Source organism: Candidatus Nitrospira allomarina (genome assembly GCF_032050975.1).
Classification (GTDB): domain Bacteria; phylum Nitrospirota; class Nitrospiria; order Nitrospirales; family UBA8639; genus Nitrospira_E; species Nitrospira_E allomarina.
In genome coordinates this window covers 2,767,799-2,825,469 of record NZ_CP116967.1, presented here as the reverse complement: position 1 = coordinate 2,825,469, position 57,671 = coordinate 2,767,799, and the positions used below count along the sequence as shown (strand labels likewise).

The following is a 57,671-nucleotide window of genomic DNA, read 5'->3' as shown; positions in this document are numbered from 1 at the left end:
GACTCTTTTCAAGAAGATACGACTCAGCTTCAACCTGTCTCATGGTCTTTTCCTTGGCGCAGCCGAACCCGCTAACCACGACTGCCAGCAGCAGGACTCCCCACGCCCAGGACTTCGCCCTCAACACGTCATTGCTCAAAATCCAACCTCCACGAGTCCCGATGCCAAGACGGTACCTAACACCTCCCGGCCCGATGTCTGATTTTTGACAGGAATGGTTTCTCCTTTTTTACCAGCCGCTTTGGCTATTCCTACGGTTTGAACTAGCAAACCATCACCCCTGACCTCAATCATCACCCGATCGCCTTTATGAATCATCGGCGGATAGTCCAACATAATTTTTCGAATCGGTTGTCTTGGTGGCAATGGGCGTAAGACCTGTTTCCCTATCACTTCGTCAAGATCAAGAATAAAATCATGTGTCAATGAAGGGGCATCCACCAGCATCACAGACAGGTCCTCGCCGGTCACAACCTCTTTGGGTTTCAACCAACGTATTGGTGTCGCCACTTCGACTTGGGCTTTCACTTCCCCCACAACATTCACCGTTCGGAGAAATTGCTTATTCACAAAAATCCCAACTCGAAAGGCACGTCGTCCTGTCCTCCCGCCCCCTGACCAATCTCCAATCTCAAGGTGGATTTTTCCGTTGGGAACCTCAACCCCTTGCTTGGGAAACAATACCCGAAACGACACCTGGTGCTGCGAACGTCCATAGCGGCGCTTCAGTTCCGCCAGGATCACCCGTTCGAAATCTCTTCCATCCAACGACTGACTATCCGGACGAACAGGTGTTGATGAGACTGGTCCCTCCGCCCAGGACATTCCTCCAAGTGTCCCCAACCCATTCCCGCACAGGAACAACCCCAGTAATATCATGACAATCTTCAAATTCTTATCCTCTAACGTCTGAGTCCGTTCACAACCTGCATCATATCGTCCGATGCCTGAATGGCTTTCGCATTCAGTTCATAGGCCCGTTGAGCAATGATCATATTGACCATTTCATCGGCAATATTCACATTAGATATTTCAAGAAATCCTTGCTGTATATTTCCAAAGCCGGTTGAAAAACCCGGTGTTCCCTGTTGTGCAGGACCAGAAGAGGAACTCTCTGAAAATAAATTATTGCCTTGCGCAATCAAGCCAGACGGATTGTCAAATCGGACCAATTGGATTTGCCCAACCTGGGTGGCTTGGGACACCCCGGGCAGCAACGCGGACACCGTTCCATCCTGCCCAATATCCACTTGGAGTGCTCCGGACGGAATGGTAATGCTCGGGATGAGTTGATCGCCGTCACCCGAAACCACATTACCCGTACTGTCTTGTTTAAAGGATCCAGCCCGCGTATACATCGTGGTCCCATCCGGGCGTGTGACTTGAAAAAATCCCACCCCTTCTATCGCCAAATCCAACGGATTCGTGGTTTGCTTGAGACTTCCTTGCACATACTCCTTCGCCACGGTGACCGGCCTCACACCTAACCCGACCTGCATCCCCACAGGAAAGACTCCAACATTCGAAGCACTCGCTCCAGGCAAACGGGAAATTTGATAAAGAAGATCCGCAAATTCTGCGCGACTTCTTTTAAAGCCTGTCGTATTCACATTGGCGAGATTGTTCGCAATCGTGTCAATATTGAGTTGTTGGGCAAACATGCCTGTTGATGCGGTATGCATCGCTCGAATCATTGTGGTTGCTCCCCCTTTTTATCTGTATTCGCTGACCCCGAAAAACTGTTCATACAGCAATAGGGTCTTGGGAAATTCTTCATCCCTGTTTTGGATTACCCTTGAACCCGGCCTGCTTGTATGGCTTGGGCGGCTAGTTCATCCATGGCTTTAATCGCTTTTTGCATTTGTTCGTATTCTCTGGTCACTTTGATCAACTCGACCATATCCAGGGACGGATTGACATTGGATTGTTCCAACATGCCTTGATGCACCGTTGTCTGCTTATCCGGAACGATCTGAGCCGGAACGGTCCAGAACAAATTGCCCACCTTGGCCGTTTCTTGGCCATCGGGAATCTTTTCCAACCGAAACTTGTCTACAACCTGATTATTGACGGAAAGTGTTCCATCAGCGCCAATCACGATCTCACCAGGAGGAAGGGTAATGGGCCCTTTCTTTCCCATAAGGGGATCCCCGGTATGGGTCACTAAGTTTCCGTTTGCATTTCGATACAATTTTCCGCCACGGTAATACCGCAATCCATCTGATGTTTGGGCGACCAGAAATCCCTCGCCCTCCAGCCCTATATCTAACGGTTCCCCAGTCTGATACAAGGTGCCTTGCGATCGGTCAGGGGGAAGCGCATCCATCAGGGGAAACAAATCTATTCCGGCCACGGAAGGCCCTGAGGTTTGTCCCAGGATGGTTGCGAAAACCGGCTTATCTTTTTTAAATCCTGTCGTATTCACATTCCCAATATTATGAGAAAGGACTTCCATGCGGTGTTCAAGCGTGATCGCCCCGGCTAAGGGCGGATAGATACCTCGGTTCATGGGGCTTCCTCCTTGACGTGAATACCTGAGAATTCTGCAACGCATGTGCCAATAAGAGAAGGAGACGGATTTTGATCGGAAGAGAGACCGGAGTGGAAAGTTTTTCTACGGAGAGGAAGCATTCATTCCATAAACGCGGCACCAGTGAGCTCGAAATGGCAATTGTTGCCTATCGAACCCTTCATATCTAAAACTACCAGGCGTTGGAATCCCGGACACCACACGGCACTTACCGGCATTACTTTCCTTATAGGCCTGATCCTGCCTAGCGGAAAACCGAAATCGGGTCAACTGATGTTCTGAAATTGTGGTCGAATCGTGGAATAATTTCTAGGGAAGGTAGGGGTGGGAGGATTCGGTGTCGGAACGGGAATCCCTCAGCACAATGAGTTCTACCCGACGGTTAGAGGCTTGTCCCTGTGGTGTATCATTTAACTCAACAGGACGGGTCCCTGCATAGCCGGTTGAAGACAATCGGTAATCAGCAAGATGATGCTGGTCGATCAAATAGCGGACTAAGGTGTTGGCCCTGGCAGTAGAAAGATCCCAATTCGAGGGATACAGAGTCGATCGAATCGGTTGATTATCCGTATGCCCTTCAACGGAAATGCGATTGGGCAACTCTTTGACGAGTCCGGCAAGGAGATCGATAAATTCTATGATTTGTGGATTCAGCCTGGCACTTCCACTTTTAAATAACGCATCGTCTTTAATCCGAATATTCAACCCACGTTCCGTCGTGGTGATTTGCACCCCTTGAGGAATGTTCGCTGCAGTAATGGCATTGGCCACACTTAGAAAGGCCTTGGCATTTTCCGTTGAAGAAGATTTCGCTTTTACCTGAATGGGGATATTTTTGTTTATGGGAAGATTCACAATTGAAAGTTCCCCTACTGTCTTTTTGTTGTTAAAGGAGCTCACCAGTGATTCGCTTAGGACCTTGAACTTCCCTTCATTGACAGACGAGACTGAATACATCACCACAAAAAAGGCAAACAGCAAGGTAATAAAATCCGCATACGAGACCAGCCATCGTTCATGATTTTCGTGTTCCTCGTGTTTTTTCTTCACACGCCCCTCACCCCAACCGTCCGGACGTCAGCGATTACTTTTTATTTTTATCCGCCGAGGAAAGAAATCCACTCAACTTCTCCTCAATCATTCGTGGATTCTCCCCTTGGGCCACGGACACCAGGCCTTCAATTACCATAATTTTCGCAATGATCAAGGTCTTAGCCTTTAACTTGATTTTATTACCCATAGGAAGAAACAAGAGGTTGGCAGCTCCCACCCCATAGACCGTGGCCACAAATGCAACCGCGATCCCGCCACCCAATGCTGAAGGATCGGCCAAGTTTTCCATCACATGAATCAGACCAAGTACGGCGCCAATAATCCCCACGCACGGCGCATATCCTCCAAAGGCTTCATAGACCTTGCTCGTCGTGCCAAATTCTTCTTCAAAAATTTCGACTTCCACTTCAAGGATTTCCTTTATTTTGTGCGGCTCCGTCCCATCGACCACCAACTGCACCCCTTTGGCCATTAACGGATCCGTCAACGTTTTAATTTGTCCTTCCAGGGCCAAGAGTCCCTGTTTTCTGCTGATATTTGATAACTCCACAATCTTGGCAATAATGCCCTTCATATCCACACTCACATTTCCAAACACCATGCTTGCACTGGAAAGAGCTTTCAGAAAAATTGGAAGCGGGAATTGCAGCATCACCGCGCCTAATGTACCTCCCATCACAATCAAAAAGGCCGTCCCTTGAAGAATGGAGCTTAAATGCCCCCCCTCCAGATGTTGTCCGCCTACAATGGCACCCAGTGAAAGAAGGATGCCCAATACCGATAAAATATCCATGATGGACTACTCTTCCTTATACAAAGGACCGATTACTAAACAACCGTTCAAGGTCCAGCAACAACACCAGGCACCCATTCACCCGCCCTACCCCTTTATGACATTCTTCAGCTCCTCCTCGACTAGTGGGAGGTGGGGGTTCAATACATTCTTCAGACAGGCGTAAGACTTCTTCGACGGAATCAACGATAAATCCTAAAATCATATGCGCGATTTCCACGACCACAATTCGAGTATCCTTGGTGGGTTCAGTCCCGGACAGACCAAAGCGAACCCGAAGATTGATAATGGGGATGACTTTTCCACGCAGATTTACCACCCCTTCCACATAATGAGGGGCATTCGGAACCTGGGTAATATCAAGCATACGAATAATTTCCTGAACCACCAGGATATCAATGGCAAAGACTTCGTCCCCCAACTGAAAACTCACCACTTGGAGAACCACTCCACTGTCTTCCTCAAAATCATCACGAGGTAATACCTTCGTCAAAGTATTCTGCATGACTTGTGTCCCTCCAGACGCGTCAAGAGTCTCGCTCTCATCCCATTCCGACCCTGTGAGAGCCGTTGCCTAACCAACATCGCCATGGCATTTTGTTTCTCCAATCCCCCGATTACCTGGCCCTCCTCGCAACCAGCCGCATGACTGACTCCGCTTCCCGTGGGATCACTTTCCTCCCTACCGACAGTCCCTTTTTGGTAAATGCAATTCCCGCAAGTTCAAGCATATTCAACCGTCCACCACGAAATTTCCAACTTGAGCCTTTTTGTTTTCCATTGTTTTCCATCGACAGCCATTAGATTCGTTTAGAGGCAGGTAAGAATCTACAGCAATCTCCAATAATTCTTCACATTTTCCACAAATGTCCATTATCAGAACCTTGAGGCTTCAAGAACTGCTCTGATAGGGTGAACAGCATTATTACTTCATTAGCATGTCTCGAAATAAAGGATTCATTACATGGACAGACTAGCCAGCTTACAAGCCGATCGATTACTCCTTGATGCCAAAAAAGCCATTCTGCAAGACCAACATCGACGTTTCCAGGACCTTCAACTTGAAGGCCGCTGGGATGAGGCCTGGAAACAATTACATGTCACATTGGCCTGCGCGGCGGATTTACTCAAAGACTCCGTCAGCATGCTCGAACAAGTTGTCGCCAAGAAGAAATTGCCCCCTTCGACCTCAACCGACCAGTCACCGGGGTTCAACGATTCGATCAACCAGAATCCCCCTTCGACCCATTAGGACTGTTTCACCATCCACCGGGCACGGGGATCCTTGAGTTACACTTTCATTGATCCGACCAACTTCTGAAGATCCCCGGCCAACAGTCGCAAGTCATGACAAGCTTTGGCCGACTGAAAAACTCCACTGGTTGTCTGACGGGTGGTTTGGGTCATAAATTCTAAATCGCTGGCAATCTGTCGCGTTGCCGTGGATTGCTCTTCTGTAGCATTGGCAATTTGTTGAATCTTTCCCACCGTAGCATTAATCATTGAATGAATGTTTGCTAAGGCCTCTCCGGTTTTATTGGCCAACGCCACCCCATGGCCGACCTGGCTTGTACCTTGATCCATGGACGAAACAGCACTTCGTGTATCTTTCTGAATCTGCCGGATCTTATCTCCAATTTCTTTAGTCGCCTTGGTTGTCCGTTCTGCTAATTTCCGTACTTCATCGGCAACCACAGCGAACCCTCGCCCTTGTTCACCCGCCCGCGCAGCCTCAATGGCCGCATTGAGTGCCAATAAATTGGTCTGATCCGCAATATCTTCAATCACGCTCACGATTTCTCCAATTTGGTCAGAAGACCTTCCGAGTGTGGCAATAATATTGGCGGCCTGCACCACCGCCTGAGAAATTTGTTGCATGCCCATCACGGTTTGGTTCATTTCTTCCTGTCCACTTCGTGCGGCTGTAGCTGTTTCCTGAGCAATCCGTGCCGCTTCTGTGGAACTTTGCGCGACTTCTCCCGCAATTCTTGTCACTTCCTCCACCGTGGAAACCGACTGCATCACGCGAGCATTTTGCCCTTCAGCAGCCTGAACCACTTCATCCGACGTCGTGGAAAGCTGAACAGTGGAACCCACAAGACGGTTGGTCACATGCTTGACAGACGACACCGCCAAACGCATCTTTTCAATAAACGAATCGAGATCGTGACTGAGTTCCACGATTTCATCAAACCCCTTTCCAACTGACACTCGTTTCGTCAGATCACCTTCGCCCTGTGCAATGGCACGAGAGGTGCCCATTAAGGCGTGAAGAGGTTGCAGGACAAGCCGACCAACCAGCCAGTACACTGCACTCAGGAAAATGACGATGATCCCGATCATCAACATCCCTGAATGGAGCATCGAACTGACCATCGCCTCTTTGTCCTGCGTTATCGGAATTGAAAGGGACAACACCCCTAGCACATCTCCCAATTTTTTCCCGCCATGACAACTTACACAAGCTTCGACGGTAGCTACATCTGCGCTCGCCCGTCGAAAAGTGGGAACCCCGTTGATCGTCTCAATTTCACTGACACTTTTCGCTCCATTCTTAATTCGCTCAAGAGCCTTTTGTTCAAAGCTATCTTTCGGGGCATTGGCGGGATTCATCGGCTGATCGCTGACGAACCGTGCCTGATACACCCCCACCACCCCTAACTCCTGGCCGATTTCCTGTATGGCAGTGGCGGGAAAAGGAATGGCATCGGGATCTTGCTCATGATCACGAGACACATGCAGATTGGAGCCCAAGGACGATTGCTTTAATTTTCCCACATAATTTTTGGCAATATAGGCTCTCGTGACTTCAATTTGTGCTTGAATAATCTTTCCTTGTTCTTCCAAAATCATCTGCAACCGGCCAAATTCTTGTTGGTAAATTACCCCTAGGCTACAGACAAGCAATCCGACGGCTAGCGTCACCAGAATTAATAGGAATTTAGGACCGATACTTAAACGCTGCATACACTTCCTTCACCAGAGACACATCGAACATAGGATGGCATTACCTTTTTAGCGTAAAGCGACTAAGAGATGTCTGAAGGTCTTCCGCCAATGCCGCAAACTGCTTGGTGGCCGTCGCCACTCCCTGAATGTGGCTTTCATTATCCTGGCTGAGTTGCGCCACCTGTTGAATACTCGAAGAGATTTGCCCTGAAACCGCAGACTGTTGCTTCGTGGATTCGGCAAAATGTTGAATCATATCCACCACCCGTTGAACCCCTTGCACAATTTCCGTCAATCGATTTCCGGCTTCTCTGGCCAGCGCCATTCCGGAATGCGCTTCGTCCGTTCCTGCTTCCATCGAACGAACCGCTTCATGAGTCCCAGCCTGTACCGATTCGATGACCGTTGCAATTTCCTTTGTCGCCTTCCCCGTTCGCTCGGCGAGTTTCCGAACCTCATCTGCGACTACAGCAAACCCTCGTCCCTGGTCTCCTGCCCTGGCAGCTTCAATGGCCGCATTGAGCGCCAACAGATTCGTCTGTTCCGCAATATCTTCAATGACTCCAATAATGTCCCCGATATCCTTGGAGCGTTGTCCTAATTTCTGAATACGGCCGGCGGATTCCTGTATGCGGCTTGAAACCGATTCCATCCCATGAATAGAAGAGACCACAACATCTCCACCCCGGACGGCTGAATCATTGACTCCTGTGGCCGTCGATGCCAGGGCCTGCGTGTGACGGGCCATATCCTCGGCAGTGGCAGACATTTCTTCAACCGCCGAAGCCACCTGAGTGGCTTGGTGTACTTGTGATTGACTGGCCTGAACGACCTGATGACCAACCGATGACAACTGGACCGACGCCTGAGACAGGGAGTGAGCGACGTTCCGGGTTTGCAAGAGCATCCGACTTAATTCATCCAACAAGTTATTCAGAGCCAACCCCATTTGTCCGAGTTCGTCTTGAGTCTTCACGGGAACCCGGTGAGTCAAATCCCCCTTCGAGGCTTTCGCCGCCACTTCCCACACAGGTTTCAATCGGCTCACGACTTTTCTTCCCATGAGAATCCCAATGGGGACCACCACGAGAAGACCCACCAGCATCTCCAACAACGTTTTGTTCGTCAGACTTCTGACATGACTGAAAGCTTCATCCTCTGGAACCTGCACCAACACCGACCAATGAAGCCCCAAGGATCGGGCTCCCCCGGACATCGGACTAAAACCAATGACTTGATTCGTCTGTTTCCCGGGATGAAAATTCCTGGCGTTTCCGGATTGGCCCTGGACAGCCGATTGTGCGGCATCAAGTCCCAACTGAGCCAGATTGGCCTTAAACACCACATTCTCGAAATCGTGAGGCACTTCTTCAGTTCCATAGACAGCCGGGGCATATTCCAGCAGCGTCATACCTTGGTCATCCTGCAGGATAAGTTCCGCATGGGGAAACCCGGATTTTTTTAAATCCTGGTATGCCTCTTGAAAAAAAGCTTCAATCCTTGAAAACTTCATACGATGGCTTCCATACCCAACCACTCGGCCCTGAGCATAGAGAGGAACCGAGAGCCCAATCGTCAAACCACTCTCTCGGGGAAAGAGTGCCTGCACATCCCGATCTAGCATGACGCTTTCCACAAAAACCTCTTGGCTCGCATTGCTTCTCGAAGAAGGCTCTGTAGGGCGAGCCCTCTCTCCGAGCTGTTTGAGGGCCCGAAACCACGGGGTCGATTGATAATTTTTTCCATACAGCTCTTCCGTCTGAAGAGGCAAGCCTTCTGCATCATGATCATTCACCGCAATCAGGTGACCATCCAGATCAACCACTTGAACCAGAGAATACATCCCGGTTGCCTGAACATACGCATTCAAGACCTGCACTAATTCGTATGAGGGACTCACAGCTTGTCCCAATTGCCCCGTAAGGCCAGACATGGTATTCCGACTCAGAATTTGAGCATCCGCAGCGCGCTCAGCAAGATAGAGGTGAATTTTTTCAACAATCACCTCTGCCAGCTCTTGATATTGAACTCCAACCTCCTGTTTCAAAACCTCTGCAGTCTGAAACAATGAATAAACCTGAACACTCAGAGGAATCAACGAAAAAAACACGAGAATCCAGACTAATTTTGTTGTAATGCCTACATTCCACGTCGGCTTCATCATTGGTATCCTCTTATTAATCGTTTCTTGTGTCTCGTTATATGGTAGTAAATTCTTTTCATCCCCTCCGAGGATACGTTTTTTCTACATGACCGAACCACGGTTCCTAAGACTTTCCAAGATGTTCAACTAATTTGTCACGAAGGTCCGTGGGATGAAATTTGGTCACATAATCTGTCACACCCAAAGCCTTACCTTTATCCACATTGCACTGACCGGACAAGGAGGAATGCATCAAGATCGGAAGACCTTGCAATCGGGGATCTTCTCGGATAGCCTTTGTCAGCGAAAATCCATCCATTTCCGGCATTTCGATGTCGGTAATCACACCCTCCACAAAATCAAAAATGGTTCGCTCCGTTTTGTCACTCAACTCCGCATACTGTCGTAATCGGGTGAGCGCCTCTCTTCCCGTTTGTGTTTCTTCGTATTTCATGCCCAATCGTTCCAACGTTTTAGTAATTTGTTTTCTTGCCACAAGCGAGTCATCGGCAACCAGGACACGTTTCCCGGCTAATTCCTCGTGCCGTTCAATGCCAACGAAAACCTCCTCCTCACTTCGTGGATGCAGCTCGGCCAAGACCTTTTCCACATCCAAAATTAACACCATTCGGCCATCTTCCAATTTGGTTATAGCCGTGACCGCCCCTTGCCGGCTGGACTGGACCATCGGTGGAGGGATTTGAATGCGTTCCCACGACATACGAATAATCCGATCAACGCCCGCGACCAAAAATCCTTGTTTGTTATCGTTATACTCCGCAATGATCAACTTCGCGCCAACAGGATCCAATGGTCCAAGTCCAATTGCCTGCTTCAAATCCACTAAGGCAATATTTTCTCCACGGAGATTCACCAGACCGAGAATGCGAGGATCGGAGTCGGGAATTTTCACCACAGGTGGGAGCTTCATAACTTCCCGAATCTTAAATACATTTATTCCATAGGTCTCATTAGTCCCAAAATGAAACATTAATAGTTCCATCTTATTGGCACCGGCTAGTCCGGTCCGTTGATCAATTTCTGCCATCCATTTGGCCATTACAGTCTCCTCAGTCTTCCTCTCAGCACAGGAGTTACCATTCGTCAAACCTTCATCTTTGTGTCGCGACCGGTGCGTCTACCATAATTCCCTCCCCACTCAGATCCAATTCACGCTTGCCGGATTAGCGCATACCGGTATACGTTGCCGCCTGCACTTCCTTTACTAAATCGGCCATATCCAAAATCAACACCACTTTGCCATCCCCGGTGATGGTGGCTCCCGCCACGCATTTCACGTTTGCCAAAAATTCACCCAACGACTTAATCACGACCTCCTCTTGGGCCCGCAATCGATTCACCACAACTCCAAACTGTTGTTCTCCGATCTTCACGACTACTACATAGCACTCATTATCAGTCCGGTCCCTAGGAATGTGAAACGTTTCGCCAAGATCCAGGAGCGGAAGAATCCGTTCACGGAGGTTCAACACCGCCTGTCGATTGATACTTTTAATTTCATCTTTGGTGACTTTGACGGCCTCAACCACGGAAGCCAGCGGGATCGCAAATGTGGCACATTCCACCTCAACCATTAGGGCTTGAATGATGGCCACGGTCAAGGGAAGCTTGATCGTCACGCGACTCCCTTGGCCCGGATCCGAATCTAACTCCAAACTTCCATTCATCCGGCTAATATTGGTTCGAACCACATCCATGCCCACGCCACGACCCGACACATCACTCACCTGGTCCGCCGTACTAAACCCTGGAAGAAAAATTAAATTCATGATTTCCCGGGGACTCATGGAATCCAGTTCGGATTGAGCCACCAGCCCTTTCTCCAGGGCTTTTTCAGCAATTCTCTCAACTTGTAACCCCCGCCCATTGTCTTCAACCCGAATCACAATACTGTTACCTTCCTGCTGGGCCGACAATCGCACATACCCTTCAGGGCTTTTCCCGTGTTGTTTCCGGTCGGCGGCCGTTTCCAAACCATGGTCCATAGAATTTCTTACCAGATGGACCAATGGATCACTTAATTCGTCGGCCACGGACTTATCGACTTCCGTATCTTCTCCCACTAATTCCAAGCGCACTTGCTTACCTAATTTACCGGCCAAATCCCGGACCAACCTTGGGAAACGTGAAAACACCTTGCGAATAGGAACCATCCGCGTTTTCATCACCGCCAATTGCAAATCGGAGGTCACCAGATTGAGTTGCGCCAACGTCATGTTTAATTCCCGGAGAGCAGGATTGTTCTCATCTTGCTCTTCCAGGCCATTCCCCAGCTTCATAAGACGATTCCGATTCAACACCAGTTCTCCCACCAGATTCATGACATGGTCCAAGCGTTTGGTTTCAACTCGAACGGTCTGGTCTTCTTCTTTACCACCCGATAGCTTGGAACCAGGGGCACTAGCAGCTTGAACGGTTCGGGTCGTCGCTTCTTTCATTTTATGTAATACATCGGATAATCCAACGGGCCCCTCAGAAGCGGCCACTGGCTCGGAAACCCCTTCAATCTCTGCCGGTCCTTCAAGGGGCGGGGCCTCATAAGGAGAAGACAAGGAAGAGGTATCAGGGGGCTCAGCCAGAGAGTACGGCATCATCTCTGCGGGAGGTGGAGAAGGAGGATAAGAGGTCGTGTCCATCCCTGCCTTTTTGGGAGGGGAGACAGACAGCATCAAATCGTCGGCGCTATCCATCGTTAACGCCAATTTATTAACAATGCCCTGGGTCTCGACATGAGAATCTCCTCCGGTCTCCCGAATATCGGATTGAAGCATTTTCACGGCATCCACAGCTTCTAAAATGATATCGATAATGAACGGAGAAACCTTCATCTCACCCTGTCGCAGTTTGTTCAACAAACTCTCAGCCTGGTGCGCCACTTCAACCAAATGGGTGAAACCCAAAAATCCGGCGGATCCTTTCATACTATGCATACACCGGAAAATTTCGTTGAGCAGTTCGGTGTTGGAAGGCTCCGTTTCCAACTTTACGAAATGTTGGTCAAGAGCTTCCAGCATTTCAGAGCTTTCCGCCAAAAAGTCGTTGAGGATTTCTTTCATTTCGTCATTCATCGATCACCTGTTCTCAGCTCCAAGCCTTTTTTTCAGCCCATCGCCCCCCCCTGAGACGTTGCGCTGAGGATTCGTGCATAGTCACTAGGACATCCCGTATTCAGACATGATGCTATCAACCAGATCTTGTTGCAGGGCGGTGGTTTTGGATGATTCCAACTGACGCAGCATTTCATACCCCCGTCCTTCCCTCGATGAACCGGCTCCACCCTTCTTTTGCTGAATTCCAAAGATGACCACCAACTTTAACAATTTATGTTGGATTTCATTTAATATCGTCACGAGTTTTGCCACGCGTTGGGCGACGAGATCCTGGAACGATAACGCCACATGAATATTTAACAGTCGTCCCTCATCCGCCTTCACCAGAGTTAAAATTGCATCAATTTCCTTCACCGCTCTCCCCGCCACATTAGCCCGCAATTGCTCCAAATGATGTTGAATCACCTCCCGGTTCCGTTCCAGTTCTTCTGTCAAGCTGAGAACCTTATGCGTTCCGTCTTCCGTCATCTTGGCAAGATCATTTAAATGGGATGTGGCTTGAGGCAGTTGATCGGAGGTTGAAGTCACCGGAGATTCCATTTCCCGGATTGTTTGGGTAATCACTTCAACATACTTGGCTAACTCCTCCATTTCCGCTTTAATCAAACGCTTCTCATCCAAGCCCTCTTCGGATATCTCTTCATCGCCTGGCACATCGGCCTCAATCATCCGATCCACGAGCATAAGAATCTCCTTTATAACGTTATATTCGGAGGGTGTCCTTCCCAGTTATGACGTTTTTGCCGGTTGAACATTGGCAAATATTTTTTCTAATTTTCCTTGTAAAACCTCTGCGGTAAACGGCTTGACGACATAGTTGCTGACCCCGGCTTGGACGGCCTCGATTAAATTTTCCTTTTGCGCTTCAGCGGTGACCATCAAAAACGGCAGCGTCTTCAATTCTGTATCGGCACGAACCGCCCGCAAGAGCTCAATACCCTGCATCACAGGCATATTCCAATCCGACACCACCAACCCAAAGCCACCGGCCTTCAATTTCGTCAATGCGTCCTGCCCGTTTTCAGCTTCCACAATGTCCGAAAAACCGATTTGCCGTAACACGTTTTTAACAATTCGACGCATGGTAGACATATCGTCTACCACCAACACTTTGATCCCGGTATCAATCATGATGCGCTCCTTACGCCTTGGGGCATGGAATCCCAGCCAATTTCGGGTTTTCCCACCAATGAAATTTATTCTTTAACGATACACGTGCATATTGTAATGATCATAACGTGGCATATTCGAAATTCGGTTAACTTCTCTGCGATCTTTAGCCGTCCCTGGAAAATTCCACAGGTCGGCCCTTGTTCGTTATTTAAAGGAATGTACCCCTTCTCAAAAGACCGTTCCGGCCATACGCTTTTTTATGAACCCGTGATACCGGGATTCAGAATATACCCCACACAACTGAAGACATTGGGAAAAGTACAATTAGACAGAAATGATGGAAAGGAAGAGAAAGGTTTTCAGTGAGGAGGGTATGAATCTAAACATTGACTGAGTTGAAAGTTTTCAATGCCTATCAAAAAATATGTTACTTGCTCATTCCGGGGCATCTTGCCCTCAGAATATGAGCAGGTCATTCCTGTGGCTCCCGGCCCTTCCTCTTTCGAGAGAGTCAAAGGCCCTCAGCGGGAAGCTAATTCAAACTAAACCGGTCCCGAACCCCTTGTTGCGACCCAGCACCGACCATTACCGAATCTCCTCCGGCATTTTGAACCCAGGCTTCAATTTCCTCCCGAACAAAACGCCAGTGTTTTCCAACTTTATGCCCTGGGAGTCGACGTTCTCTCGCGAGCTTGTAGATTGTCGATTTCGGAACTTTCAAAAACGTCGACACTTCACTTAAGGTCAGCAAATCTTTCATTGTGGCACCCTCATTAGAGTTTGGTCTGTAATGTTTGTGGTATCGGACTGATCATGTGAAAACTTGAGACTTCTTCCCGGATAGAGGGAAATTCTGTTCCCCTCTTCAACTTATCTCGGCCTTTGTGCCATGGTCATTCTGTGTACCGCCCTTCCCGAAAGGAATGGATACAGAAGACCGACCATCCTTTTTTCCTTTAAGAACAATCAGGCGATCAAATTCACAGATCAACTGCTTGACCATTCGCTCCAATTCGATCACCGTTGAATCCAGATGTGAAAATGTGGCCGAGACAGCCGTGAGTTCAAGTTCTTCCGCTTTCTTCCTTTCATGCATGGCGTGCACCGCACTCAGCGCACCTTTCATCTGATGAGCGAGCCTTTGGAGCTCTTGACGATTCTGCAAGTGAATGGTTTGATGCATCCCGTTAATCAGGTCAGGGGCTGTGGCATTGAAAATGTCGAACAAGGAATACAGCAATTCTTCATCGCCCTCCAGAACTTGCAACGCGGCAGAGAGGTCATAACGTTCTCTGTCGGCCTGGTACCGGGGCGAAGATCTCTCCTGGTGACCGGTTCCGGACTCTCTGGTGGCAACCGACTGGTTCCCTGTCCAATCGGCAGGGGTATGTGTCTTTGATGAGGACGCGTCCATGCCTTTTGGAGCAAACCCTACCCATCGCCGGAGTATTCCTTCAAGATCTCGTAAATGAACCGGCTTAAAAAGACATTCATCCATGCCATTCTGCAGGCATTGTTGCCCATGCTCGGAAAGCACATGAGCTGTCATCCCAACAATCGGAATATGAAGAACCGGAGGAGAAGCCGAACCATGATGGCGATGCCAATACGCAGCTGGATGAACCAATCCTCCGGCATGTTCCAATTCCCGAATCCGTTGCGTAATGACCAACCCATCCATATCGGGAAGCTCCCAGTCCATCAGAATGCAATCCACAACTGACTCTTTCAACACACTCAAAGCTTGGGCTCCCGTGTCCACGATGGTCACCTGACAGCCAAGTTTTCCTAACATGCCGGCTGCGACCCGTTGATTCACGGGATTATCTTCCACAACCAGCACCGAAGGTCCGGCCTGCTTATTGAGGAAGGATTGCTCGAGAACCTCAATCCCTCTCTGCACTATCTCAACGGGATGTGGCTCGGTTGCTCTTGGTGAATCTGACGGTCCGGGATGGTCCGGTTGACCGAATAGGCAGTGAAAAAATTGCTTTCGGTGCAAGGGAAGCGTGATCATCCCGTCAAACCTCACACCGTTTTCTTCATCGTCCTTGCGATACCAAAATGGCTTCATACCCCAAACTTGAAGCTCATGAAACAGCGAAGAGGATCGCATTCGTTCAAACCATTTCAAAACAGCCTCTTTCTCCAGACGATCACTCAGAATAACTCCCACGACGGAACAATCCGATTCGTGGACACTTTCGTGCAAGGTGACCGCTTGTTGAATGCTGTCGATTTGCACGACCTTGACACCCACTTCATGAAGAAGTTGCGCCATCACCCACCCTGACGATTCCTGGGAACCGATCACCCAGACCTCTTTACCCGCAACCGATATGCCCTCCGTACGTGGGAAATGGGCTGTCCGTGATGCCCGACAGGGAATGTCACACCAAAATGTGGATCCCTGATTTTGTTGACTCTTCACCCCGACGGTCCCGTGCATCAGCTCCGCTAATTGCTTGCAAATCGCTAACCCCAAACCGGACCCCCCAAATTTTCGACTCATGGAACTATCCGCCTGGGTGAACACATGAAAAATCTTTTCCTGAACCTCTTCTGACATACCAAGGCCAGTATCCTGGACCGACAAGTGAATCCACGTCCGAGTCTCGTCGTCGGGATCACCGGAAAGATGATTAAGCCCATCCAGGGAATCATCACACTCGGAACTCGATGGAAGAATTAGCGAACCACGCAGCAGGACCGATCCCTCCATCGTAAATTTCAGGGCATTTGAAAGATAATTACAAAGAATTTGTCGCAAACGATGAGGATCGCCAAACAGCTGGGAGGGCACATCCGGGTCGACATAGGCAGCCAAATCCAGACCCTTTCGATGGGCCCGCTCGGAAAATAAATCAACGACCTCTTCACATAAGGACGTCAAATTGAATCCAATGCTTTCCAGGGCCAATTGACCGGACTCCAGCTTTGAAAAGTCTAAAATATCATTAATGATGGTCAGCAACCCCTCACCGGACATACGGATAATGTTGACACATTCCTGTTGTTCGTGATTGAGAGAGGACGCAAGCAAGACCTCCGCCATACCAATCACTCCGTTTAAGGGAGTCCGAATTTCATGACTCATCACAGCCAGGAACGCTGCCTTGGCTCGAGTAGCAGATTCAGCCTTCATTAACGCCTGATCCAGTTCATGATTTTTCGCTTCCAAGGTATCCGCAAAGGCCGACAATTCCTCTGCGGCTCGCTTTGGTTCGGTGATATCCATGCCATACCCACGAAGTAATCCCAAATCGGCATGGGGAGCGAATGTCCACGAATATTGTCTCTCCCCAACGCTCACTTCGTAATGCATCTCTAAATGTTTTTGTGACAAACAACGCTTAGCCAACTCTAAAAACCGATCCGGCAAAGCCGTGGAAAAGCCGTCCTGACCGATATGGGCTTCCTCCATCAACCGAACCATTGCGGGATTGGCATACAGCAGTTGTCCCGCCGAATCGACTTCAATCACGGGAAATGGATTTTCCTTTGGAATGGATGCTAATCGGCGGGTTTCTTCGGACAATTTCATTTCTGAACTGAGATCTCGAAACATCAGCAGGAATCCTGAAGCCTCCGCGTCATCCACCACAAGGCCCTTCAATTCCACCCAACACCATGTCCCCTGCCGCCTTCGCAAACGAGTCCGCGGAACCCAAACCATCGTCTTTTCAAGCAGTAAGCCTGAAAACGGGCAGAGGGTCGTGCCGTCTTCATCACAGGGGACCAGACATTCCAAAAGGTCATGACACGACACATTCGTGGGACAAGCGGCTCCCCACCCTAACAGCCGGGAGCCGGCTAAATTCATATGGGTGAGTTGGCCCTCCCGATCAACCAGACATACTCCGACCATCAAACCATTCCAAAGGGTCTGGAATAAGAGAGGATTACTCCACATGAGCTAGGAACAAATTTCGCGAAGGTTAATAGAAGGATCTGCAGAATCAAGCACTTTCGTAATCCTCAATTCATACTTTAATTCTGAATGAGTCCCCAAATTTCTTACCTCGGGATTCTTAAGAATCTCGCCGGTGCATGTCCTGAAAATTTTCACTTGCGGTCTCACGCTCATCTCAGGATTCTGCTTTACCACCACGGCATCCTCACCCGTGGAAAGTTGAACAACCGTGCCCACAGGATACACTCCCAACACACGAATCATGGCTTCGACAAACCGCATCGGGAACTTCCCCTTTTGTGCTTCTTGGTAGACTCGCCGAATCACTAAGGCCACAGGAAATGATCCGCCGGCATTCCCCACAGCGAGCAACTCATCAACATAATCGGTAAGTCCCAGTAAAATTCCAGAATCGGAGACCGGTTTCCCCCCTAAAATAGTTGAATACCCTGAGCCATCCAGATAGGCATGATGCTCCTGCACCATATGGACGATATCCTGTGAAAATTCAGAATGCTTATTAATCAGCGCCACTCCCATATCGACATGTTGCTGCAACAACGAATAATCAATCCCAATACTCCCCCATCGTGACTGAACCAGGTTGAGAGGCAGCCGCATATAGCCGACATCATGTAACAACGCGGCGACCGCGATCTCTTCAAGTTGCGTCACCTCCCACTTGAGTTGGAGGCCAACTAGAATCGACAACAAGGCGGTATCAACAACATGCGAGTAGAGGGTGGGGTCAAACTGTTCAAGATGCTCAATGAGAATGATCTCGGCAAGCACGGTAGGGTGGGCTAGGGCTTTCTCCACAAAGGCCCTGGCCGTCTCCTGCATGGCGACATGAGGAATAACCTGACCCGTTTTGACGCCTTCGAACATGTCTTCCAAGGCCGCAATCGTATCCCCGCGCAACCGTATTAACCGTTCTTGATGGCCATCTTCCAGTCCATCTTTACTCTCTGGAGAGTATGACGAGGACTCATGCCTGAAAGATTCATCCTGATCGAAAGGCGTCTTTGACTGCGAATGACACTCAAGGGTGTCCTGGACCGGAAGGGATTCTGCATCGGTCGGCACATCAAGCCCCTTGGCAGTATCAATTTCGACTTCATGAATGCCGGACTGGAGCAATTGCTGCACATCGTGGGAAGAAAGCAGTCGGCGGTGACGAAAGAACGGCGACTTCCACCAGGAGTCGAGAATTCGAACCAAATACATGCCGGCACATATCTGTGAACAGGCAAGACGCTTTCGAGTGATCATAGATGAGGACGCTCCGCAAAAAAGGATCTTCCTTGAATGGTTGAAGCATGAAAGGTCAGCCGAATTGCCCGCCCCACCCCTAAACCTTCCGACAGACGCCGGCATTCCCGGCATTGTTTTTTAAGAATCCATCTTCGCTTTTCCGGATGGATTCCCGCTACCCACCGGCGGAGATAGTAGAAAAACGTTGTCATTGGTTTCACGTCTTGCCCATACCTCTCACGCTCACCTCTTCCGTTTCACAATCCATATCACAGTTCAATGGGTGAGGGAGATAATTCAGGCCGGAAAAAGGGAAATACTGGTTATACCTTTGATGACACAACCGCCATTTGAGGAACCTCACCAATTGTCTGATAAATGGGGATCATTTTGGCGACATTGGCTAAATCCAAAACCTGGCGAACATACGGTTGGGGATTCACCAGACTAAATGGGATTTTTTTACTTTTAAGAGTTTGATGGGCAATCACCAAAATACCCAAGGCGGAACTATCCACAAAGGATACCTCTCCAAAATCTAAGACAATCGGCAACTCTTCCTTCATTGCCTCTCCTAAACTGTCTTTAAATGTTTTTCTTGCGCCAAAGTCGAACCGTCCCGCCAGATGCACGACCACGACATTTTCACTCTTTTCTTGCGTAACATTCATATACTCCTCCATGGTGTATGCCAAGAAACCTCCTTGACAATCCTGTGATCATCCAACTCACCTTATCGGTGAGAATTCGCAAAGAATTAAACACTCCTGCATAATGGCTGTAGCGTCAGAATGATTTATTTCCTAACAGTGAAGGACCCTGCGGTTGGCGCTGGCTTGGCATCATGCCGCCATAGCTTTCTCTACCCCCTCACCATTTGTTCTCAGAACCACACAGAGCAAATCGGTCATGAGCAAGAGAGCCGTTCGCGCTGCGGCAGTCGAATGTGATCCTGATTCTATCGAGGTTTTACAATGAAACGTATTGAAAGGTTACGCCCACCAACTGGCGCAATTCGAACCGATCAGACCATAAAAAATCCTCACCCTCCACTAATCCTTCTTTACCCGGTACACGGACGTGCCGCTCACCGGAACACGCTCAAAATGATCATCCACGGCCAACGTCGTTTCCGTAGCTCCGAGAATCAAATACCCATGAGGGGCGAGAATGCCTCGAATCCGTCGAAGAATATCTTTCCTGGTCTCCAAATCGAAATACATCATGACATTCCGCACGAACACCAGATCCATTGGCGGAAGAACCGGCCAAAGACCGGCCAAATTCATCTCATAAAACTCGATCCTGTCCCGCACATCATCACGAATCTGCCACTCCATCCCTTGCCGTGAAAAATAGGTATTCAGCATAGGCGGAGAAAGACCCCGCTGGACTTCGAATGGTCCATATCGGCCTTCCTGACCACGTCTGACCATTTCCGGAGAAAAATCAGTGGCAATCAAACGAATATGCCAGGACGTCAGTTCCGGAAAATGGTGCAAAATCGTCAGGAGAATTGAATAGGGTTCCTGTCCGCTGGAACTGGCCCCGCACCAAATATGCACACGCTTGGTATCCCTATTTGTTTGAATCACTTCCGGCAGGAGCCGGTCTTTTAGTGCTTGAAATGGAAGGAGGTCTCGAAAAAAACTTGTTTCGTTGATGGTCATGGCCTCTACAACCCGCTTGTGTAATGGGCCATAGGAAGTCTGTCGGAGGTGAGAAACCAGATCAGCCATTGATCCAAAGCCTTCCTGTTTGGCAAACGGCTCAAGACGTGACTGCACAAAATAGATTTTTTTCTGCTCCAAAACCATGGCTGCCTGCACCCGGACCAGATTCCGGATATACGCAACATCTTCAACGGTGATTTTTGGGACCACTATGCACCTACTGGTAATAAAGCTAATAAGGAAACGAATGAATTCGCACGTTCAAGGTAAGCTCCTCGATTAAAGCTCATACACCGGAATGCACATCTCCCAGAGCTGCAGGATAGGTGCAACCCAGAGGCAGCATATCCTCTATGGAAATTCAACAAAGCCAAAAAAGAGGAAGAAGATAAGGGCTCCCAAGTTATAGGGACAGGCCTCAATGACCTCCCCATGGCGAATTGTACAAAGACAAGAGTTCAGCCCCACGATGTCAGGAGAATCATAAGGACCGTCAAAAAGGCAATCGTTGGCCATGTCTCGGGACCTTACCTACCCGGGAGGCTCCCCTTAACGCGGATTCAGCATTTTCAAATGAGCCAGCATGGCCGCAGGAATGTCGTGTAACGGAAGAATTTTGTCGACTCCTCCAGCCTTGATGGCCTCTTTTGGCATCCCAAAAACAACACAGGATGCTTCATCCTGGGCAAAGTTAAAGGCTCCGGCCTGTTTCATTTCCAACATACCGGCAGCGCCATCATTGCCCATGCCGGTCAGAATCACCCCAAGACTATTCCCCCCGGCAAACCGCGCGACGGATCGGAACATGACATCTACTGAAGGACGAAAACGGTTGACCGGTGGCGCTTGATTGAGAGAGACATAATAGCGGGCACCGCTTCGGCGAAGTTCCATATGATAATTTCCCGGCGCCAGCAAGGCCTGTCCGGGTAGGACGCTGTCACCTTCCTGAGCTTCTTTCACCTGAATCTGGCATAGGTCATTCAGCCGGTTCGCAAACGATTTCGTAAATTGCTCCGGCATATGCTGCGTCATAATTATGGGTGGAGTATTCGGTGGCAGCACTTCCAACAATTCCCGAAGCGCTTCGGTCCCACCCGTGGATGCCCCAATGGTTATAATCGTGTCAGTGGTTTTAATCATCGCGGATTGAGCAGCCAGGGCTTTAATCCGTTCAGTGCAGTCAGCAGGGGGAGTTCGTTTTTTCACGCTGGCTAGGGCGGCGATCTTCACTTTGCTGATAATTTGATGAGCTAAGTCCGAGAGCCCGTGCTGGATATCCACTGTGGGCTTCGTCACAAAATCCACAGCACCGGCTTCCAAAGCCTGTAGCGTCGTCGCGGCTCCTTGTTCAGTTAACGAACTCACCATCACCACCGGCATCGGCCGCGCGGCCATAATTTTCTGCAAAAAGGTGAGTCCATCCATTTTTGGCATTTCCACATCTAATGTCAGCACATCAGGATTCAGGGCCTTCATCTTATCCCTGGCGGCATATGGGTCAGGAGCCGTTCCAACCACCTCAATTTCAGGATCTTGCGCTAAAATTTCCGTCATGACATTTCGAATTAACGCCGAGTCATCAACAATCAACACGCGTATTTTTTTCTCATTCATACGGTTCCCCTCTGTGACAAAATTATTCCCTACTAAAGGAGTGAAAAGTCAAAAGCGAAAAAAACCCACCCGCAGACTTTTAGTCCCGGAACTCTTTTTTCCCCTGCCTTGACTCCTTACTGCGCAAACCCTTCTTCCTTGCACCTGCTTCGTCATGCCCGACAGGTCTCCTCGGGAAACCATCTTAGCCATTTTTGAATGGATACCCCCAAACCACCTGCGGATAGGACGAAGGGTGCCTTTTCTCTTCATGCCTTACGCTTTTCCCCTGCCCTTTTCCCCGAATGTGCACCCTTAGCGTCATACTCTTTCCTCAAAATAGCGTAACGTCCGCTTGCACAGGAGCATGTTGAAGCTTCTTCCGATACTGCCCCTCCTCCTTCGCAATCTCACTTGCCACGATACGGTCGAGTTTTTTCATGAGCACTTTCCCCGAATCCGTGAAATAGTATACCTTCCGAGGACAGACATCTCCGACATCCGCTTTGATAGGCGACAGACCCTCCTGTTCCAAAAAGGCAAGAGCCCAAGCGGCATTTTGGGCCCCAATATCAATGGAGCCATCATAAATTTTCCCACCGCCGAAGACCTTCGCTTCGAGTCGCTCCTTTTTTCCGCCTCGCTTGAAAATATCGTTCATCAGCATTTCCATGGCAAAACTGCCGTATCGTCCCGAATCCGCCCAATTATCGTGTCCTTCAGTATTGGAAGGAGCCGCTAACATGAAATGATTCATCCCTCCCACGCCCGCCAGTGGATCCCGCAAACACACTGAGATACAGGAACCCAACACCGTATAGATGACTTTGGGCTCCCGGCTCACAAAATATTCACCAGGGAGAATGACGGCCACTTCATAAGGAAAGCGGGTATCCTGCATGCGGCGTATATGTCCAAATTCCATCAATCCTGTCGATGACATAATTTCCTTACCTTAAGGAGTAAAACGTCAGGTACAGGAGAAACGGGTTGAATGTTATCTTCTTCACTTCTTACCCCCCTTTACGCCTGACTATTCACGCCGACCGGTTTTTGATAAATGGTTGGGCGCAGATACGTAAATTGATGGTCGATCCATTGCAAACTTTCTGAATGTCCGATAAATAAATACCCCCCCGGCCGGAGGTACCGGAAAAACTTCTCCATGAGCCTGGCTTGGGTGGGGCGATCGAAATAAATCATGACATTCCGACAAAAAATCACATCCAGTTGACTGCGTATGGGAAATGTCGGGTCCATTAAGTTTATCCGTCGAAAGGCAACAAGACGCGCGACCTGAGGGCGCACCTGCAGTTTCCCCGCTTGCGGACCTTTCCCTCGGAGAAAATGTCGTTTCACCAGATCATGGGGAAGTTGACTGACCCGCTCTTCCTCATAGATACCCGAGGAAGCCTTGGCCAACACCCGCGTAGAAATATCCGATGCGAGAATTTTGATGTCCCATCGATTGATATCGGTAATCGCATCAGCCAAGGTCATGGCAATTGTATAGGGTTCCTCCCCGGAAGATGACGCAGAAGACCAAATTCTCAGGATCTTGGACGATTGCACCTCAGGAAGAACCTGATCTCGAAGAAAATCAAAATGCACAGGCTCCCGATAAAACTCCGTCTTATTCGTCGACACCAGATCCAGCAATTTGATCAACTCCTCTTCCCCGCCTTCCCCGCTTACACAATCGTAATAAGCCTGATAGGAAGACAGGTGAAGATCCCGAAGCCGTTTTCCCAAACGAGACACCAAGAGGGTTTTTTTTGGCTCATCAAGTTTGATACCAACCTGCTGATAAATCAGATGCTTAAACAGTTCAAATTCTTTGTCAGTCAACATTGCCGTCATCATCTTGTCCTTTATGGTCAATTACACCAACGTCACCAGTGAGGGAGCGGGTAGTGAAGAGAAGGGCATGAACAGTCAGAACTTCCCTTTCGACTTAACTCTCACTCTTTACCCCTCACCATTCCATCCGCTGGGAACTAATCACACAACATCTCATAGATACACTGTCAGAAGGTTTCATCCAGACAATGGTGAGAGTTCCCTCCCACCATCTCTCCAACTCTCGTTTCATATCGAAGTTTCCGGAGTCCAACCCCCATATTGGTGGTTCCCAATCTTATAGTGGTCATCGCAAGGCCGGTATGCACGAGAAGATCCGGTATAAATAGAGACCTATATTGCTCGACGGTTCCATCAAACCGATCTCGCCCGACCAGCCATTGTGTGGTTACATATGCCACCAGGCAAAGACCTACCTGATCGCAGGCAACCATCATCGAATTTCTGTCTTCCGTCGCATCATGTCGGTTGGCAGCACGGATTCCAAATAGCGCCAGACCATAGGCATGGTCATTCCGACCGGAAGCAAATTTCATAAACGTTTGTTGATGTTCATATTTTCTGCTTGAGGATTTTCATTCCAGAGGACCAATGAAGTGAAAACATTCGGTAAGGAAGATAAGAAATATATTACCTCATGGGGTGTAAAAGGATAGCCTATTCACGTTACCCGTTACCCTTCAGTCTTACTTCTTTCCCTTTTTCTTTTCCATTTCATCTTATCGGCACACCTCTGAACGAATTAAATGACCGGAGATACTATTTCGAATATGGGAACTCAGGATGGGAATAAAAAAAGGCGGGGAAGGTTGTTAAACCCTCCCCGCCTTTTCTCAAGACGATTAGTCTTAAAATGAATTTATTTCAGTCTGACAACAATGGCTCCCATAAAGTCACCCTTCTTCCAATCTTTTTTGGTCGTCTTAGGGTGTTTGTTATGGCAATCGGCACAGCTGTCCGCGATCGCATAATCGGCGGACATGCCAACGGTCGCCCCGCCATCTTCCGTCACAATCACTTTTTCTTTTCCTTTGGCTAATTCTGCTAACATTTCTTTTTCTTTTGGACTCTTGGGTGCATTGGAGGCATACAAGGGATCGGTTCCCACCAAGGACAAATCAAATTCTTTCAATTCCTTTCCAAGTTCTTTCACGAATTGAGCAGGAAGCATCATGGCGTGGTCATCCTTCACCCAATCTTCATCGGGTTTCATGCCACCTTTGCTCGCATCGGCCACCACACCCTTGACGTACACCGTTCTGGCAGCCTTAGCCGTTGCCAGGATGTACTTCGCCGCCAATTCCTTGGCCGCATCTGCGGCTTGGCCCACCGGCACCATCAGGGCAAGCCCGAACATGAAGACGACAAACATCATTGCGAATGCAGCCCATCTTCTCATAACAGCCCTCCTCCTGTGAGTGTTGAAAAACATGACGTGAACAACTCAAACCTACTTCTTCGGCGCGTTACCCTAGCCGACATAACCAGGAACAGTCAATATAAAAGAAACTCTGCCACTCCTTGAGAGGGCTTCAAATCCGAGAAATGAAGAGTGAAGAGGCCCCATTTGCAGAAGCCAAATTCAAAATCCAAAGAAACGAAAATGACAGAATGAAAATAAAAAAGGGATGGATCAGGAGAGAGGAAGGAAACTCATGGTCAGCGACAAAACAGGAAAACGCAGACGGAAAAACCCTTTGCAAGGCGGAAGGCGAAGAAAAATCTTTCGCCTTCCGCCTCACGCCTTACGGTTCCTTAGAATTCTTCAAAAAAATCATCACCGGACTTTTTATGCCCGTTGGACGCCGAACTCCCAACACCCACAGTAACCTCTCTTTTATTAGGAGAATGCTTTCCCTGAGCTGTACCGGTAATAGACGAGACCGCACGAGAATATTGAGGCCCCGATCCGCCGGTCGATTGAGGGTGAACAGCTGCGCGGGTTTTTGCTGTGATCTCCGAACGTTGAGACCCGGACTCAGTCTGGACCTTGAAAAACTCGACCTGCCGCAACAGATCCTCAGCTTGTTGCGCCATGGACTGGGACGCTGAAGTCGCCTGTTCCACCAAGGCCGCATTTTGTTGTGTGCCTTGGTCCATCTGCATCACCGCCTTATTCACCTGATCGATCCCCGCCGCCTGCTCCTGAGACGCCGCACTGATTTCGGAAATAATATCCGTTACCCGTTTGACCGAATTCACAATCTCGGCCAGCGTCTGGCCCGAGCGATTGACCAACTCACTGCCACCCCCGACTTTTTGCACGGATTCGTTGATCAGCGTCTTAATCTCTTTGGCGGCCGTGGCCGAACGTTGCGCCAGATTTCTCACTTCCGAGGCCACTACGGCAAAACCTCGTCCCTGCTCGCCCGCCCGTGCCGCTTCCACGGCGGCGTTTAACGCCAAGAGATTTGTTTGAAACGCGATTTCGTCGATCACATTAATAATATCCGCGATTTTTTTGCTGCTCTTATTAATTTCATCCATGGCCTCTACAGCCTTGTCCGTGACCGCGCCACCCTTCTCCGCCACTTCCCGGGCGGCCACCGCCAATTGGTTCGCCTGCTTGGCGTTATCCGCATTCTGTTTAATGGTAGAGGTCATCTCTTCCATGGACGCACTGGTTTCTTCCAAGGCTCCTGCTTGCGCCGAGGTACGCCCGGCGAGATCCGACGTACCCGCATTAATCTCGGAAGTGCCGGTCGTAATACCGGACACTGCGGTTTTTACAGATGCAATCACTTCACTCACCCGGTCAAACATCATATTAAACGACTCACTGGTTCGGCCGATTTCGTCCTGACTATTCACGCTGGCTCGACCGGTGAGATCTCCTTCCCTAGCTCGCACGGCCATGGACTCCAGACTCTTCATCGGCTGGACCACCAACTTCGCAATCATCAAATACAACAGCCCCATCATCAAGACACCCACGGCCAGAATCCCCATATACATATTGCTGAGATTTTCTTGTAATTGTGCCGCGGGGGCATCCATTGGAATCTGTACTGATACCGCTCCTAACATATCCCCGATTCGTTTTCCCTCATGACAGCCGATACAGGCTTGAGCGGTCGCGAGATCCGGAGTCGCACGGCGGAACATCATTTTCCCATTCACGGTATCGTTTTTGGTAAATTCTTTTTGGCCGCTCGCGAGGGCAGCAAGGGCTTCTTTCTCAAAGGCATCTTGCGGAGCATTTTTGGGATTCAGGGGCGTGAGACTCACGATCCTGGCATTAAAGACGCCTTCCTCAGCTAAGAGTTCAGAGGTTTCACGAGCAAATGTGGCCGGAAAGGGAATCGTATCGGGTGCACTATGATCCACGCCGGTATTCATTCCAGCCGCCTTGGCTTTCACCACAAACTCTTTGGTCACATAGGCACGAGTCACCTCGATTTGTTTTTGAACAATAAACGCCTGATCGGATAAGACCCGTTCAAGATCCGAATGCAACTGCTGACCGAGCAAATATGCTCCCGCAGCCAGCAACCCCGAGAAGACCACCATAATAGTCATCACCACTTTTGGACCAATGCCTATTGAATTCCAGACTTTCCCCATGCGACCTCCTAATTTCCCTGTTAAATAATCAGACTGGTTTACTAAAACTCTTCGAAAAAATCGTTCTCACGTTGACGGCGATCATGGCCATTCGAGCTGCCCACGCCAACCGGTTGAGACTTAGCCGTTGATTTTGGAGGAGAGACAGCCTTCACCGATTGTAATGGCTGACTCACAGCGGAAGACTTTTTGCCGATTGCTAAGGCAGACGTGACTCCAGATCCGCGTTGTCCCCCTGCAAACTTCCGATGTCCTGTTTCTTCTAACTTAAAAAACGCGACTTGATTCAAGAGTTCCGCTGCCTGCTGCTTCATGGACTGCGAAGCCGACGTGGCTTCTTCCACCAAGGCCGCATTCTGCTGGGTGCCCTGATCCATCTGCATCACCGCCTTATTCACCTGATCGATCCCAGCCGCCTGCTCCTGGGACGCCGCACTGATTTCGGAAATAATATCCGTCACCCGTTTGACCGAATTCACAATCTCGCCCAGCGTCTGACCTGAGCGATTGACCAACTCACTGCCGTCACCCACCTTTTGTACCGATTCATTGATCAGGGCCTTGATCTCCTTGGCAGCCGACGCCGAACGTTGCGCCAGATTCCGTACTTCCGAAGCCACCACCGCAAACCCCCGGCCCTGCTCGCCAGCCCGTGCTGCTTCCACCGCCGCGTTGAGTGCTAAAAGATTGGTCTGGAAGGCGATTTCGTCGATCACATTAATAATATCCGCGATCTTCTTGCTACTCTTATTAATCTCATCCATAGCCACCACGGCCTTGTCCGTGACCGCCCCACCCTTCTCCGCCACTTCCCTGGCGGCGACGGCTAATTGATTGGCCTGCTTGGCATTATCCGCATTTTGCTTGATGGTGGATGTCATCTCCTCCATCGACGCGCTGGTTTCCTGCAAAGCGCCGGCCTGGGCCGAGGTGCGTTGCGAAAGATCTTCATTGCCTTGGGTGATTTCACCTGACGCGTTGGAGACATGCTCCGCCGCTTGGCGGACTTCAGACACCACCTTCACCAAATTATCCAACATGGCATTCATCGCCTTACCCATGTTTCCCAATTCATCATGGGATGTCACGGTGACGCGTCGACTCAAATCTCCGTCAGCCGCCCGTTGGGCCACCTCACTGATGTGAATTAGACTCTTTGCCCCGCGACGCCCAACCCACAATCCGACGACCAAAATCAGAACCAGACAAATAATAGCGGTCATGGTTAAATTTCGATTGAAGTCAATGGCCGCAGCCGTAGCTTCGGCTTTAGGAACTCTAACGAGGACCGACCAATTCATCCCCGGATAGCCCAAAGCGCCTTTCAGATGTGTATATCCATTCATTTGCCAGATGTTCTTCACGTCGTGGAGGGCCAATTGATAGCCTGTTTTCCCGGCAACGGCGAATTTTGCGCTTTCTACTCCAGCTTCGGCGAGATTGAGTTTAAACAACGTGTTTTCAAAATCATGGGTCATGTCCTCTGTGCCCTGATTGGAAGGATCATAATCCACAAGAACCTGTCCGTTATCGCCGAGCAGTGAAATTTCCGATCCTGCCCATCCGGCCCCTTTAAGCTCTTGATACGCGGTTTGTACGATTTCTTCTACCAGAGAAAACTTGACCCGATTGCTCCAATACCCGATCAGATCGCCATCCACATACACCGGAGCAGAAAAACCCAAGGTTAACCCGTCATCTCCCGAATACACCGATTTCACATCTTCATCGACATGGACGTCTTCAATGAAGGTCCCGGTCGCCGTATCATTGCCGGGAGCGGTAAAGGGTTGTCTGGTGGTAAATTCTTTGGCTTCCATCGCCTTAAACCACGGGGCGTCCGAATATTTTTTGGAATAAATTGCCGTGGTGTCGATCGGATTCCCTTTTGCATCCTTGGAGTTCACGGCCATAACATCTCCAACCGGGTCTACCAATATCGTCAAATAATAAATCCCGGATGTCGCCACGTATTGGTTCATCGCACTCGCAATGGCATTATTCTCCTTGCTATACCAATGGTAGCGCTCACCCACGATCCTGTTCAGTCCGAAGGATTGAGGATCCCCATACCGTTCGAACAAATTCCGGTCGATATTATTCCCGATCGTCTCCGCCATGGCTTGCACACGCAGACCGGCAGCTGTTTCCATTTCCCCGGTAGCCGAAAACCCTAAGTACCCCACCGCGGCCATCGGCACAATGCCAAAGATGGCGAACAACAGCACCAACTTGGTTGCAATTCCCAAACTGAAAATTGTGTTCACCATCCTGTTCATAAAATCCTCGCTGACTTCATTAAAGTTGTTGTTCGCCCCCGGTGAGCCAGACCATCCATGGTCTCTTTTGTTTCCGGTCAGGCATGGACCTCAGCTTTTTCTTCCACGTCTTGAATGTTTTCCACGACGATTACTTCCTCCTCCGTGAGAACCCGATCAATGTCCAACAGGGTCACTAAGCGATCCTGGGCATTCCCAATGCCGGCGATAAATGTGACATCGACCGAGGTGCCCATGTCCGGAGGGGCCTGAATATCCTTGGCATTCATATCCAACACATCGGACACCGCATCGACCAGAAAACCCATCACACGTTTCCGGACATTGACCACAACCACTACGGTGAACGACGTGGGTTCGGTCACTCCCATGCCGAATTTCATGCGAAGATCCACAATGGGCACAATTGTGCCACGAAGGTTGAGGACCCCTTTAAGAAAATCCGGGGTATTGGGGATCCTGGTCACCGTGGTGTATCCCTTAATCTCCTGCACTTTCAGAATATCCACTCCGTAATATTCATCCGCCAGATTGAAGGTCAGATATTGTTGATCGTCCCTGGCATACGTCGTTCGAATCGAGCGTTGTTCTGTCGGTTCAGCCGTCGCGGTGGTCATCATTAGACTCCTTTGTCATGTATTGTTGTTATCAACCTGCATTGCCTCGGGAAGAAGTAGGCCTAAGAAAGAATTCGATCCGATTTTCTCTCCCCCATTTCTTTACTCCTCATTCCTTACCTTTCACATCTTCCTTACGCCGCCGCAATGCGGCCAACCCGTGCCAATTTGGCCAATCCCGGTACATCCAAGATCAAGGCGACCTGCCCGTCCCCCAGAATGGTGGCTCCGGAAATAGCCTCGACCTTGCGATAGTTTTGCTCCAAACTCTTAATGACCACTTGTTGTTGCCCCGTCAGTTCATCCACGAGCACGGCCAATCGCCGACCATCGGTTTCCACGATCACCAACAAAGCCTGCGAGGGATCGGTAAAGTCGGGCGTGAGGGTAAACGCCTCATAGAGCTTGACCACCGGCACCCATTCTCCACGAAGATTGACCACCTCGCCTTTTCCCACGATCCGTTGCAACTCATTGGGTTTAGGGCGAATGGATTCGGTGACCGCAATAAGCGGGATAATGTAGTTATCCTGACCGACCCGGACAGTCATCCCGTCAATGATGGCCAGCGTGAGCGGCAATTTCAGCGTGAGACGAGAGCCCTTGCCCATCGTGCTCTGAATGTCCACTGACCCGCCAAGACCTTCGATATTACGTTTCACCACATCCATCCCCACCCCTCGACCTGACACATCGGTGATGGTCTCCGCCGTGGAAAATCCAGGACGAAAAATCAGTTGATACACGGCTTCCTCCGACATATTACTGCCATCGGCAATGATCCCCTTTTCGACGGCTTTTTTAATGATCTTTTCCCGGTTCAATCCTCGCCCGTCATCCTCCACGGCAATACAAATATTGCCGCCATCGTGATACGCATGGAGACGAATGGTTCCGCGTTCCGATTTGCCTTGAGCCACCCGGTCTTCGGGTAACTCCAACCCATGATCGGCCGAATTGCGAACCAGATGGGTGAGCGGATCGCCAATCGCCTCAATCAGCGTTTTATCCAACTCGGTTTCCTCACCGGACATGACCAATTGAATCTGCTTGCCACTTTTCCCGGCGAGATCCCGAACTAACCGTGGAAACCGGTGAAATGCACTGCCGATCGGCATCATCCGAATGGACATGACCCGTTCTTGGATCTCCCGGGTATTGCGTTCCAATTGGGTTATCCGTTCCTGGAGAACCGGAAGCTGCGCGAGGGTAAATTTCTCACTCAGGTCCGTAATCATCGATTGGGTAATCACCAATTCTCCTACCAGATTGATCAATTTATCGATTTTTTCCGTATCGACCCGAATAGACGCCACTTCATTTTTTTTCAATTGCTGCTGCTTCTGAAGCGCTTTTTCGACCTGTTGAGAAGACGCCTTTTTCTCTTCCACCAGAATTTGGCCAAGCGGCTTTTGCTTGGCCAGACTTTCGGCGATTTGCTCCGGGGTCACCACCCCTTCTTCCACCAGAATATCCCCCACCCGTTTATAGGGCTCCGGTTTTTTCGGTTCGCAATCGATGATGGCTAATTCGCTCCCATCCCGGACAAACGCAAACACCTCCTCAATCTGACCAATAGGGGCATCCGTTTCCAATTCCACCTTCCAACTGAGATAACATCGTTCTGGATCGAGTGTGTCCAAAGCCGGAAGACCATCGGTTCGCACATGCAGCACTTTCACCGTGCCCAACTCATGCAGTTCCTTGAAAATCTGGGCAGGATCCATGCCTCGTTGAAATAATTCCGGTAAGGCACTCCAATCAATCTGGACCCTTCGCCACGTGGCGGCTTGAAGTGGAGAACCCTGGGGACCGGTTTCACCTAACGACCCCTCATGTGCAGGAGCGGTCGCTCCTTTCTGACAGGCCTCCAGTTCATCTTCTAAGACGTGAATGGCCGTCTCATCTGCCCCCTCACCCCCTTGCGCCGCATCCAAAAGACTTTTCAAACCGTCCAACGCCCGTAACAGGACATCGATGACTTGAGGAGTCACCGGCATTTTCTCATTCCGGAGGTCATCCAGAATGTTTTCCATTTTGTGAGTCAACTCGGCAATGGCCGTAAAATGAAACATCCCCGCGTTGCCTTTAATCGAATGGGCGCCCCGAAAAATTCGATTCAGTAAGTCCAGGTCGTTCGGACGTTGCTCTAACGCCAATAAACCGGACTCGATGGTTTCCACATGTTCCGCGGATTCAGTAAAAAATGATTCTTGAAACCGTGAGAGATCAACTGCCATGGGTTGCCTCATGAAATGTCAAAAATGAAAAGTTAAAAGGAAGAAAGTCGGGAGAAGGAAAACGGAGAAACATGCTGTCTTGTGATCGGAGAAACAGCATTTTCTTAATCTCCTTTTTGATGACGAACGAGCCCACTGATCACCTTGTCAATACATCTTGTCAATATCCACCATCTCCCCATCCAAGGCTTCCCAGGAATCCAGAGAACAAAATCCCAGGCCCTTTGCCAACTTTAATTGGGTATCCAATTCACTTAATGAGCTCTTTGCCATATAAAGGAATTGCAGGAATTCTTTTTTCGTTCGCCGGCCAGCTCCTTCGCAATGTTACTCGGCATACGTATCGCAGCCCTGCGAGTTTGGCTGGTTAATCCATATATTTCCGATTTGGGGGAGCGGGTAGTTTTTCTTGTATACCTTCAACACTAAATTCATCGCCTTCTGCCATACCGTCAAATTTTTATGCGGTTTATTCACGCAACCAGGAAGAAATTAGTAGTAAATAGTGAAAAGATGGGAAGATTTGATTTTTTGAAGATTTTTCACACCTCACTCTAATCTTCTCCTTTCACTTTTTTCTTTTTACGTTTCACTTGGTCAACCTGGCAGTACTTTCTTAATCGTGGCTAACATTTGTTCTGGATTAAACGGTTTCACAACCCACCCCGTCGCTCCAGCACTTTGCCCTTCTTTTTTTTTGTCATCAGATGACTCGGTGGTTAACATGAGAATCGGGGTGAACTTATGGGCAGCCATGCCCCGTACCGCCTTAATCAGAGAAATCCCATCCATGTTCGGCATATTCAGATCCGTAATTACCAAATTGGGCTTCGCCCCTCCATTGAGTTTATCCACGGCTTCTTTTCCATCTCCGGCCTCGACCACTTCGTAGCCGGCACCGGTCAGCGTAAAGCTCACCATTTGACGCATCGAGACGGAATCGTCCACCACTAAAACTGTCTTGCCCATAGCTTTACCTCACTTTGGTTCTGTGAATTTCTCTGTTGACGCTGCACGTTCAGCAGTGAACTTGCGACCCCCACCCCGGTTTTTTCATAAAGCCCTGACGGTGAGACGTAAGGAGAAAAAATACTACCCCGCGCTTGTCCCTTCACCCCCTCACGTCTTCAGAATAACGTGATGTTATCTCCTTCATCCGAGCCGGTTCCGACCATCACCGTCCCTTGACCCGAGCGCGCAGCCTGCATCGTGAGTCGTTCAGACTCCATGGTGTAGGTGTGTTCGAGATTCCGGATTTCTTCGAGCACCTTCGGCATCATGTCTAAACCGTCAGTATCGTCGGCCACCGCTTGAAGCGGCGCATGGATTCGTTCCAATGGCTGGTAGACATGCTCTAATTTTTGACGGGTGATATCCTGGAATTGCATGGACATCACAATCTGTCCGATATCCTTGCCCAGTTCCTTGGTTCGCCCCGAATTATGACCAACGCTCTTTTTTAAGGCCTCATTTTTTTGCCCCATAATTTTGATCATCTCCAGAACCTGGTTCTGAGCGTCTACCGTTTCCGATAAGTCTAATGACGCCAACACCTGGAGTTCCGACATGGCCGATTCGGTTGTGCCTTTAACCGTCGTCGCGAGAGTACGAATTTGCTCTGAGGCTTGCGCGGACCGATTGGCCAATTTCGTCACTTCGTCCGCCACCACGGCAAACCCTCGGCCATGCTCTCCCGCCCGAGCGGCTTCAATCGCCGCATTAAGCGCTAAGAGTCGTGTTTGATCGGCAATGAATTCCACTTCCTCCACCACCTCGGAAATGCGAGAGGTGGTTTCTAAGGCCTGCTCCATCACGCTCACCGTGGCGAGCGTCACCGTGGTCGTCTGTGTGACTTGTTTGACGAACATTTCTATGGTCTTCTGCGTATCATGAAGGATCCGATCGACGGTATAGTCATCTTTCCCCCCATGCCCATCTGCCATATGTAACAACGCTTCGGTTTCCTCCACCTGCTCTATGGCATTTCGTGAAATTGCCTGAAACCGCTGAATCAATCCGTCGGCCGCTTGCCCTGTTTCTTGAATGACCGCCTTGATCTGTGCCACAAATACCGGAAACACCGGTGCCAGACACTGGCAAAAGGCCTTCCAGTTCTCTAACCAACGGCGCTGAGCCTGAATGCCTTCCTGCAGTTGGTGTTCCAGCCGGTTGATTCGCATCTGCCTGCTCCTGGCGCCCAAGACATAGCCAATCCCGGCTCCGGCCACCACTACACCCATCCATACCATCCAATCACCATTCACACATCACCTCATTCTTGGATCTCGATGAATATCGACTGCATTATTTAATCGTTCTGCGTTACGACTCCTGGGTCGGAAGAAACTGTGCAAATCCAATTTGCTCAAACTTGTCGCGAATACGATTGGAATACCCCTGCACGGTCACCCTCCCGGAGCGGGTCGCTGCGACCATCAGCTGCACACAGGAGGAATCCATACGGTTCACCCCGCCTAAATCAATCGCGAGAGGCCCTTTTTGTTGATGCAAGGACACTAAATCGGCGTGAAATTGTGCAGCTTCAAAAATGGTGAGGTCGCCTTGTGGCCTGAGAATCGCCTCCTCAGGAATCATTGGCGTGACTTGGCATTCTTCCATATTACCCTCTCATTTATCGTGGGGGAAAAACGTGGACATTCCAACAACCCTTCCTACCTAGCCTGACGCTTCCATTCCCAGGTAGAACCCTTTGGCCTATCAAGGAATTAACAGGAGACAACGAGACCTTTCGGAGGCCAATGGACCTTACTTTAGAAGGACTCATTTTTTCTCGTGATGCCCATAACCTGCGGGGAGGAATAAGGAAACGGAGAGAAATCTTTGGGAGCGGGTAAATTCCTTCTTCCCTCATGAATGACTCCTCACGCCCGCGACGAGTTGTGAACGGCCATAGGTTCGGATGCAAGAGAGCTTCCTTCTTCACCGATCGACAAGTCGGTCTTGATGACACACACGACCTGATTACCTTTCCCTCGATACTCGATCCGTGAGAAACTTAAGGCCTTGGCCATCGCAATACCCCTTCCGTGACTTTCCAAAATTCGATCCGGGTTTATCTGTTCATATTTCCGCCAGTCAAAACCCGAACCTTGGTCCGTTATGGTTACCTGGATGCAATCCAGGCACCGTTCAAACAACACGTCGACCACCTTATGAACATACTCAGGCAACCCCGCCCGATGTTGAATTTCTTTCTCCCACGTTCCCTTTGCCTGGAGGGCCGTTTTTTCATCGAACCCGATTCCTAAATTTCCATGCTCCACGCCATTCGCCAATAGTTCATTCAACCCGAACACGACTTTTTCTGAATTGGGACACGCTCTCCCTAATAGGAATGCCAGATCATAGGCCTCTTCCATGGTTCGAACGTGAAACCGGCCTTGCTGCAATAATTCAACAATCTGAGACTGTTGGTTAAGATTTCGGCATATCCGTTTCCATTTCAATCCCTCTTCAACCGCGGCGTTCACAATCCGCAATAAAAGCCGCTGGTCAAAGGGCTTGATGAGATAAAAAAAGACTCCCGCTTCAATCCCTTCCCCTATTTCTTGCGGAGATCCGGCTGCAGTTTGCATCACAACCGGAAGCCATTGGAGACGCTCATCAGCTTTCAAATGCCCTAAAAGATCAAGACCATTCATCCCCGGCATCATTCGATCCAACACCATGGCATGAAAATCTTGTCCATCCTTCCGTAAATACGCCAAGGCCTCTTCCCCATTATGTGCCTGAATAAGTTCATAGGGTTCATCCTTGAGACATTCGACAAGAACATCCAGATTGGACGCATCGTCGTCCACCAATAGGATTCGGGAGAATGTGTTTGTCATACCTGTCATTTCGACAACAGCCAATCGTGAGGTGTCAGGGTGGAACGTGAGAGATGAAGCGTAAGGCTAAAGAAGTATCTTGCTGCTAACTCCTCACGCCTAAAACTCCACTCCGAGTAACGCGACGTCATCCTCAAACCCGCCTTTGGCATTCCATGTCCGGCTCTGCTCGATAATACGGGACAATCCCGACTGCATCGGCTGACCGGCGACCTCCTCAAGTGCTTTCTGAAGCCTTTTTTTCCCCCAGATCTCCTCCTGAGAATTCATCACCTCATAAATCCCATCACTATAGAGATACATCCGGTCACCGGAATTTACGAAGATGGAATTAGTTCCATATATCTCGTTACGCGAAAAACCAATAGGCCAGGATCTCTCGCCCAACATCATCGACGACCGGTCGGTTTTCACAACAATGGAACCGGGATGTCCCGCACTCGCATATCGAAGAAGGCGCGTGGAGCATTGCCACACCCCAACCCAGATCGTGAAGTACTCCCCATCATCGCTCATGGGATATTGTTGGTTCAGACTCGTCAGAATCTCACCTGGATCGTAGGAAGGAAACAATTGTTGCATGTGGTCTCCCTTGAAAAGCAGAGATAACGACACAGCCCGCAACGCCGGCCCGATCCCATGCCCCGACATATCCAACACCATGAGACCGAGATGGTCGTCGCCCCATCGGGCGATCTGAAAGAAATCTCCTCCCAAATGCGACGACGGCAAAAATTCCCACTCCACCCGCACTCCAGGAATTACTTCCCCGGTCCGGGGAAGCAGACCTCGCACAAAGGTGGAGGCCGAGCGGAGTTCAGAGTCTAATTCGGCCTGCTTTTGTGATAACAACCGATTAGACTTTTCCACATACAACATCAACTGCCGGGCTCGAAGGCCCGCGCACACTCTGGCGACAATTTCATGATCGGAATCGGTTTTGGAAAGAAAATCATCGGCTCCCCGGCTGAGCCCTTCGGCAATTTGTGTCGGGTGGTCCAATGCCGTCATCAGGATAAAATGGATCGTGCGATAGCGTTCATCCTGTTTAATCGCTTCACAAAGTCCAGGACCATCAAGACCGGGCATGACCCAATCCGATAGAATGAGATCCACCGGTTCCTGATCCAGCATGGCCAGAGCTTCTTCCCCACTACCGGCCTCCAATAACCGACACGGCAATTTGGCCAAACGCTTCTTGGCGACCATCCGCACAACTTTTTCATCATCCACAATGAGAATGGTATAAAGAGGATCGCCGAAAGGCGCTTTCATATCGAGGACATTTTCGGTCGTCATCTGCTTCATTGAACCCACAGAGATATCCGGGAATTGCATAACAAGGGAAACGTGAAGTGTCAGGAAATTAGAAGAAAAACGGATCGCCGTACTTCACCATACTCATGCCTCACGCTTAGGATATTGGTCATGAACTGAAGATCGATGCCCGATGACAATGTCGGGCTGGGCGGAAAAGGGGTCGCTGCCTTCGCCTGAGATCTGCCGCCGTACCCCTCAAGCCTTTCTACGGACCAAGCCGGGTATGGAGAAGGGCCTTCAGACGAATCATGGCTTGGGCATGTAACTGACAAATTCGTGATTCCGTGACGTGCAATACGACTCCAATTTCTTTCATGGTCAGCTCTTCAAAATAATAGAGGGTCAGCACCAACCGTTGACGTTCCGGCAATCGCTCAATGGCATCGACCAACGCCTGGCGGGCATCCTCCGAGACCAAAGTTTCCAACGGGGAGGGTTGGTCTCGATCCGCCAGCGCATCCAAGATGGGATGGGAGTCTTCATCATTGGAGCCCAAATCATCGAGACTTAATACGACGGCTCCTTTGGCTTGCAAAAGAGTCTCGTCCACCTCTTGAGCCTCCATGCCTAAGGATTCTGCGAGCTCATCCTCCGTCGGTGGACGCCCTTTGCGTTTCGTCCATTCATTGGCCGCATGCTGAATTTTTCCGATGCGTTCCCGAAGAGACCGCGGGACCCAGTCCATCGCCCGGATTTCATCGAGCATCGCTCCACGAATACGAAACTCAGCATAGGTACGAAATTTTATTTCTCGTGAGGGATCGAACTTCGTCAGGGCATCCAGAAGCCCGACCATCCCGGCACTCATGAGATCTTCCACATTGAGCCCACTCGACGCCCGCATGGCCATTCGCATAGCCATGTATTTAATTACCGGCAAAAACTCCTGAACCAACGTCTCACGCTCCTGGGTGGAAAGCGAAAGTTTCGTCGGATTGGACGATGCCGGTTTCTCCGAAACCGGGCTCTCTGAAACCGTTGTTACCGCGCCACGTTTCATACGTTATCCTTCCGTCACAGTTCGAGTGGCTCCCAAGGCAGCAGGACCGAACAGTTGAAAGCCCCCCTGCCAGGAACAATCTCCTCTCCAATCATTGAGGGTCTTCACCAACGAAGAAAAGGCTCGACTCGCCGGGGCGCGCGGATAGACATCGCACACCGCGCGTTGTTGAGCCACGGCCATCGTCACAAAGTCGTCTGCGGGAACACAGCCGAGATAATCGAGCGAAATATTTAAAAACCGGTCCGTCACCAAACTCAACTTCCGAAACACATCTTTGCCTTCCTGGGTATGCTTCACTTTGTTGACCAGCATGCGGAATGTCCGTAAGTGATAGCGGGTCGAAAGGATTTTGATCAGGGCATACGCATCGGTCAGAGACGTCGGGTCCGGCGATACCACCACCAGTGTTTCATGGGCCACTAAACTAAAGTACAGCACATTGGCCGAAATCCCTGCCGCACAATCAATGAGCAGCAAATCCGGCGGAGACGCCAACTGAAGAAACGCCGATTGCAAATGGAGTTGCTGCTCATGCGTCAGCTGAGTAAATGCCTGGCCTCCGGAGGTCGCCGGCAACAGGCGAATACCCTCGGGTCCGGTCACGAGGACATCCTTCAAGCCTCGCTGCCCGGAGAGGACATCCTCAATCGTATACTGCGGAGTGAGGCCCAGGAGGATGTCGACGTTTCCTAAGGCGAGATCCGCATCCATGATCAAGACCTTCCGTCCCTGCCGGGCCGCAGCCACCGCTAAATTTGCGACGACATTACTTTTTCCTACCCCGCCTTTTCCGGAACTGACCGCAATCACTTGAATCCGTGAAGGATCCTGTGGGTTGGCAGTCATGGCCGCACGCAATCCACTGGCTTGATCCAGTCGTCGTTGCGCTGAGACGCCAGGCACCAGGACCGGTGTGGATAATGACCCGGCCATTAGTGCGCCACCCCCGTTAACGGCACACGTTCTTGAAGGACCTGACCTGGTGAATGGCCCCAAGCCAATTCAACGAGGCGTGTTCGGGTAGCGATGGCTAAATCTTCAGGCACACGCTGCCCGGCAGAGAGATAAGAGACCGGCAGTCCCGTCTGTGACAAGACGTTATACAGACCGCCGCCCATAGATACCTCATCCAGTTTCGTTATGATGAGCTTATGGATAGGAACCGCTTGATAGCGGCGAATGGTGTCCATCTGCACCGACTCGGCCATGGGAGCGGCTAACACCAGATGCGTTTCGACGTGTAATTGTCCTCGGGTGATCGCGAGTAATTCATCATACCCGGCTTGGTCCTTGGGGCTTCGCCCCGCGGTGTCAATCAACAGCAAATCCGCATGCTGATGTCGCCCCATGCATTCCATAAAATCCTTGTGGGACACGGCCACCTCCAAGGGAATTTTTAAAATTTTTGCAAACACCCGAAGCTGCTCTACCGCTGCCACGCGATACGTATCCAGGGTAATCAACACAGTTCGTCGATGCTCATCCTGTTGACGGGCCAACCCCGCCAGCTTGGCAATAGTCGTCGTTTTCCCTACGCCGGTCGGCCCAACCATCATCATCACTTTTTGGCCGTAATGCTTGGACACCGATGGACCCGAGACGGCTACGGTCTCCTCCATTCGTTCCCACAACAGGCTTTTCATGGCTTCGCGATTTCCCACGCCGGCTGTCCCGAGCGTTTCCACTACCGCACGAAGCAGATGATGCGCAGTCTGAGGATTCACGCCCTGACTCACCAAGGACTGGTAGACGTCCATTACGTCTCCAGGTAACCCTTCAACACGTTTGTCCATCTGACTTCCCAAGACTTGTCCCACCACAATCCGCAAGCCTTCTAATTCCTGTCGCAAGGGCCCTAACACCCGTTCAGGATCTTGTTGTTCTTCCCGCAACCGTTGAATTTCCTGGCGCATCTCCTGGAGGTTCTGAGTCACCGGATCGAGTACGGTGGCCACCTGAAGAGCTTCCGAAAAACTGGCATCCGTTTTGGGTTGTTCCGGTTGACGAACCGGCACTTCAGGCACAAAACGTTTGGCCATAAGGGACTGAAGGGAGCGATCAACACGTGCGGCAGGGCCTTCCTCCGCCTGAGCCGAACGATCCACCGCCGCGGTGACCTCAATGACGGACTGACTAAGCAGACCGAACAAGCCTCCCCCTTTTTGAATACGACGCGACGAGACGATGACCGCCTCAGGTCCCAGTTCGGCTTTTACCGCTTGGAGGGCTTCTTGTAATGAAAGGGCTTCAAACCGTTTCAGCTTCATGTGGCATCCTCACAACTTCAATAGCTTGAATTTGAGTTTTAGGGTCCAACTCATTCGGCGAAAGTACCGCCAGCGCATGCACGCCCGGCGAGACTAAGCGATACAGTTGGGATCGAATCGACTGGGAACATAACAGCACCGGTTGATATCCTTGGCTCACGACCCGCTCAATGGCCTGACGGACCGACAGAATCACCTGATTCAACAAACTGGGAGGCAACCCCCCTTGCTCTCCATTACCACTCGGCCGCATCGCCTCCATCAAGCGGCGATCCAGCATCGGATCCAGACTAATCACCTGCAGTAATCCGTCGGGATTGGCGTATTGGGACGAAATCGTTCTGGATAAATTTTGCCGAGCATATTCGGTCAGGGTGTCAGGATCCTTACTCTGAGTGGTGTAATCCGCAACAGTCTCCAAAATGGTCCGCAAATCGCGGATCGACACTCGTTCCCGCAAGAGATTCTTGAGGATTCTCACCACCGCTCCTAACGATATTTGAGTCGGAATCAAGTCATCCACCACCTTGGGATACGTCTTAGCGAGGTTATCCAGCAAATTCTGGACCTCTTGCCGACCCAGCAATTCATGCCCATTCGTTTTAATAAATTCGGTCATATGCGTGGCAATAATGGCCGGACCATCGACGACCGTATAGCCATCCATTTGAGCACGCTCCTTTTCTGTCGGAGCGATCCAGACGGCCGGCAATCCGAAACACGGATCTTTTCCCGGCTTTCCTTGCAGACCCTTTTTGGCATGACCGGGATTGATGGCCAATAAATGCCGAGGCACCAATTCTCCTTTGGCCACCTGAATCCCCTTCAACAGAATATGGTACTCATGCGGTTTGAGTTGAAGATTATCCCGGATATGCACGGCGGGCACGACAAATCCCATATCAAGGGCCGTTTGGCGCCGGATAGCCCGAATCCGTTCTAACAACTCCCCTCCCTGAGCTTGATCAACAAACGGCACAAGTCCATAACCGACATGCAACTCCATAAGGTCCGGCGGGGTCACGGAATCCACCGATTCCGTGCCGGAGGGGATCGCCGGATCTTTTTTCTTGGGGAGATTTTTCAGGCGAGCGGCTTCTTGCTTCTGATTCCACAATACGTAGGCGAGACCGGCGGTCATCGATCCCAACAACAAAAAAGCCACATGCGGCAGCCCGGGAAGAAATCCTAAAAAGAACAACATGCCGGCCACGGCCGCCACAAGATGGGGATTGAAAAAAATTTGATCGGTTAAATCACGCCCAAGGCTGGTTTTGGTCGAAACCCTCGTCACGATGATACCGGCAGCCGTCGACATAATCAGGGCAGGGATTTGAGCCACAATGGCGTCCCCGACCGTCAGCAGGGTGAAGCGTTTAGCAGCGTCAATGATGGACATCCCATGCTCCAGCACGCCGATGCCCAACCCACCAATGACGTTGATGAAGATAATGAGCAACGCGGCAATCGCATCGCCACGAACAAACTTACTGGCACCGTCCATCGATCCGTAAAAATCGGCTTCCTGTGAAATGGCCTCCCGGCGTTTCCGCGCTTCCCCTTCGTCAATGATCCCCGCATTCAGATCCGCATCGATACTCATTTGCCGACCTGGCATCGCATCCAGGGTAAATCGCGCGGCGACTTCCGCAATACGGGTGGCGCCCTTGGTGATCACCACAAAATTGATAATGACCAGAATGGAGAAGACCACAATGCCCACCGCATAATTTCCCCCGACCACAAACTCTCCAAACACGGCAATGACCTGCCCGGCTGCAGCAGGGCCTTCGTTCCCATGCATGAGAATGGCCCTCGTCGAAGCAATGTTCAGCGCAAGCCGGAACAACGTGGTGAGTAACACCACCGAGGGGAAGACGGAAAATTCTGCCGGACGCCCGGCATGCATGGTCACGAGTAAAATCAAGACAGCCAGCGTAATACTGAAGGATAAAAAAAGGTCCAACAGAAAGGAGGGAAGGGGTAAGAGCATGAGGAGGAGCATCCCCACCACCCCGATCGGCAAGAGGACATCCCCATAATGCGCGGGGGTCAGTTCGTCTCGTAATTTTTGCGCATCAAATGCCATGCGTGCCTTAATCGGTTACCGCTGATTCATATGGTTGTAATGGATTTCCACATGACTCTCCTCAACCCCGCGAGGCGTAACGGGAAGAGGGTAAGGAGCAAGGAGCCAGAAGCAAGAAGTAGCTGACATCTCCTTTTTCTCTAAGCCTCGCGCCTTACTTCTTACGCCTCACGGCCCACGCTTTCACGTTCCCTCATGCATTTTCTTCAGGCGATATACATAGGCCAACACCTCAGCGGCCGCCTGATACAACGCACTGGGCACTTCTTGACCGATTTTCACGGCCTTATACAGTCCTCGAGCCAAACTGCGGTTTTCAATAATCGGCACTCCCGCATGACGCGCGATTTGCTTAATCTTGTCCGCCATAAATCCGGCGCCCTTCGCCACCACCACCGGAGCGTCCATTTTTCCTGTTTCATACCTAAGCGCCACAGCCACGTGAGTCGGGTTGGTAATCACCACATCGGCCTTAGGCACCGCCTGCAACATTCGTTGTCGGGCACGTTCCCGTTGTAAACTGAGCCGGCGGGATCGAATCTGCGGATCACCTTCCACATCCTTTGACTCGTCTTTTACTTCCTGTTTGGTCATCTTGTGATCTTCGGTATGCTGCCACCGCTGATAGACGAAATCGATAATCGCCAACAGGAGCAGGGACCCTCCGACCGACCACATTATGTTCTCCAGGAGACCCCACACACCCCCAACCGCCTCCGTTAACTCAAGGAGGGGAAGTTGAACAATCGCGAGCAGGTTATGAGACAGAATCAGATAGGCAATGCCACTCACCCCTGCTAATTTGAGCAAGGACTTTAAAAGATCGACGACCCCTTTCCAGGAAAAAATGCGCTTCAACCCATTGGAGGGATTCAATTTGGACGCCTTGGGTTGCAAGGCTTCTTCAATCCAAAGTGGTCCCGTTTGCAGGATAATGGCGAGAAAGGCAAATACCCCGACCAGGAGCCCGAACGGAATCAGGGGAACAAAAGCCTGATAGGCAATATTTAACAACAGGACATGTGTGGACTGCGCATCTAACTGAAGGGTTCCGGCTTGCGCCAACCACTGTCGGTAATGATCAAAAAATTGGACAAACGCCTGAGGCGCCCACAGTGAAAGCAGCCCGACCCCACCCAACAAAACAAACAACGAGGGCAATTCCCGGGTCATCGGCACTTGGCCTTTGCGACGAGCCTCCGCTAAACGTTTCGGACTCGGTTGCTCTGATTTATCCGCCCCGTCTTTATTCTCAGCCATGCCCTAATTCCTGCAATAGGTCCCACAGGACCGTTTCCATCCCGACAATGGAGTCTTGAAAAACCAAGGCGATGAAGGGCAAACCCAGGCCTAACACCAACAAACCGACTGCAATCGTAATGGGAAAACTGGTGAGCATCACGTTCATCTGGGGAACCAGGCGGCCAAGAATCCCCATGATGAAATGAACCAAGAATGTGGCTCCCATTACGGGGAAGGCCAGTTTCATTCCCGTGTCATAGGTGCGTTGAATTACTTCAGTCACATCGCTCAGTAGGGGGGCGCTCAGATGAGCGCCAAAGGGGGGGATCAACAGAAAACTACTGCCCAAGGCCAACAACACCAAATGATGCCCATCGACTTGAAAGTACAAAAGGGTTGCCAGAATAGTCAGTAATTGCCCGAACACCGGGGTTTCCACTTGCGTGACAGGGTCCAACACTCCGGCCATGGCAAACCCCACTTGAAAGCCCATCACACTTCCCGCCAGTTCCACCGCAGTCATGAGTAATCGCAGGGCCAAACCTAAGACCAGGCCGACAAGCAATTCGGCACCCAAGACGATCACCAGATTTCCAGGTTCCAACCAATCGGGAGGAAGGGTAAACGTCACGATGGGCATCAACAGGATGGCGATGATCACCGCCATGCCGATTTTGATGCGACTCGGAACCGATTGCCCACCCAGTAACGGTAACGCCGACAAGATAACGGCCGTGCGCACGAGCACGACTACAAATTGCCACACTTGCTGAATCGCCATATCCCATTGCAACACCGGTTACCGGACATCTTTCTGATACATGCCGCAGGTCGACTCCCTCGATTATTGGGCAAACTCGGGTATCCTGGCCCATACTCCCGTCATGAACCCCACAAGGATTTCCACCATCCAGGGGAATGTCACCAAGAGCACCACAAACATGGTGGCCACCTTTGGCAAAAAGGTGAGGGTCATTTCGTTAATTTGTGTCATGGCTTGAAAGGCACTCACACAGAGTCCGACCAGTAAGCTGAGACCCAACATTGGACCCGCCACAAGCAGGATTGTTTGAATCGCTTCCTGACCGATGCTCAGGACACTTTCGGTTGTCATCTCCTTACCCCTTTCAGTCTTGCCGTGAAAAACACTCGATTAGTCGTGAAGAAAAACCGTGAGGTATACAGCATAGAGGAACGGAAGCAAACATCGATCCTTGCAACCCGGCATCCGATACACCCCTTACCCCTCAGGCTTTACATCTGACGGCATTTTCCTATTGAAAACTATTCATCAGCGCTCCCACGACCAAAAACCATCCATCAGCCAACACAAACAACACCAATTTAAACGGCAAAGAAATCATGATCGGTGGCAGCATCATCATACCCATGGACATTAAAATACTGGCGACAATCATATCGATCACAAGGAAAGGCACATAAATGAGAAACCCGATTTGAAACGCCGTGCGCAATTCACTCGTGACAAACGCCGGCACCAGGACATGGAACGGGACATCATCGGGCGTCTGAGGGTGAGGAACTTTCGCCATCTCCACGAACAAGGTTAAATCCTTTTCCCGGACTTGTTTCAGCATGAACGTTCTTAACGGAATCTTGGCCCGATCAAGCGCCACTTCCTGTGTCACCTGCTGTTCCAATAGCGGATTAAGGGCCTGGACCCGAATCTGTTCCCACACCGGCATCATAATAAACAGCGTCAAAAACATGGCCAATCCAATCATCACCTGATTCGGTGGTGCATGCATGGTCCCCAAGGCCTGCCGAAGAAGACCCAGAACAATCACGACGCGTGTAAATGCCGTCACCAACATCAACAGGGCTGGGGCAAGCGTTAAGGCCGTCAGGAGAAAGAGGATACGAAGCCCGAAGGTCCATGGTTCGGTCCCGTCCAAACCGGATACCTGCAAACTGATCGCCGGATCCTTGGTGGCCTGGGCAAAAGCCGAGGTCGGCAGTCCCATGACCAGACTCATGCCTAACAGTCGCCAACAGTCACGTCCTCCATGAAACCCGCAAAAGGGGTTGTTCACGACCTCTCTCCTCCCCTCACCCGTGTGACGCTTTTGGACATTCGGATGGACGGTTCGGAGGTCACCGATCCTCGCTCGGACTTCTCAAATGCCTGTCTGGTCCATTGCCCCAACCAGGCACCTAGCGGCCCGACGATCGGATTCCCAATGGAGCGGAGCCGATCAATCCGGTCGGCATCCGCAACGGTCGTCAGCAACGTCATCTCTCGGGCCGTCGTCCCCAACACCAACACTTCTCCGGCCACCTCCACGAGCATGATATGCTTTCCCGTCCCGACCCGGAGTCCGCCTAAAATGCGCATCACCGGATCGCCGCTCTTTCCCGGCAATTCCCCGAATGTGCGCCGAACCCAGGCTAATCCTCCAAGAAGGATCAGGACCACCAGGGCCAGGGTGCCCGCCATTTTGAGCGCTTCATGGGTAAGATCCATAATGTTCTCGTTGAAAGTACGAAGGAAAAAGTGAGGAGTCAGGAGAACCAGGAAAAGATTTCTTTTTCTTGTTCTCTACTTTTTAACTATTTACTTCTATCTTTTCCCTTCACACTTTCGTCCTTATCGAAGTTTATTCACACGCTCGGTCGGGCTAATCACATCGGTGAGACGGATGCCGAATTTCTCATTCACCATCACCACCTCACCACGCGCGACTAACCGTTCATTCACCAACACTTCCAACGGTTCACCGGCCAGTTTATCCAATTCAACAATGGAACCCGGTCCTAACTGCAATAAGTCCTTAATCAGCATGCGGGTATTGCCCAGTTGCGCAGAGAGCACCAACGGAATATCTAAGATACGATTTAAGTTCTGATCGTGAGACGTACGCAATTGTGGCGTTTGACTGCTGCTACTCGCCGCCACCTCCTGCTTTTTCGCTCCAGCATTCTGTTCTTTCGCAGCGGCTTCCTGCGCTAACGCCTCCATCATTTCCTTCTCAGCATCAAACGTGTCCATGTCGATGTTGTCGTCTTCACTCATCGTTCATCTCCGGGTTTCCACCGTCAGTGACTGGCCGGCACCTTATCGCGTTCACCGGCCCTTACTCCCTCGTCAGAATGATGTCCTTAATCTGAAATGATTGCATGCCCTTTGTCGTTCCCGGAGAACCAAGAAACTTTGGCACCCCTTCCACTGTGGCTGTGAGGAGCTGGGTGGTCCCTTGATTCAAGCCGATTACATCGCCCGGTGAAAATTGCATCAATTCCTCCACCGAGATTTCCGTTTCTCCCAAACACACAGACAGGGTGACATAGGCTTCCTTCAGTCTGGCTGAAAATCGTTTCAACCAGCCATGATCCGTTTCAAACGAGTCTCCCTGGAAACTCACCTGCAACCGTTCTCGAATCGGTTCCAACATCGCATAGGGAAGACAGAGGTGGAGATCCCCCACCGAATTGCCCAATTCGATGCCCAGGGTGACCACAATAACGATATCCGCCGGCAACACAATGGCAGCCAACTGAGGATTCATTTCTACCCGAACCGCATTGACGAGGAGTTTTTGGACAGGGTCCCAGGCCCTTTGGAGATTTCCCAATCCCATCAGCATGAACTTCTTCATCACGCGCTGCTCAATGATGGTAAAATCCTGCCCTTCCGGCTTTACATGGGTCTGTCCGGTTCCTCCGAAAAAATGATCAACCAGCAAATAGACCGTCGCCGCATCCGTGGCGATCATCGCTAAGCCACGAAGAGGCTCCATGGAGATAATCTGGAGGTAGGCCGGAATAGGAAGACGTTTGGTGAACTCCCCGAACTTCATCACCGTTTGGTTCGTGACCGTCACCTCGGCGGTCTTACGAAGCACCTCGCTCAAAGAGAGACGGAACCCACGCGAAAATTGCTGATGAATCACATCCAGGGTCGGCATTCGCCCGCGAACGACCCATTCCTGATTCCCCAAATCATACGGAACCGGTCCGTCCTCTAGTTCGGCACCTACCGGGTCTTCAGGTTCCGTCTCCACGGCACCGTCGGACACGCCCCGAAGAAGGGCATCAACTTCATCCTGACTAAGAATTTTTTCCATGTTGGGACGTGGCACAAAGAAACAGCCCTGCTGCCTCTTCTCACCTCTTTCTGATTCCGGACTCCAGACCTTCTATGTCTTTCTCCTCACGCTCTACTGAATAATAAAATCAGTAAAATACACATTCGCGACTCTCCCTTTACTCATGACGCCGTTCACCCGTGTCATGATTTCTTCTCGCACCCGGCGCTTTCCGTTCACTGTTCTGAGTAATTGCGATTCTTTACTGCTCAATAACACCAGCAACGCGTCACGAATGGCCGGGATTTTGTGTTGAAAATCCGTTTTTTCTTCAGGCCGGTCTAACTCGAGTTTGATACTTACCTTTAAAAATCGCAGCTCCTCCCGGTCCGCTAAATTCAACAGAAAGGGCTCTAACTCCATCACCGGCCCGGGCTCTTCATGACCTGTCTCGACTTTGGCATGTTCGTCGTGCTCGGCGGGCTTCTCCTCTTGCCCACTCATGAAATACCAGGCTGCGCCTCCCCCTCCACCGAGAAGAAGAACGCCCGCGATAATGATCAACAGCATTTTTTTTCCGGCCCCGGCTTTAACGGGGGCTTCCCCTTTGTCACCCTCTTCAGCCATACATCAACCTCACACGCTAAGAATTTTTGTGACCCTCACGTTCCCCTTCCCAAGTCAGCAACCTTTGTGCCACTCCACTTTTCTACGTAGACACGCTGCGGCTAATCCTGTAATACACTGAATATGCGTATGTTTCTTCCACAGTCGTGTTTTACATACCCTACGCCCAGCAACAACACGAGACCGGCCATTTCGTCATTTTCCTGGCAATTCGCGGGAACCTTTGACAGGTTCGTCTACGGAATCGTGAGGGGTAAGTCGTAAAGGGAGGGAGGTAAGACATGAGGAGTGAAACGGGGATCGATCACTTTTCCGTCATGACCGACATTGTTCATCGGACATCCATCTTCTGTTGATGAGGAACATGTGACACGCAAGGAGCCATGAGAAAGAAACGGATCTTTCCGCTTCACACCCTCCCCCGCACAGTTCACGAGACATGATTGTTCAACATTCTACTAAAACCCAAAAAGCCCCCAGGCAGGAACACCTGCCTGGGGGCTTGATCAATCACGTGCTCGGTCAAAATCTAACGGGCCAGGTTCACAAGTTCTCCCAGGAGGTCATTGGTCGTGGTGATGATTCGGGAATTGGCTTGGAAGCCACGCTGCATGATAATCATGTTCACTAATTCCTCACCCAAATCCACATTGGAGGCTTCCAAGGTACTCGAAATCACTTTTCCAAATGACCCCAAGCCTGGAGTTCCTACCAAGGGAGTACCGGAATCACCGGATTGAATAAACAAATTCTTTCCAATAGGTTGCAGACCATCAGGATTGATGAAACGTGTCAGGGCCACCTGCCCTAGGTTGCGAGTTGTTCCGTTGGAAAACCGTCCCTGAATCAATCCATCTTCAGAAATTGACGTGCTCGAAAGAGTCCCATTCGCAAACCCGTCTTGTGATAGGGTTAAGAGTACGGAGGCAGCTCCTTGCTGCAACATGCCATCAGTTCCCGTTCCACCGTCAGTGGTAATACTTGTTCCAAAATCAAAAATGATTGTTTGCGGCGCAGTGGATCCATTGTTAAATGAAATCGCATGCCCAGCAGGATCACTTTCTGTCAACAATAAACCATTTGAATTAAACGTCAGAGTTCCTTGTGCTACTAAGGCATTGCCAGTCGTGACATTTTCATTTGCTGGAGGAACCGTGACTTCACTTTGATTCGCAATTACATTATATTCCCAAGTATTATTGGCTGTTTTAGCAAAATATACGGTCACATCATGCCCCACACCAAATGAATCATACACTCGAACTCCAGTGCTGAACTGAGAAGTTGAAGGATTTGACGGATCGGCCAGGAGTTGAGCTGTTGTGGGGGAAATGATTGGTTCCGTTGCATCAATATTTCCACTCATGCTCACATCGACGGTGGGCGACCCAATTTGTTGCTGTGTCGTAAGAACCAAGTCCCCGGTGCTTCCCACATTTATATTTCCCACCGCATCAGCCTGGTATCCTTGAAGTCGCAATCCGGCCGGACTCACAATATAGCCGTTCGCGTCAACATTGAATTGCCCCGCACGCGAGAAAAAAGGATTGCCCGAGGCATCACTCACCTGAAAAAACCCGTCACCATCGATAGCCAAGTCCAACGCATTTGAGGTTGTTTGAAGCGACCCCTGGGTAAAACTGGGATCAACGCCCAGGACGCGTACGCCCCGCCCCTCCACTAATGCAGACGATGCCCCTCCAAGGCCCAAATTCGCCCCAAACAAATCACCGAAGGATACGGTCCGGGTCTTGAATCCTATGGTTTGGGCATTCGCAATATTGTTGCCGATTTCAGTGAGCGCCCGGCTGGTCGCGTTAATTCCACTCGTGGCTGAAAAAAATGCTGAGGTAATTCCCATTGGTGCTTACTCCTTCTGTGTCATTTGCCAAAGGCCCATGATTCGTTGCCCACCACCGTCCCTCTTATAATATGGAGATAATATCTTCAGTGTGTAAGGTTCTCCCGCTTTGCAGAACCACCGGACTCTCCGTCCCAAAAACAATATTCCCGACCCGTTCACGCGAAAACGTAAAGTTCGAAACTGGCTGCTTATTAGCATCTTCGGCTTTAACTCTGAACTGATACACGCCTTCGGGGACCCGGTCTCCCGCCTCATTTAGCCCATCCCATTGAACCTGATGGGCACCTGGTTTTTCAAAGTCCGTGGATGTGAGTTTCCTGATGACTTCTTGATTCGGACCAAGGACTTCAATATTCACACGGGTGGCCGTTCCACTCAGCGCATAGGCCAGAGTAGCCTCATCATCCTTTCCAAGACTCACCGTATCGCCTTGACTGACCACGGTCCGTCCAATCAAATTTACCAAATCCAGTTGTGTCCGTTGTGTATCCTGGGCGATCAACCGTTCCAGGAGTTTATTGGTACTCGTGGTTTGCTCCAACGTGGTGAACTGGGCTAACTGCGCCACAAAATCCTCATTTTGAAGCGGGTTGGTGGGATCCTGACTTTGCAACTGCGTGACTAACAAGCGAAGAAAGACATCGGACCCGAGCGTCGATACCGCCTCTTGAACACCGGCATTGGCTGTGACGTTCGTTCTGGATTGTGTTGCGGTAATCGGATCCATAGCCTCAAGATTCCTTCCTTATCCCGTCATTTATCCACAAAAGCACTCTTCAATGTCAGGCCACCAAGTGCAAACTATGGTCCCCGGCAGGAACCGCAACAGGGGAAAGCGCTCCCGTTGTGTGATGAAGAGACGTGGTTACCCGTTGGCTCGCCTGCGTACCCTGCCCATGTGATTGTGTGTTGGACTCCTTCTCCCCGGGATGATCACGGACTTCTGCGGAAAATTCCTGCAACTCCATCTCGCCCTGGGTCAATTGCTCTTCCAATTGTGGAACATTTTGGACCGCCAGATTTTTCAAGGTGGCCTGATCCATGAGCAAATTGGCATAGACCTGACGGTGCTGAACCCCCACATCAATCTGCACTCGATTATTTTCGGAAAGTTGCACTTCCATTTGGAGGCGTTGAAGCGCCGGCCCGGGAAGATCCTGCACCCGCTCCTCTGCCATTCGGACACCCTGACCGGATGAGGAAGCAAGTGAGGATTGGTTCAAAAACCCAGACTGAGAATGGGTGGAACCGCCCATGCCTGAATTGAACCCCTGCCCACCATGAGGATCGTTTCCCCCGATTTTCCCTGTTGCCTCGAGATCCTCTCTGGAACGATCCCCTATCGAAGATCCATTACCCTCTCTAAGAAGATCCAAGGGAATTCCAATTGAGGATTCTTTCCCATTCACCGACGATTCACTCAGCACGGACGGTATCCCACTCGCGTATTTCAATCGGTTCTGACTCGATTGAACCACATCGGCAATTCCCGCTGGCGTGGGTTCAAACGGCTTTGGCTTTTGAAAGGCCAGATTGGCCTCTGGTTTAAGTGGCTCCTGAGACGTCGTTAGCGAGGTTGGAGGTATTCTCAGCCCCACCCTATCCGCATCCTGAAGAGGAACCGGGGTTTTCACCACAATCGTTTCATGTTCTGCAGCCGATTCTATTTGATGCTCTCTACCGGGGGATTCGACCACATTTCGAAGAACCTGTTGCGCGTTTACATTGATTGCCACGTGCGCGGCCCCCTTTTCAGCAAGGCTGTTCCCAACGGGGGGCGGCTGAGTGGAGGGACTGGTAGGGAATGGCAAGCCCGGCTGATTGCCGGTGGGCGTTCCTTGTATTCCATCTGCTCGCGGTCCTCCGGCAGAAAAGACATGTGGAGATAGGAACCCACCAACGATCGGTCCTTCCTGGGACGCATCTAGAGGTACGAGTCCTTCAGACGCTAACGACGTCACATGATACGGGTACGGTTGGACCTCACCTGATAGATTCAGCGTGTCGAGAAAAGACTCAAGATCGGACAATTTCGGCTGAGCTACGACTGAAGTGGTGTCTGCCTGACGTGCAAACGAAGAATCCGCCGCTGACCGGTCACCAAAAATTTTGGCAAACAGGTTATTGGAAGGATTTCCAGTCGTCTTCGGCTGATCGAGACTGATCTCGCCGGCCTGATTGTTTACTGGAATTGGATTCCCAGGAGAACGAAAAAAGAGTGGGAGAGTATTGATCATGGGTTATTTCTTGGTTTGAGAATCAGTGCGTTGTTGCAGCTTAATGTCCCGATATCGCCGGAGGCCTTCAGATAACCTAGCCGCTTTCACCGGTTCGACTCCGGCTAACACCCCGGCGGCTTTTTTGTCTTTGATCGATGCCAAAATATCCAGGGCTAACCCTTCCCGCATTTCTGCGATTCGCAACGCCGCTTCTTCGGGATCCATGGATTCATAGATTTTGATTAAATGGATTAACGCCGGATCCTGTTCCACATATCGTCGTTGTTCTTCTGCTAGCGAAGAGGCCTCTCCCACTAACCGTTTCCCCTCTTTGGTTTGTCGTGCAGCCAGCGCCTCTAAGTCCTGCTGGAGTGCCATGAGCCGTTCTTCACGTTGTTGCAAAGCACGTTCCCTCTCTTCCACCTCTTTGAGACGCGATTGCAGTTGTTCCAATAATGTGGTTTCTGCACTGGGCGCTTCCTCATTCAACTCATTTTCAACTGCTTGATTTTCAAATGAATCCGTTGTTCCCACCTCCGGGGTTTCTTGAACGGACCCGACCGTGGTTGCCCACAAGATCATGGCCAACACCCACCACACAATGGGTGATCGACTAGGCAACATTGTTCTACTCAGGAGTGTTGAAAATTGCCGCCAGCCGCGTTCCTGGGTCTGTGAAGCGCGAAGCGGGAAACGGGAGGTGTGAGCCGTATAGCGTGAAACCAAAAGATGCCTCGTTTCGCCTGACCTCCCCTCATTCCTTTCGATCCCCGCCGGGCCTCCATCCCGAGCCATGTTGAAGGCTCCATTGTTGGGTTGATGGTCAAGATGATGCATAGGCTGAACAGAGAATTTTTTTGACATATTTCCATTCCCTATTGGATCATTTTTTCAAGTTGAGACGTGGCATACGCATGAGCCGTCACATCTTCCTGCATCTGTTGTTCCTGTGTGGCGACTTTTTGCATGACCTCTTCCTCCTTCTTGGCGATCACCAACTCCACCACACGTCTGGCATGATGGGCCTTTTTTAATGTGGCCCGTAAATCAACGAGCTTGGCTTCCGCAATCTGAATCTGTTGGCTCTGTTGTTCAATGGCCGTACTGATTTGATCCAACCACTGATAGCGTTGCTCAGCAATCATATTGTCGGTACCCTCTCGTATTCTTTGGTCCAATTCAGTGGCCACCATTTCCATTTCAACCATCAGGTCATCCCGCTTCGAGACGATCTGACTTTTTTCCCATTCCGCCAAGACCACTTCTTCGCGGGCGAGGTCTTCCACTTGCTTTCGAAATCGGAGTAATGTCGTCCAATTCATACGATCTTTCCCTTTCTCTCAAGAAGACGCCGGCCCTGTTGTGCCAACGTTTCAAGACCCTGGCAGCTTTCCGGTATTCCCACCCCTTCCTCGCGTGGTTGCCTGAGAAAGGCATCGATCGGTCCCTTCATGTGAATCGCCGCATCGAGTCGAGGATTCGTCCCTAATTGATACGCCCCTAAATTAATGAGGTCTTCCGCATTCCGGTATTCGGCCATCATCTGCACCAGAAAACTGGCCGCATCCTGATGAGCGGTTGACGCGATATCCGACATCACCCGACTCACGCTTTGCAGGACATCGATCGCGGGAAAATGTCCTTGCATCGCCAACCGTCGTGTCAATACAATGTGTCCGTCTAAAATGGACCGGATAGAATCGGCAATGGGATCGTTTAAATCGTCACCGTCCACAAGCACCGTATACAGACCGGTAATGGATCCCGTGCCCACCGGCCCCACCCGCTCTAAGACCTGAGGAAAGAGCGTAAAGACAGATGGCGGATACCCTTTGGTCGTTGGCGGTTCACCGGCAGCCAGCCCCACCTCCCGTTGCGCATGCGCCAACCGGGTTAGGGAATCAACCAGAAGCAGGACCTGATTGCCCTGATCCCGAAAAAACTCGGCAATAGCGGTGGCCACAAACGCCGCCCGAACCCGCACCAACGGGGATTGATCGGAGGTGGCCACCACCACCACCGAACGACGGAGCCCTTCCCGGCCCAAGTCCCGTTCCAGAAATTCCCTCACTTCCCGCCCTCGCTCACCCACCAGTGCGATCACGTTCACATCCGCGGACGTGTGCCGACACATCGTTCCCATCAAGACACTTTTCCCGACTCCGCTTCCGGCAAAAATCCCAAGCTTTTGGCCGACCCCGCAGGTCAGCAGGGCATTGATGGCTCGTACGCCCAAATCCATGGGTGTGGTAATGCGCTCCCGGAGCATGGGCGCCGGAGCGGGCGCATAGAGCGCATAGCGGCGGCTACGGGACAGCGGCCCTTTTTCATCCAACGGCTGCCCGAGTCCATCCACGACTCGCCCCAACATTTGAGGCCCGACCAATAATCGTGGAGAGGTCGGATCGTAGCGAATGAGGTTTCCGGCGGCGATGCCGCGTACAGCTCCGAACGGCATGACCACCACACGTTGCTCCCGAAATCCGATGACTTCTCCCTCCACCATCGACTGCCCTCGTTTGCTGAAGATATGGCATCGCTGACCGACCGAAGCCCCCAAGCCGGTGCCTTCCAGAGTCAGCCCCACGGCTTTGACGACGCGTCCGGTAATCGTCACAGGAGCAATGTCGTCCAAACGCTGTTGAATTGTGGCAAGGCTCATGACCGGGGTGCTTCCAATCCGAATTCGCTGGCTACAAGTGCCAGTTGTTGAGTCAGCCTGGCATCGAACAGGAGGCCGGCCTGCTCAACCAGGCATCCCCCAGGGTCCACCTCATCATAAGCTTCAAGCGCCAGATGATCGCCATCGGCCCACTCCGGTCGTAATGTGTGTCGAAGGGGCTCTAAGATTTTGAAGTCTTGCGGATGGACTTTTAGCGTCACTAAGGTTTTGTCGGGAAGCAGTCCAAGAACCTGACGCACTTGTCGAACCACGAGTTCTTTATCGATCTCACATTCCCGTAACAGGATTTTTTTGCTAATCGCCAGCGCGACCTCCACAATATCCCGTTCATGTTCTTCTAATGCGATCACCCGAGCCCGACCAATCTGATTGGCTAATCGAAGCGCCTTTTTGATCTCCTCCTCCACCTGGGCTTGACACTGGGCACGCCCCTCGGCGATCCCGGCCTGGCGTCCCCGCTCAAACGCAGCTTGTTGGAGTTCCCTGCAATCATGAGGTTGGGCCTCCTCGGCGCGCTGCTTCGCACTTTTGTGGACTAATTCCACCATCTGAAAACGTTTGACTGTGTCATCCTGTTCCATAAGCGGGCGCACCTTAGACCATTTGCTCCTCACCCTTTCCTCCCAAAGCTACGCGGCCCTCACCTGCCAGGCGCTGAACGGTTTTAATAATGTTCTGCTGAGCGGTCTCCACATCACTCAGCTTGACCGGGCCTCGAGTCTCCATATCTTCCTTCAGAGATTCCGCCGCTCGGCTGGACATATTCTTAAAGAATTTATCACGGAGTGGACCATCGATCGGTTTCAGAGCCAGCAGTAATTCTTCTTTGCTGACTTCACGCAACACTTCCTGCATTCCTCGATCATCGATATTTTCCAGATCTTCGAACACAAACATCTTCCCACGGATTTCTTCGGCAATCTCCGGATTTTTGCTTTCCAGGGAGGTCAGGATTTCCCCTTCCACATTGCGTTTCACAGAATTCAGGATCTCGGCAACCAGCCCAGTCCCGCCCACGGCCACCGCATTTTTGGAAGAACCCAGACGCAATTCCTCCTGAAGCACGGCATTTAATTCGTCCAACATATTGGGCGAGACTTCTTCTGTGGTGGCTAACCGGTAGACAATGGCATCCCGTTTATTTGCAGGAAGCAATGACAAGATTTGAGCCGCATGATCGGATTCTAAATTGGCCAGAATCAAGGCGCCCGTTTGAGGATGTTCCCCGGTCAATAAATTCGCAATTGACGCCGCATCAAGGGATTTTAAGGTTTCAAATCCGGCATTTTCGGTGGTGCTCAGGGAACTCAGGATTCGACGGGCTTTATCCTTACCCAAAGCCGCATTGAGGATTTTTGAGAGATAGGTTTTCCCTTCCACGGAAAGACCTGCCGTCCCGGCCAATTCCCGGAATTCCTTTAACACCAGCCGATGTTCGTCCTGTCCGACATTCACCAAGGCTCCCAAATACGCACCAATCTGCCGAATATCCTTTTGTTCGAGAACTTTCAACACTTCCACCGCGGCGGTTTCCCCGATGGCCAGCAACAATATGGCGGCTTTTTCATAGCCGGACAATTGACTGTTCACGGATTAGGCCTTTTCTCCTTGCTCTTCCTTTATCCAGGTTCGAATGACTTGGGCAGCGGAAGCCGGATTATCTGCGGCCAGTTTAATGGCTTGCTCCTGGGGGGTTTCGGAAATTTCCGCTTCATACTCGGTCACCGTGGCCGGCAATCCTTTCTGTGGCAG

At 50.7% G+C, this 57,671-nt stretch carries 54 protein-coding genes and 1 pseudogene (2 of these 55 running past the window's edge); 1 reads left to right on the top strand and 54 read right to left on the bottom strand.

The window, feature by feature from the left end; genetic code table 11:
- The 7 genes from PP769_RS12555 to PP769_RS12525 all read right to left on the bottom strand — a co-directional run.
- Positions 1 to 139, bottom strand: the start of a protein-coding gene (locus tag PP769_RS12555) for a flagellar basal body L-ring protein FlgH (RefSeq protein WP_312640598.1). It extends 563 nt beyond the left edge of the window; the window shows 139 of its 702 coding nt (coding positions 1-139); the start codon lies at positions 137 to 139; the stop codon falls past the left edge of the window.
- A complete protein-coding gene (gene flgA / locus PP769_RS12550; RefSeq protein WP_312640597.1) occupies positions 136 to 879 on the bottom strand; it encodes a flagellar basal body P-ring formation chaperone FlgA in 744 nt (247 codons plus the stop codon). Before flgA ends, PP769_RS12555 begins: the two co-directional genes overlap by 4 nt.
- A gap of 23 nt (positions 880 to 902) precedes the next feature.
- Entirely contained in the window at positions 903 to 1,694 is a 792-nt protein-coding gene (gene flgG / locus PP769_RS12545; RefSeq protein ID WP_312640596.1) for a flagellar basal-body rod protein FlgG, read from the bottom strand.
- A 95-nt stretch (positions 1,695 to 1,789) separates the two neighbouring features.
- On the bottom strand, positions 1,790 to 2,509 hold the full coding sequence (locus PP769_RS12540; RefSeq protein ID WP_312640595.1) for a flagellar hook-basal body protein: 720 nt from the start codon (positions 2,507 to 2,509) through the stop codon (positions 1,790 to 1,792).
- Positions 2,510 to 2,839: 330 nt separating this feature from the next.
- Positions 2,840 to 3,580: a flagellar motor protein MotB gene (locus tag PP769_RS12535; RefSeq protein ID WP_312640594.1), complete on the bottom strand. Its 741-nt coding sequence runs from the start codon at positions 3,578 to 3,580 to the stop codon at positions 2,840 to 2,842.
- A 34-nt stretch (positions 3,581 to 3,614) separates the two neighbouring features.
- Entirely contained in the window at positions 3,615 to 4,376 is a 762-nt protein-coding gene (locus PP769_RS12530) for a flagellar motor protein (protein ID WP_312640593.1), read from the bottom strand.
- 16 nt (positions 4,377 to 4,392) lie between these two features.
- Positions 4,393 to 4,881, bottom strand: coding sequence for a chemotaxis protein CheW (locus PP769_RS12525; protein ID WP_312640592.1), 489 nt, complete (start codon positions 4,879 to 4,881; stop codon positions 4,393 to 4,395).
- A 459-nt stretch (positions 4,882 to 5,340) separates the two neighbouring features.
- Here PP769_RS12525 and PP769_RS12520 point away from each other — a divergent pair, with 459 nt between their 5' ends.
- Entirely contained in the window at positions 5,341 to 5,628 is a 288-nt protein-coding gene (locus tag PP769_RS12520) for a hypothetical protein (protein WP_312640591.1), read from the top strand.
- Positions 5,629 to 5,666: 38 nt separating this feature from the next.
- On the opposite strand, the gene PP769_RS12515 is transcribed toward PP769_RS12520, so the two are convergent.
- The 47 genes and pseudogenes from PP769_RS12515 to fliF form a co-directional block, all read right to left on the bottom strand.
- Positions 5,667 to 7,343 carry a methyl-accepting chemotaxis protein gene (locus PP769_RS12515; RefSeq protein ID WP_312640589.1) on the bottom strand — a complete coding sequence of 559 codons (1,677 nt, stop codon included), beginning with the start codon at positions 7,341 to 7,343 and terminating at the stop codon, positions 5,667 to 5,669.
- A 40-nt stretch (positions 7,344 to 7,383) separates the two neighbouring features.
- Positions 7,384 to 9,489: a methyl-accepting chemotaxis protein gene (locus tag PP769_RS12510; RefSeq protein WP_312640587.1), complete on the bottom strand. Its 2,106-nt coding sequence runs from the start codon at positions 9,487 to 9,489 to the stop codon at positions 7,384 to 7,386.
- A 103-nt stretch (positions 9,490 to 9,592) separates the two neighbouring features.
- Entirely contained in the window at positions 9,593 to 10,528 is a 936-nt protein-coding gene (locus PP769_RS12505; protein WP_312640585.1) for a chemotaxis protein, read from the bottom strand.
- Positions 10,529 to 10,652: 124 nt separating this feature from the next.
- Positions 10,653 to 12,557 (bottom strand): chemotaxis protein CheA, encoded by a 1,905-nt coding sequence (locus PP769_RS12500; protein WP_312640583.1) that lies wholly within the window; start codon positions 12,555 to 12,557, stop codon positions 10,653 to 10,655.
- A gap of 84 nt (positions 12,558 to 12,641) precedes the next feature.
- Complete coding sequence (locus PP769_RS12495; protein ID WP_312640581.1) at positions 12,642 to 13,283, bottom strand: protein phosphatase CheZ; 642 nt, start codon at positions 13,281 to 13,283, stop codon at positions 12,642 to 12,644.
- A 45-nt stretch (positions 13,284 to 13,328) separates the two neighbouring features.
- Positions 13,329 to 13,730: a chemotaxis response regulator CheY gene (locus PP769_RS12490; RefSeq protein WP_312640579.1), complete on the bottom strand. Its 402-nt coding sequence runs from the start codon at positions 13,728 to 13,730 to the stop codon at positions 13,329 to 13,331.
- A gap of 514 nt (positions 13,731 to 14,244) precedes the next feature.
- Positions 14,245 to 14,472: a helix-turn-helix domain-containing protein gene (locus PP769_RS12485; RefSeq protein ID WP_312640577.1), complete on the bottom strand. Its 228-nt coding sequence runs from the start codon at positions 14,470 to 14,472 to the stop codon at positions 14,245 to 14,247.
- 105 nt (positions 14,473 to 14,577) lie between these two features.
- Positions 14,578 to 17,625, bottom strand: a complete 3,048-nt coding sequence (locus tag PP769_RS12480) for a PAS domain-containing hybrid sensor histidine kinase/response regulator (protein ID WP_312640575.1) — start codon at positions 17,623 to 17,625, stop codon at positions 14,578 to 14,580.
- Between the two features lie 3 nt (positions 17,626 to 17,628).
- The gene (locus PP769_RS12475; RefSeq protein WP_312640573.1) at positions 17,629 to 18,897 is read right to left on the bottom strand and encodes a cyclic di-GMP phosphodiesterase; all 1,269 of its coding nucleotides are present in this window, start codon (positions 18,895 to 18,897) and stop codon (positions 17,629 to 17,631) included.
- 305 nt (positions 18,898 to 19,202) lie between these two features.
- Complete coding sequence (locus PP769_RS12470) at positions 19,203 to 19,550, bottom strand: STAS domain-containing protein (RefSeq protein ID WP_312640571.1); 348 nt, start codon at positions 19,548 to 19,550, stop codon at positions 19,203 to 19,205.
- Positions 19,551 to 19,931: 381 nt separating this feature from the next.
- Positions 19,932 to 20,762 carry a CheR family methyltransferase gene (locus tag PP769_RS12465; protein ID WP_312640569.1) on the bottom strand — a complete coding sequence of 277 codons (831 nt, stop codon included), beginning with the start codon at positions 20,760 to 20,762 and terminating at the stop codon, positions 19,932 to 19,934.
- 339 nt (positions 20,763 to 21,101) lie between these two features.
- Positions 21,102 to 22,169: a protein-glutamate methylesterase/protein-glutamine glutaminase gene (locus tag PP769_RS12460; protein ID WP_312640567.1), complete on the bottom strand. Its 1,068-nt coding sequence runs from the start codon at positions 22,167 to 22,169 to the stop codon at positions 21,102 to 21,104.
- Between the two features lie 313 nt (positions 22,170 to 22,482).
- The gene (locus PP769_RS12455; protein ID WP_312640565.1) at positions 22,483 to 23,091 is read right to left on the bottom strand and encodes a hypothetical protein; all 609 of its coding nucleotides are present in this window, start codon (positions 23,089 to 23,091) and stop codon (positions 22,483 to 22,485) included.
- An 80-nt stretch (positions 23,092 to 23,171) separates the two neighbouring features.
- The gene (locus PP769_RS12450; protein ID WP_312640563.1) at positions 23,172 to 23,999 is read right to left on the bottom strand and encodes a CheR family methyltransferase; all 828 of its coding nucleotides are present in this window, start codon (positions 23,997 to 23,999) and stop codon (positions 23,172 to 23,174) included.
- 176 nt (positions 24,000 to 24,175) lie between these two features.
- Complete coding sequence (locus PP769_RS12445; RefSeq protein ID WP_312640561.1) at positions 24,176 to 24,544, bottom strand: DUF420 domain-containing protein; 369 nt, start codon at positions 24,542 to 24,544, stop codon at positions 24,176 to 24,178.
- 323 nt (positions 24,545 to 24,867) lie between these two features.
- Positions 24,868 to 25,407 (bottom strand): c-type heme family protein, encoded by a 540-nt coding sequence (locus PP769_RS12440; protein ID WP_312640559.1) that lies wholly within the window; start codon positions 25,405 to 25,407, stop codon positions 24,868 to 24,870.
- A 356-nt stretch (positions 25,408 to 25,763) separates the two neighbouring features.
- On the bottom strand, positions 25,764 to 27,572 hold the full coding sequence (locus PP769_RS12435; RefSeq protein WP_312640557.1) for a methyl-accepting chemotaxis protein: 1,809 nt from the start codon (positions 27,570 to 27,572) through the stop codon (positions 25,764 to 25,766).
- 41 nt (positions 27,573 to 27,613) lie between these two features.
- Entirely contained in the window at positions 27,614 to 29,842 is a 2,229-nt protein-coding gene (locus PP769_RS12430; RefSeq protein ID WP_312640555.1) for a methyl-accepting chemotaxis protein, read from the bottom strand.
- 86 nt (positions 29,843 to 29,928) lie between these two features.
- Positions 29,929 to 30,471 carry a chemotaxis protein CheW gene (locus PP769_RS12425; RefSeq protein WP_312640553.1) on the bottom strand — a complete coding sequence of 181 codons (543 nt, stop codon included), beginning with the start codon at positions 30,469 to 30,471 and terminating at the stop codon, positions 29,929 to 29,931.
- A 131-nt stretch (positions 30,472 to 30,602) separates the two neighbouring features.
- Positions 30,603 to 32,708 (bottom strand): chemotaxis protein CheA, encoded by a 2,106-nt coding sequence (locus PP769_RS12420; protein WP_312640551.1) that lies wholly within the window; start codon positions 32,706 to 32,708, stop codon positions 30,603 to 30,605.
- Between the two features lie 147 nt (positions 32,709 to 32,855).
- Positions 32,856 to 33,088: pseudogene (locus PP769_RS12415) on the bottom strand (four helix bundle protein).
- 217 nt (positions 33,089 to 33,305) lie between these two features.
- The gene (locus PP769_RS12410) at positions 33,306 to 33,677 is read right to left on the bottom strand and encodes a response regulator (RefSeq protein WP_312640549.1); all 372 of its coding nucleotides are present in this window, start codon (positions 33,675 to 33,677) and stop codon (positions 33,306 to 33,308) included.
- A gap of 158 nt (positions 33,678 to 33,835) precedes the next feature.
- On the bottom strand, positions 33,836 to 34,576 hold the full coding sequence (locus PP769_RS12405) for a methyl-accepting chemotaxis protein (protein WP_376753444.1): 741 nt from the start codon (positions 34,574 to 34,576) through the stop codon (positions 33,836 to 33,838).
- 454 nt (positions 34,577 to 35,030) lie between these two features.
- On the bottom strand, positions 35,031 to 35,327 hold the full coding sequence (locus tag PP769_RS12400) for an STAS domain-containing protein (protein WP_312640543.1): 297 nt from the start codon (positions 35,325 to 35,327) through the stop codon (positions 35,031 to 35,033).
- Positions 35,328 to 35,590: 263 nt separating this feature from the next.
- Positions 35,591 to 36,559 carry a response regulator gene (locus PP769_RS12395; protein WP_312640541.1) on the bottom strand — a complete coding sequence of 323 codons (969 nt, stop codon included), beginning with the start codon at positions 36,557 to 36,559 and terminating at the stop codon, positions 35,591 to 35,593.
- 99 nt (positions 36,560 to 36,658) lie between these two features.
- On the bottom strand, positions 36,659 to 37,867 hold the full coding sequence (locus tag PP769_RS12390; protein ID WP_312640539.1) for a PP2C family protein-serine/threonine phosphatase: 1,209 nt from the start codon (positions 37,865 to 37,867) through the stop codon (positions 36,659 to 36,661).
- Positions 37,868 to 38,084: 217 nt separating this feature from the next.
- Positions 38,085 to 38,879, bottom strand: a complete 795-nt coding sequence (locus PP769_RS12385) for a sigma-70 family RNA polymerase sigma factor (RefSeq protein ID WP_312640537.1) — start codon at positions 38,877 to 38,879, stop codon at positions 38,085 to 38,087.
- A gap of 3 nt (positions 38,880 to 38,882) precedes the next feature.
- On the bottom strand, positions 38,883 to 39,815 hold the full coding sequence (locus tag PP769_RS12380; RefSeq protein WP_312640535.1) for a MinD/ParA family protein: 933 nt from the start codon (positions 39,813 to 39,815) through the stop codon (positions 38,883 to 38,885).
- Positions 39,815 to 41,149, bottom strand: a complete 1,335-nt coding sequence (gene flhF, locus PP769_RS12375) for a flagellar biosynthesis GTPase FlhF (protein WP_312640533.1) — start codon at positions 41,147 to 41,149, stop codon at positions 39,815 to 39,817. The genes PP769_RS12380 and flhF overlap by 1 nt, the downstream gene beginning before the upstream one ends.
- Positions 41,130 to 43,238, bottom strand: coding sequence for a flagellar biosynthesis protein FlhA (flhA, locus tag PP769_RS12370; RefSeq protein ID WP_312640531.1), 2,109 nt, complete (start codon positions 43,236 to 43,238; stop codon positions 41,130 to 41,132). The genes flhF and flhA overlap by 20 nt, the downstream gene beginning before the upstream one ends.
- A 183-nt stretch (positions 43,239 to 43,421) precedes the next feature.
- On the bottom strand, positions 43,422 to 44,498 hold the full coding sequence (flhB, locus tag PP769_RS12365) for a flagellar biosynthesis protein FlhB (RefSeq protein WP_312640529.1): 1,077 nt from the start codon (positions 44,496 to 44,498) through the stop codon (positions 43,422 to 43,424).
- The gene (gene fliR, locus PP769_RS12360; RefSeq protein WP_312640527.1) at positions 44,491 to 45,276 is read right to left on the bottom strand and encodes a flagellar biosynthetic protein FliR; all 786 of its coding nucleotides are present in this window, start codon (positions 45,274 to 45,276) and stop codon (positions 44,491 to 44,493) included. The genes flhB and fliR overlap by 8 nt, the downstream gene beginning before the upstream one ends.
- Before the next feature lie 48 nt (positions 45,277 to 45,324).
- Positions 45,325 to 45,594, bottom strand: coding sequence for a flagellar biosynthesis protein FliQ (gene fliQ / locus PP769_RS12355; protein ID WP_312640525.1), 270 nt, complete (start codon positions 45,592 to 45,594; stop codon positions 45,325 to 45,327).
- A 160-nt stretch (positions 45,595 to 45,754) separates the two neighbouring features.
- Positions 45,755 to 46,534, bottom strand: a complete 780-nt coding sequence (gene fliP / locus PP769_RS12350) for a flagellar type III secretion system pore protein FliP (RefSeq protein ID WP_312640523.1) — start codon at positions 46,532 to 46,534, stop codon at positions 45,755 to 45,757.
- The gene (locus PP769_RS12345; RefSeq protein ID WP_312640520.1) at positions 46,531 to 46,965 is read right to left on the bottom strand and encodes a flagellar biosynthetic protein FliO; all 435 of its coding nucleotides are present in this window, start codon (positions 46,963 to 46,965) and stop codon (positions 46,531 to 46,533) included. Before PP769_RS12345 ends, fliP begins: the two co-directional genes overlap by 4 nt.
- A 123-nt stretch (positions 46,966 to 47,088) precedes the next feature.
- Entirely contained in the window at positions 47,089 to 47,514 is a 426-nt protein-coding gene (fliN, locus tag PP769_RS12340) for a flagellar motor switch protein FliN (RefSeq protein WP_312640518.1), read from the bottom strand.
- A 61-nt stretch (positions 47,515 to 47,575) separates the two neighbouring features.
- Positions 47,576 to 48,580: a flagellar motor switch protein FliM gene (gene fliM, locus PP769_RS12335; protein WP_312640516.1), complete on the bottom strand. Its 1,005-nt coding sequence runs from the start codon at positions 48,578 to 48,580 to the stop codon at positions 47,576 to 47,578.
- Between the two features lie 78 nt (positions 48,581 to 48,658).
- Entirely contained in the window at positions 48,659 to 49,153 is a 495-nt protein-coding gene (locus PP769_RS12330; RefSeq protein ID WP_312640514.1) for a flagellar basal body-associated FliL family protein, read from the bottom strand.
- 529 nt (positions 49,154 to 49,682) lie between these two features.
- The gene (locus tag PP769_RS12325) at positions 49,683 to 51,014 is read right to left on the bottom strand and encodes a flagellar hook protein FlgE (protein ID WP_312640512.1); all 1,332 of its coding nucleotides are present in this window, start codon (positions 51,012 to 51,014) and stop codon (positions 49,683 to 49,685) included.
- Between the two features lie 64 nt (positions 51,015 to 51,078).
- Positions 51,079 to 51,744 carry a flagellar hook assembly protein FlgD gene (locus PP769_RS12320; protein ID WP_312640510.1) on the bottom strand — a complete coding sequence of 222 codons (666 nt, stop codon included), beginning with the start codon at positions 51,742 to 51,744 and terminating at the stop codon, positions 51,079 to 51,081.
- A 55-nt stretch (positions 51,745 to 51,799) separates the two neighbouring features.
- A complete protein-coding gene (locus tag PP769_RS12315) occupies positions 51,800 to 53,254 on the bottom strand; it encodes a hypothetical protein (protein ID WP_312640508.1) in 1,455 nt (484 codons plus the stop codon).
- Positions 53,255 to 53,257: 3 nt separating this feature from the next.
- Positions 53,258 to 54,100, bottom strand: coding sequence for a MotE family protein (locus tag PP769_RS12310; protein WP_312640506.1), 843 nt, complete (start codon positions 54,098 to 54,100; stop codon positions 53,258 to 53,260).
- A gap of 11 nt (positions 54,101 to 54,111) precedes the next feature.
- Positions 54,112 to 54,558, bottom strand: coding sequence for a flagellar FliJ family protein (locus PP769_RS12305; protein ID WP_312640504.1), 447 nt, complete (start codon positions 54,556 to 54,558; stop codon positions 54,112 to 54,114).
- Positions 54,555 to 55,898: a FliI/YscN family ATPase gene (locus tag PP769_RS12300; protein WP_312640502.1), complete on the bottom strand. Its 1,344-nt coding sequence runs from the start codon at positions 55,896 to 55,898 to the stop codon at positions 54,555 to 54,557. The genes PP769_RS12305 and PP769_RS12300 overlap by 4 nt, the downstream gene beginning before the upstream one ends.
- Positions 55,895 to 56,500, bottom strand: coding sequence for a FliH/SctL family protein (locus tag PP769_RS12295; RefSeq protein WP_312640500.1), 606 nt, complete (start codon positions 56,498 to 56,500; stop codon positions 55,895 to 55,897). Before PP769_RS12295 ends, PP769_RS12300 begins: the two co-directional genes overlap by 4 nt.
- Positions 56,501 to 56,513: 13 nt before the next feature.
- Positions 56,514 to 57,509, bottom strand: coding sequence for a flagellar motor switch protein FliG (gene fliG / locus PP769_RS12290; RefSeq protein WP_312640498.1), 996 nt, complete (start codon positions 57,507 to 57,509; stop codon positions 56,514 to 56,516).
- 3 nt (positions 57,510 to 57,512) lie between these two features.
- Positions 57,513 to 57,671, bottom strand: the 3' portion of a protein-coding gene (gene fliF, locus PP769_RS12285; protein ID WP_312640496.1) for a flagellar basal-body MS-ring/collar protein FliF. It continues 1,434 nt past the right edge of the window; 159 of the gene's 1,593 nt are visible here — the last part of the coding sequence; its start codon lies beyond the right edge, outside the window; its stop codon occupies positions 57,513 to 57,515.

Coding starts and splice junctions, on each gene's coding strand:
- flgA (WP_312640597.1), bottom strand. CDS start 879: ATGATATTACTGGGGTTGTTCCTGTGCGGGAATGGGTTGGGGACACTT.
- flgG (WP_312640596.1), bottom strand. CDS start 1,694: ATGATTCGAGCGATGCATACCGCATCAACAGGCATGTTTGCCCAACAA.
- PP769_RS12540 (WP_312640595.1), bottom strand. CDS start 2,509: ATGAACCGAGGTATCTATCCGCCCTTAGCCGGGGCGATCACGCTTGAA.
- PP769_RS12530 (WP_312640593.1), bottom strand. CDS start 4,376: ATGGATATTTTATCGGTATTGGGCATCCTTCTTTCACTGGGTGCCATT.
- PP769_RS12525 (WP_312640592.1), bottom strand. CDS start 4,881: ATGCAGAATACTTTGACGAAGGTATTACCTCGTGATGATTTTGAGGAA.
- PP769_RS12520 (WP_312640591.1), top strand. CDS start 5,341: ATGGACAGACTAGCCAGCTTACAAGCCGATCGATTACTCCTTGATGCC.
- PP769_RS12515 (WP_312640589.1), bottom strand. CDS start 7,343: ATGCAGCGTTTAAGTATCGGTCCTAAATTCCTATTAATTCTGGTGACG.
- PP769_RS12510 (WP_312640587.1), bottom strand. CDS start 9,489: ATGATGAAGCCGACGTGGAATGTAGGCATTACAACAAAATTAGTCTGG.
- PP769_RS12505 (WP_312640585.1), bottom strand. CDS start 10,528: ATGGCCAAATGGATGGCAGAAATTGATCAACGGACCGGACTAGCCGGT.
- PP769_RS12500 (WP_312640583.1), bottom strand. CDS start 12,557: ATGAATGACGAAATGAAAGAAATCCTCAACGACTTTTTGGCGGAAAGC.
- PP769_RS12495 (WP_312640581.1), bottom strand. CDS start 13,283: ATGCTCGTGGATCGGATGATTGAGGCCGATGTGCCAGGCGATGAAGAG.
- PP769_RS12490 (WP_312640579.1), bottom strand. CDS start 13,730: ATGATTGATACCGGGATCAAAGTGTTGGTGGTAGACGATATGTCTACC.
- PP769_RS12485 (WP_312640577.1), bottom strand. CDS start 14,472: ATGAAAGATTTGCTGACCTTAAGTGAAGTGTCGACGTTTTTGAAAGTT.
- PP769_RS12480 (WP_312640575.1), bottom strand. CDS start 17,625: ATGTGGAGTAATCCTCTCTTATTCCAGACCCTTTGGAATGGTTTGATG.
- PP769_RS12475 (WP_312640573.1), bottom strand. CDS start 18,897: ATGATCACTCGAAAGCGTCTTGCCTGTTCACAGATATGTGCCGGCATG.
- PP769_RS12470 (WP_312640571.1), bottom strand. CDS start 19,550: ATGAATGTTACGCAAGAAAAGAGTGAAAATGTCGTGGTCGTGCATCTG.
- PP769_RS12460 (WP_312640567.1), bottom strand. CDS start 22,169: ATGAATGAGAAAAAAATACGCGTGTTGATTGTTGATGACTCGGCGTTA.
- PP769_RS12455 (WP_312640565.1), bottom strand. CDS start 23,091: ATGTCATCGACAGGATTGATGGAATTTGGACATATACGCCGCATGCAG.
- PP769_RS12450 (WP_312640563.1), bottom strand. CDS start 23,999: ATGTTGACTGACAAAGAATTTGAACTGTTTAAGCATCTGATTTATCAG.
- PP769_RS12445 (WP_312640561.1), bottom strand. CDS start 24,544: ATGAAATTTGCTTCCGGTCGGAATGACCATGCCTATGGTCTGGCGCTA.
- PP769_RS12440 (WP_312640559.1), bottom strand. CDS start 25,407: ATGAGAAGATGGGCTGCATTCGCAATGATGTTTGTCGTCTTCATGTTC.
- PP769_RS12435 (WP_312640557.1), bottom strand. CDS start 27,572: ATGGGGAAAGTCTGGAATTCAATAGGCATTGGTCCAAAAGTGGTGATG.
- PP769_RS12430 (WP_312640555.1), bottom strand. CDS start 29,842: ATGGTGAACACAATTTTCAGTTTGGGAATTGCAACCAAGTTGGTGCTG.
- PP769_RS12425 (WP_312640553.1), bottom strand. CDS start 30,471: ATGATGACCACCGCGACGGCTGAACCGACAGAACAACGCTCGATTCGA.
- PP769_RS12420 (WP_312640551.1), bottom strand. CDS start 32,708: ATGGCAGTTGATCTCTCACGGTTTCAAGAATCATTTTTTACTGAATCC.
- PP769_RS12410 (WP_312640549.1), bottom strand. CDS start 33,677: ATGGGCAAGACAGTTTTAGTGGTGGACGATTCCGTCTCGATGCGTCAA.
- PP769_RS12405 (WP_376753444.1), bottom strand. CDS start 34,576: ATGTTCGTCAAACAAGTCACACAGACGACCACGGTGACGCTCGCCACG.
- PP769_RS12400 (WP_312640543.1), bottom strand. CDS start 35,327: ATGGAAGAATGCCAAGTCACGCCAATGATTCCTGAGGAGGCGATTCTC.
- PP769_RS12395 (WP_312640541.1), bottom strand. CDS start 36,559: ATGACAAACACATTCTCCCGAATCCTATTGGTGGACGACGATGCGTCC.
- PP769_RS12390 (WP_312640539.1), bottom strand. CDS start 37,867: ATGAAGCAGATGACGACCGAAAATGTCCTCGATATGAAAGCGCCTTTC.
- PP769_RS12385 (WP_312640537.1), bottom strand. CDS start 38,879: ATGAAACGTGGCGCGGTAACAACGGTTTCAGAGAGCCCGGTTTCGGAG.
- PP769_RS12380 (WP_312640535.1), bottom strand. CDS start 39,815: ATGGCCGGGTCATTATCCACACCGGTCCTGGTGCCTGGCGTCTCAGCG.
- flhF (WP_312640533.1), bottom strand. CDS start 41,149: ATGAAGCTGAAACGGTTTGAAGCCCTTTCATTACAAGAAGCCCTCCAA.
- flhA (WP_312640531.1), bottom strand. CDS start 43,238: ATGGCATTTGATGCGCAAAAATTACGAGACGAACTGACCCCCGCGCAT.
- flhB (WP_312640529.1), bottom strand. CDS start 44,498: ATGGCTGAGAATAAAGACGGGGCGGATAAATCAGAGCAACCGAGTCCG.
- fliQ (WP_312640525.1), bottom strand. CDS start 45,594: ATGACAACCGAAAGTGTCCTGAGCATCGGTCAGGAAGCGATTCAAACA.
- PP769_RS12345 (WP_312640520.1), bottom strand. CDS start 46,965: ATGGATCTTACCCATGAAGCGCTCAAAATGGCGGGCACCCTGGCCCTG.
- fliN (WP_312640518.1), bottom strand. CDS start 47,514: ATGAGTGAAGACGACAACATCGACATGGACACGTTTGATGCTGAGAAG.
- PP769_RS12330 (WP_312640514.1), bottom strand. CDS start 49,153: ATGGCTGAAGAGGGTGACAAAGGGGAAGCCCCCGTTAAAGCCGGGGCC.
- PP769_RS12325 (WP_312640512.1), bottom strand. CDS start 51,014: ATGGGAATTACCTCAGCATTTTTTTCAGCCACGAGTGGAATTAACGCG.
- PP769_RS12320 (WP_312640510.1), bottom strand. CDS start 51,744: ATGGATCCGATTACCGCAACACAATCCAGAACGAACGTCACAGCCAAT.
- PP769_RS12315 (WP_312640508.1), bottom strand. CDS start 53,254: ATGATCAATACTCTCCCACTCTTTTTTCGTTCTCCTGGGAATCCAATT.
- PP769_RS12310 (WP_312640506.1), bottom strand. CDS start 54,100: ATGTCAAAAAAATTCTCTGTTCAGCCTATGCATCATCTTGACCATCAA.
- PP769_RS12305 (WP_312640504.1), bottom strand. CDS start 54,558: ATGAATTGGACGACATTACTCCGATTTCGAAAGCAAGTGGAAGACCTC.
- PP769_RS12300 (WP_312640502.1), bottom strand. CDS start 55,898: ATGAGCCTTGCCACAATTCAACAGCGTTTGGACGACATTGCTCCTGTG.
- PP769_RS12295 (WP_312640500.1), bottom strand. CDS start 56,500: ATGGAACAGGATGACACAGTCAAACGTTTTCAGATGGTGGAATTAGTC.